This is a genomic window from Paenibacillus sp. LBL, from assembly GCF_029893715.1.
In the GTDB taxonomy this organism is placed as follows: domain Bacteria; phylum Bacillota; class Bacilli; order Paenibacillales; family Paenibacillaceae; genus Paenibacillus_AQ; species Paenibacillus_AQ glucanolyticus.
This window is the reverse complement of the sequence record NZ_JARXYU010000005.1, coordinates 230686-288356: the sequence shown is the minus strand read 5'-3', so window position 1 is coordinate 288356 and position 57671 is coordinate 230686. Positions and strand designations below refer to the sequence as shown.

The following is a 57671-nucleotide window of genomic DNA, read 5'->3' as shown; positions in this document are numbered from 1 at the left end:
GACACCAACAGCATGATGACCTCAGTAGGCGGAGGAGACCGGATGCCGGTGGGCGAAACGATCAAATACGCAACAATTATGGTGGCTACGCTGCCGATTTTGTTCCTGTACCCTTTTTTGCAGAAATATTTCGTGAAGGGCGTTATGATCGGAGCCATCAAAGAATAGGAGGAATGTAAAATCATGTGGGAACAAGCCATTCAGGATGCGATCCAAAAGATCAAGAGCAATATGAGCCGATATCCGAAGAAATTTCCGCATATCACGGCGGAGAAGCGTTACGAGTGGGGAGAGAGCAATGACTGGATCGAGGGGTTCTACACCGGAATGATCTGGCTGAGTTATGAATATACAAAGGAACCGTTGTTTAAGGAGACGGCACTAGCGCACTTGGAGGATTATAAGCTGCGCTTACAGGAGAAGCGGCATCTGGATCATCATGACATCGGGTTCCTCTACCTGCCGTCTGCATTAGCGGCGTGGATCGTGGACGAGCATGAAGAGGGCAAACAGCTCGCTCTGAAAGCTGCCGACCATCTGATGCTGCGCTGGCGGGAGGAAGGACAGTATATTCAGGCATGGGGCCGGAAGGGGGACGAGAAGAACGGAGGACGCATCATCATCGATTGCATGATGAATATTCCGCTGCTGTACTGGGCCTATAACCAAACCGGAGATGAGCGATACCGGATTGTGGCTGTGGCGCATGCGGATAAGAGCCGCAGGTATTTAATGCGAGGGGACGACTCCTCGTATCATACGTTCTACTTCAATCCGTCGGATGGAACTCCCATCGGAGGCGGGACGCATCAGGGGTATCACGACGGCTCCACCTGGACGCGCGGCCAGGCTTGGGCGATCTACGGGTTTGCGCTGTCATACCGTTATACCCGTGATGCGAAGTACTTGGATACGGCTATACGAGCGGCACGCTTTTTTATCAGCCATCTGCCGGAGGATAACGTTGCTTATTGGGATTTCGATGTTCCGGTTGAAGCGGATACACCTCGCGACAGCTCCGCATCTGCGATTGCAGCATGCGGCATGCTGGAAATATTGGAGCATCTGGAGAATGAAGATGGCAATAAAGGGCTATTGACAGATGCGGTCGAACGGTCGATGACCTCCCTGGCAAGCCGATATTCTACTCTTGGAGAGGAAGGGGAAGAAGGCTTGATCAAGCACGGTTCCTATTATGTCAGAGGTGGAATGGGACCGGACGATTATATGATCTGGGGCGACTATTATTATCTTGAAGCACTGCTGCGGCTGACCCAGAGGATACCGGGTTATTGGTATGAGAGAGAATAGGTAGATCAGCTATTTGGAACATTGAGGGGATGTCGCGTCATATGCGGCATGCCCTTTTTGTGTAAAATATTTGAAAATCATTGTTCACAATATACTCATTGGCATTGTCGAAATGACTTTGTTATGATGAGGAAGATTCAAATTTGAGATAATGGTTTGGAGGAGATATACGTGTTGAAACATGTGAAAACTTCAGTTTTGCTGACCTTGGGTCTGCTGCTTGTGCTGGTGTTCCCGACAGCAACATGGGCCCATTCCAAGCTGGAAACCAGTACGCCTGCCGCGGATGCCAAGCTGACGGAAAGCGTCAAGGAAGTCAGTCTAACCTTTAATGAAAATATCGATGAAAACTTGAGTACGGTCAAGATTAAAAATGCGCAAGGCGAGTCGGTAGAAGTGTCGGAGGTAAAAGTAACCCAGAGTACGCTGCTGGGTACGCTGGCAGCACCTCTTCCATCCGGTTCTTACACGGTAGAATGGAAGATTGTTGGCGGTGATGGACATCCTGTTGACGGGACGTATGCCTTCGAGGTAGAAGTGCCGGAAGCGGAGACTGCGCCGGAAACACCGCCTGCCGATACCGAAGACACGCCTGCGGATGCCGGTGATGCGCAGGATGAAGGAACACCTGCTGATGACACGGCAGTTGACAACACCGATCAGACCGCGACTGAGGATCAGCAAGCTGAGAACACTCCGGCTGCCGAATCATCTGAAGGCGGCGGATCTGCTATTTGGATCGCTATTATAGTCATCGTGGCATTTGTCGCAGGATATTTTGGAATTCGAGCATCGCGGAAGAGAAAATAATGTCTTACTACTGGTTAAGTGAACCGTTCTTATATTTAGCTTATGCCGTTCTGGCAGGTATCACGGTGCTGTCCCTGGTGCCAAAAGCATATAAACCTGAAATTTCCTTGCCAGCCTGGCTGGGTCCGGTTTCAGCTGTGGCCATTATGGTGTGCGGCTTCGTCCCTCTGCTGCAGATTATGATGTTCTTCAAGGATGATATTGGGTTCTGGCAGTCCTTTAACAGTATTATGTTCAAGTTCAGTGAAGGCGAACGTTATGCCTGGATCCTGGTCCTCTCGATACTGCTGGCGGTCTTGACCATCATCGTCCGCCGAAATTCAGGCACGGTATTACGCTGGCTTATGCCGGTTGCCTTGCTGGGTATTGCAGCAGCCATGTCCTCGTTTAACCACGCAGCGTCCTTATTCGAAAGCGCAGGGCAGCTTGCATTTTTTGGCCATTTTACAGCGATGGCCATTTGGACGGGAACTTTGCTGATTACAGGGTGGTTCAGTACGGATCCAGAGCGCTGGGGTGCATTTCTGAGATGGTTTCATCCAGCAGCAATCGTCTGCGTTGTCATCGTGATCGGATCAGGTTTGTTCCTGATGACGGCGGTGACGCCGGATCCCGTGAACAGCTGGACGTTATCCTACGGACAGGCCTTGCTTGTCAAGCACATTCTGATCCTGCCGCTGCTGGTCTTCGCCTTTGTTAACGGTCATCTGGTTAAGCGCAAGCTTCGCCATGACGCAAGCTATCAACCGACGGCATGGGCGCGAAGCGAGAGCATTCTCATCTGGTTGATATATATTGCAACGGGGTATATGAACCAGCAGCCGGCCCCGCATGATGTCACAGATACGCTGGCATCCTACGGTCCTGCTTCAACCTTTGTCTGGTTCCATCCCGGGTTTACGATCGGTGAACTGGCATTTACATGGAGCTGGATAGGGATTCTTAGCCTGTGTATCGGGCTTGTCCTCTTGTGGAATGTCGTGAATGTATTTCGCAGGAACCGCGCGGCTGCCGGCGGACTCTTAAGTGGGTTAGGCGCTGTTGTGCTGATATACTGCGGTCTGATGTTCTCGGTTAATGCAGGCTGAACAACCCGAGTGATTTGGAATTGAAAAAGGTTCTTGCTGTGTTTGCAGCAAGGACCCTTTTTTTGATACCCAAAAGTATATAAAAGGCTGGAGAAGGTGGTATACTGGGGGAGCAACATAGCACTTTTTTCCATATTTTAAAAGGATGATAATGGAGGATACATAGAATGGATATTCACAAACAGATTCGCATGGCATCTCATTCCGATGCTTCCGTTCTGGTTCAATTGAATGAGGAATTTAATGAAGCTCTAATGCCGCAGGAGGATGTGGAGCGAAGCTTGAAACAGGCGCACGAGATTGTGGCGATTGCTTATTTGAATGATGTTCCTGTGGGATTTGCCTGTGCGCAGTCCTTTCAGTCCTTCTGTTACCCTGAGCTTATGGGCGAAATTACGGAGATGTATGTTCAGGAGCGGGCGAGAAGACAGGGGCTGGCAGGAATGCTTATCGCATACCTGGAGGAACAGCTGGTTGAGCGTGGAGTGAAGACGGTTAAGGTGCTGACAGGTCACGACAACGATCAGGCGATCGGAGCTTATGCCAAGTCGGGTTATATCCAGGAAGATGAGGTTATGCTCGAGAAACGGCTTTAAAGAATCTAGGGTAATTTCATTTTTAGGAATGGAGTGGAGGTGAGTCTGATACTGTGTGATAAAGATCAGTATGTTGAAGAATTGATGATTCTAAAGACCATTGCAGAAACTCTGAATGAGAGCAACGACATGAAGCAAATGCTTCAGACGACGCTTGAACGGCTGCTGGAGTTAACCCATCTTGAGACAGGCTGGATTTTTCTGGTTGGTGATAAACCGGAGTATGATAAGATGGCGGATTTCAATCTCCCTCCAGCTCTAGCCAGGGAAGATAAAAAACCGATGCGATGCGGGGACTGCTTATGTCTTCGTATGCATTGGGCTGGAAGCTTAAATGAACCTGTTACGATTATTGAATGCGAACGTTTATATAACGCAATTGAACAGAGCTGGGGAGAAACCGGCAATTTGACCCATCATGCTACAATCCCCCTGACCGTTCAAGGAAAACGATTGGGGCTGCTGAATGTAGGCTCACCGGGCAAAGAGCATTTCAGCGCGGGTGAGCTGGCACTTTTACAATCTGTTGCTTATCAGATTGGGACTGCCGTTGAGCGGACGAGGCTCTCCGAGCAGAAGGAGAAGCAAGCAGTGGATAGCATATCTCGTTTTATCGTGGATTATTATGCCAAGGCAAGCAAGGTGACAAGATACCTCTGGAAAATTAATGACATGAACAAAATGTATACGGCCATTGTGGAGCAGCTTGCTCAGTCGTTTGACTGGCCAAGTGTAGCCATGATTACGTCTGACGAAAATGATGACTTGCATCTGCGCACCTTTCGGCAGAATGGCGTGACACACAATCTTAAGGAGCTTGTTCGTAAGGGCTCTAAGAAAACGAGCAAAAAAACAGGAAGCGTACATCGTGCGTATGAGGAACAGAAGGTGGTGGTTCATGAAGGTCCGGTTCGGATACTTCCGGGCGTACAGCCTTATATGTATACCGCAGCGCTGCCCTTAAAGCATCATGAGCGTATTTTTCAAACCTATGAGATGGTGGGCGTACTCTTCATTGGTAGGGAGAACCCGTCCTTTAGTGAATTGGAGATCCAAATACTGGAGGTGCTGGCAGAGCATATCTCACTTGCGATTGAAAAGATTTGTTTATATTATGAATGGCAAGATCTGCTATTGGTCGAAGAACGGAACCGCCTGGCGCGGGATTTGCATGATTCGGTTAATCAAAAGCTATTCTCTCTATCACTGCTTGCACAAGGGGTTCGCGAGCAGACCCTGCATGAGAATTCGGATACGGCAGAAGCCATGAGTGATATTGGACAGTTGGCTCAGGAAACGCTGACCGAAATGCGGACGTTAATCTGGCAGCTGAGGCCTTCCGGGGAAGCGAAAGGGATACTGGGTTCTTTGAGGGATTATGCCGAGAAGCTTGGCATACAGCTCACGTTTCTCATGAAGGAAATTCCGGAGCTTACAAAGCAGGTGGAAGGGACGCTGTATCGAATCGGCCAGGAGGCGTTAAACAATGTCAGCAAACACGCGGGAACGAATCGCGCATGGATCAGAATGGAGAAGGTCGGTCCCCATTTATATATGAAAATTTCGGATCAAGGGCGGGGGTTTACTCCCAGTTCTTCAGAGCAGCATCACCGTTCGCTTGGGCTTACCAGCATGAAGGAGAGGGCAGCCGAGATCCAAGGAACCTTAAGCATTAGCAGTGAAGAAGGTACAGGGACAATGCTGACAGTCATGGTTCCGTTATGGACTGAGAAAGAGGTTATAGATGCATGAAGATTAAAGTTCTCATCGTTGACGATCATCTCGTTGTATTAAGGGGCTTGCGTTATTTCTTGCAGACCCAGCCCATGATTGAAATTGTGGATCAGGCGCTGAATGGGCGCGAAGCTCTGGCTAAGGCAGAAATGCTGCAGCCTGATGTCGTATTGATGGATTTGATGATGCCGGAGATGGATGGAGTTGAAGCCACAAAACGGATCACAAGCGAATTTCCTCATATCAAGGTTATCATACTTACCAGTTTTGCCGACCGTGATTCCGTCCTGCCAGCCATCAAAGCGGGAGCCATTGGATATCAGTTGAAGGATATTGAACCCAAAGTGTTGGTAGAGACCATCGTGGCTGCCGTTAACGGGAATCGAATGCTTCATCCCCAAGTGACAAACCAGTTAATCGCTCATGTAGCAACAGACGGGGAAGCTGCCAAAGGGATTGATATTCTGACCAAGCGTGAACAGCATGTACTCGAACAAATTACAATGGGGCGGAGCAATAAAGAGATTGCGGTGGAGCTGCATATTACCGAGAAAACCGTAAAGACGCATATAACTCATATTTTAGGAAAAATGGAGGTGCAGGATCGAACCCAGGCAGCGCTGTATGCGATCAGGAACCATTGGTACGGCAAGTAAATATCAGACTATGGTCGTAGTGAGAGGTCTTATCTTTGGATAAGGCCTTTTTATAATGCTGGCATAAGACCAGCGCTGGACGTAACCCACTTCGAATTGCGGTTTAATGGAAATACAACAATCACCCATAGGGAGGGAATGAAAATGACGATTTTGGTCACAGGTGCAACCGGAAATGTAGGACGTCATGTGGTGGAAGAATTGCTTAAGGCCGGTCATAAGGTAAGGGCGCTTTGCCGCTATCCGGCTTCAGCTAAATTGCCTGCAGCTGTTGAAGTTGTCGGCGGAGATTTAAGTAATCCTGACACTCTGGTACCCGCATTAGAGGGGGTGAGCGGTCTGCATTTAATTACCACTGGAACAGGCTACGTTCCGCTTACGACAGGGAAAGAGATCATTGCAGCTGCCGAAGCAGCAGGGGTTCAGCGAGTGAGTGTATTATGGGACGGAAAGAAAGGCACGGTAGAGCATGCAGTTGAATCAAGCAATCTGGAATGGACACAGCTGCAGCCGGTTGAATACATGTCCAATGTGCTGAGCTGGAGGGAGTCGATACGAACGGAGGGGGTCGTCCGTGATCTTTATGGAGACTCGATCAGTGCATTGATACATGAAGGAGATATTGGACGGGTAGCTGCCGCAGCCCTGACGGAAGACGGTCATGCCGGTAAAATCTATACCTTAACCGGTCCCGAAGCATTATCCGTTCAAGATAAGGTTCGAATCCTCAGCGATCTTATCGGCAGAGACATTCAATTCATCCGCTTAACAGAGGAGCAGGAGCGTAAACGCATGGCGGAACTTGGAGTAGGGGAGGACATCATGGATTATGTCATCAACTGGCATATGAACCCTCCGGTCGAAGCCTACACCGTCAATCCAACAGTTGAAATCGTAACGGGCCGACCTGCCAGAACCTTTGCCGAGTGGGCGCAAGAGCATGTAAAATTGTTCAAAGTTTGAGGACTCCGTTATTAGGAGTTGGACCTCTGTTCAATCGATCCTGGTTTCACTGCGGTACTGACCCGGTGTGAGTCCGGTATTCCTTTTGAATACCGAGTTAAAGGAGTGAATGTCCTTATAACCTACCTTCTCGGCAATTGCACTGACTTTATCCGGGGTCGTTCGCAGCAACTCCCGGCTCATCCGAACACGTACGGTCTGTAAGTAATGATGCCAGCTTTGAGCGGTATACCGGCGGAACAAGCGCTGCAGATGGCGTTCGCTGAATCCGCTGATATGGGCAAGAACCGTTAGCGAAAGCTCGTGCATGTAATGTCTCTCCACGTATTGAAGAACATCTTGAAATGAATGATGTTGAAGTTCTGAAGGCTTTGTATGCAAATGCTCGATTGCACGGCTGAATTCAATGACCAGCTGTAGAAGCAGAGTGTGCAAATAAACAGCTGACCCACGGATTGGCATGGCATTTTGTTCATAGAGGGAGTCGAACAGCTTCTCGAAACGGTCATGCTGGTCCATAATCGATTTATACCCAAGAGAGCCGTCCTGCATTCGTTGCAGAAAGGATGCTGTATCGGAATCTGAAGCAAAGGCAATCAGCTTGGACAGCAGCTGTACAGAGAATATGCAGTTGTTCACAATGAGCGGCTTCCCGTTTGCAGAAGTAGGCCGGAATACGTGGGACACGCCGAGCGGTATGTAGAAAATATGGCCTTTGCGGACTCGCTGCACCGTGTTCTCCAGATGATGAAAGCCTTCACCTTCCACAATATAAGCGATTTCCAAAAAATCATGGTTATGGTATGAGCCTGAAAAATTCTCCGCATTTCGATTCACGTACATCATGGTGTCATCCCGGAAAAAGTGATCCCCATAGTAGGTTTCCATCGGTCTTTTCATCATATATGCCCCTCCTGGACCATAACGGAAGAAAGTCCGTAATACCGCATGCACTTGTCCGTTATACCCATAATATTGAGATGATGTTCACTTATAATAATAGTTGAAATAGGCACGAATGTGGAATATTACATTCCGGCAGAAGTCCTATAACCAAGGTGTGTGCCATAAATATGAAGTGAACGGAGGCTTGATTATGTTTAAGGTGACGGAATTGCGGTGTGAGTATCAGCATAACCCGATTGGTATTGGAGAGAGATGTCCTCGTATAAGCTGGAGGCTGGATTCGGATGAAAGAGCGGTCAGCCAAACCGCTTATGAGATTGAGGTTTCGAATCTTCCAAATTTCTCTGAGCCTTACTGGACATCGGGAAAAGTGGCTTCATCACAATCGGTTCATGTTGAATTGGAGGAGCTGGATACAAAGTCTTGTAAGCGCTATAACTATCGCGTGCGCCTGTGGAATCAAGACGGGGAATTATCGGAATGGTCAGATATCGCATATTGGGAGACCGGTAAGCTGGAAGGGGAGCAGTGGGCAGGGGAATGGATTTCTGCACCCTTATCGTTGCTGCCCACCGACTCCCCGCATCTGCCGCTCCTCCGCAAAAGCTTCCGGCTGAATTCCTCCGTCAGGCAGGCACGAATATACGCAACGGCATTAGGGCTATATGAGCTGGAGCTTAACGGGCAGCGGGTGGGAGATCGTTATTTCACGCCTGGCTGGACCAGTTATGAGCATACGATTCAGACGCAAACCTATGATGTAACGGACATGTTAAGAACGGAACAGAATGCGATTGGAGCATGGCTCGGAAATGGGTGGTACAAAGGGCAATTGGGCTGGCAGGAGAAGGGTGCCATCTATGGAGATCGACTAGCCTTGCTGTTAGAACTGCATATAACATACACGGATGGGAGCGAGGAGCTGATCACAACAGATTCAAGCTGGCAGTCAGCCAAAGGTCCGATTGTAATGTCAGAGATCTATCACGGCGAAACCTATGACGCCCGCCTGGAATTCGAGGATTTCAACACACCGGATTATATGTCTCGCGATTGGCATGGAGTGGAATCGCTGGAGCATGGTTATGACATGTTGAAGCCTCAGATTAACGAACCTGTAAGAGCAATCCAAACGGTACGGCCAACTGAGTGGCTGGTTACGCCTAAAGGCGAGATGGTCATTGATTTTGGACAAAACCTGGTTGGATGGGTCCGTTTCAGTCTTACGGGGACAGAAGGCGCTGTGGTGACACTGGAACATGCCGAAATATTGGATAGCGAGGGGAATTTCTATACCGAGAATCTCCGAACAGCTAAACAAACCATCGGGTACACATTAAAGGGTGATGGCAAAGAAACCTATGAACCTCATTTTACATTCCAGGGCTTTCGGTATGTTCGATTATCCGGATTCACGGAGGAGCAGTTGGATCATGAAGCTTTTGAAGCCGTTGTGGTTCATTCGGATTTTGAAGAGACGGGGACCTTTGAGTGCTCCGAACCCTTGGTGAATCAATTGCAGAGCAACATCAGATGGGGGCTTAAGGGGAATTTCCTCGATGTACCCACGGATTGTCCGCAGCGTGACGAGCGTTTAGGCTGGACAGGAGATGCGCAGATGTTTATTCAGACAGCATCCTATCTGTCCAATGTGGCCCCGTTTTTTACCAAATGGTTATCCGACTTGGCTGCAGAACAGCGTGACGATGGGGCGGTTCCCTTCGTTGTTCCTCATGTGCTCGGCAAGGAAGACTTCGCTTCGGCCGCTTGGGGGGATGCAGCGGTTATATGTCCCTGGACGATCTATGTGAGTTACGGTGATCAGCGAATATTGGAACGGCAATATAAGAGCATGAAGCGCTGGGTTGCCTACATTCAAGGCCAAGGGGAGAATGAATATCTGTGGAATACCGGCTTCCATTTTGGAGATTGGCTGGGACTGGATGCGAAATCGGGTGACTACGTAGGTGCCACAGAGCGGGATTTGATCGCATCGGCGTTTTATGCCTATTCGGTTGAATTGTTGCGGAGGACCGCAGTAGTATTGGGCCAAAAAGAGGATGCGGCCGTGTATTCCAAACTGAAGGAGCAGGTGTTAGCCGCGTTTCGCAGCGAATTCGTGACCCCATCCGGACGTCTTGCGGCATCGACACAGACCGCGCATGTGCTTGCACTTATGTTCGGATTGCTGGATAAAGCGGCAGAGAAACGGGCAGCAGCCCGTCTATACACTCTGCTGGAAGAGAGCAAGTTTCACTTGACGACAGGGTTTGTGGGCACTCCTTATATTAGTCATGTGTTAAGTCAGCAGGGCATGCATGACGCAGCTTATAAGCTGCTGCTCCAGCAGGACTATCCTTCATGGCTATATCCGGTCACCAAAGGCGCCACAACGATATGGGAGCATTGGGACGGCATTAAGGAAGATGGCAGCTTCTGGAGTCGCGACATGAATTCGTTTAATCATTATGCGTACGGTGCGATCGGCGATTGGCTGTATCGAACGGTTGCCGGAATCCAGACGGTGGAGGAAGCGCCGGGTTATAAACGAATCGTGATTGCTCCCGTGCCTGGCGAGGGATTGACGTGGGCAGCAGGAACGATCGATACGATGTATGGAAGGGTCCGGTCGTATTGGAGATTGGGCAATGCTGGGGACTTCCAGCTGGAGATAACCATTCCGCCCAATACAACAGCGGAAATCCGTCTGCCTGGTATTTTTGACGGAACGAGGGTAACGGAAGGCGATGGGACGCCACTGCTTGAAGCCAATGGCATTCATTCCGCTTGCGATGGCAAAGCCGGCGTTGTGATTCAAGCAGGATCTGGTCATTATCAATTCTGTTATAAATTCACCGGTCATTCCAGTTAGGGATGAATAAAAGTATGAATCTAAAGCTCTGTACCGCGCTGGATTGCGGTACAGAGCTTTTTTCTAGGATAGAGGCAGTTCTCTAACCAATTTCATTTTCTTGTCACGAGGATGTAAGAAGTAGGATGTATGATACCCATAATGATATTAACAAAGGAATGGGATCTGGATAGTGGACTAGCGGTCAAGTTATCGTTGACGGGAAGTCTATCTTCGATATGAAGGACGATGAGCTGACAGTCTTTCGGAGAAGGAAGATCGGGTTTATATTTTCTAGTTTAGTTCCAATCAGCTCACGTTCCAGCATCTCGAGCCTACGAGGCTCTGCTTCATTTTTTTGTTCTTTCAAATACTTCTGATAAATCGCTTCAAAATCGGTCACGGTACTCCTCCTTCGGAAGTAGGGCAAGCTCACAAAAGAACGCCTCGAACAAGCTCCAATAGGCAGCATTCGAGGCGTTCTTCGCATAGAATCGATACGATGATTATAGTATTTAAAAGCATGCAAATAAATTAGGCATAAGCCTATGACAACCTGTTGTTCACCCTCCAATGCACCATCAGAATATTTTTCTGCTGCTACTGTCACATTTATGGGCGAATGCACATACGATACAAAGTGATCTTAAGGAAGCGAGGGGAACTCTGTGGCAGTCATCAAAGCAAATTCGAATGATGTGGATCTTCTGGCAAGATTGCTCCGCGCAGAGGCAGAGGGTGAAGGCGAGCAAGGCATGCTCATGGTTGGGAATGTCGGCGTGAACCGGATACTGTCCAACTGCTTGGACTTTATGAACATCCGCAACATGAATGATATGGTGTTCCAGAACCCGGGAGGGTTTGAAGCAACACAAAAAGGCTATTTTTATCAAAGAGCCAGGGAGGCCGACCGGCGCCTAGCCCAAAGAGTTATCAATGGAGAGCGCACCTGGCCGGCAACCAATGCATTATGGTTTTTCCGTCCGGTAGGGGATTGCCCGCCTACCTGGTACAACCAGCAGAACACAGGCCGCTTTAAAGCACACTGCTTCTTCAGTCCAACATATGGCGATTGCCCGGCAGTTTATTGATCCACGTTGTACATCCGCATATTGCGGAAGATATACATTAAAGGAGGAAATTACTTATGTACTACAATCAAGGTGTGCCACCTGTGAACTTCATGAATGGAGTGCGTTATCCGGGAGTGCCTGGTCGCGGAACAGCAGGTTATACGGCCAACATTCCACCGGAGGTTCCAAGCGGAAGCCCGATCACTCCGGGAGGCACTGTAATGCCGGCCCCTCAATTCGAGCAGTCTTACGTTGAGAATATTCTCCGTTTGAACTTGGGCAAACAGGCTACCTTTTACATGACATATGAAAACAACTCGCAATGGAATGCAAAAGTGTTCACTGGCGTAATCGAAGCTGCTGGACGCGATCATATTGTCATTAGCGAACGTTCGACTGGACGCCGTATCATCCTGCTGATGGTGAACCTGGATTATGTCGTATTTGATGAGCCGCTTCATTACCAATATCCGGGTGTTATAGGCAACCCGCCGCCAACTTCAAGATAAGCCAACGGAAATACGAATAACCCTTGTTTACACCATGTAAACGGGGGTTATTTTATTTGGGCTCACCAGGCTAATATTCAGCGAAATGCGGTTTTTGTCCTAGGGAGATGCGGGGATTCATAGTAATCTTTTAACATTTTGAATGTTTATTCATAGAATATATGAATTCACCGGAAATGAGGGTTAATGGCTGAGAATCAAATTATAGCTTGTAACAACGCTTATTAATGTCATAAGACAACGTTTGACTGTGTATCGTAGTACTATATAATTACTTATATAGCTTGATTACGACGGAATAAGATAAGGAGATGAGACCATTGGGAAGTTGATGCGTTGTCCGAACACGTTGTTATGCTTGATGGCACCACACATTTTTAATAACCGAAGGAGGTGTTCCTATTCGTCATAGCATGCTGTATGGCGGGTAGGAGATCGATTGAGTGACCCCTTACCGAGTTGGATAAGCTTAACCTTGGTATTGTTTCTCGTCCTGTTAAATGGATTCTTTGTATCAGCTGAATTAGCTTTTGTTAAGGTAAAAAGCAGTCGGATTGACGCTTTGGTTGAAGAAGGACATAGACGTGCAAAATTTGCACAGAACATACTGAAGAATCTGGACGGATATATATCCGCTTGCCAGTTTGGTATCACCATCGTGTCCATTGGACTTGGATGGATCGGCGAAAGAACCATATCCGCCATGATCACGCCTTGGTTCAACGGCATAGGATGGAGCAATACGGCTGTTCATACCGTTTCCTTGGTGATTGCATTTATCTTGATTGCACTCATGCACATCGTATTTGGTGCCATGGCACCTAAGACGGTGGCTGTTCGCAAAGCGGAACAAATCACGCTGCTGTCGGCAGGTCCGCTGAGAATATTTTATACCATCATGTTTCCATTTATCTGGTTTGCCAACGGACTTTCTAATAACGTTCTCCGAATATTCCGGATGAAACCTGTGGTGGAGCGCAACGTTCACACCGAGGAGGAGCTTCGGGATATGATGAAAGAGAGCAGTGAGAGTGGGATGATGGATAATACGGACATGGTATTGGTGGACAACGTTTTTGAATTTGCCGATACCACAGCTAGGGAGATCATGATCCCAAGGACAGAGATGATCTGTTTATACAATAATCTTTCATTGGAAGAAAATCTGAAAATTGCAAGCGAGGGGATGCGAACCCGTTATCCGATCTGTGACGAAGACAAGGATCATATCATTGGCTTCATTCACATCAAGGATCTGATGCGCGGTTACGTCCGTGACCAGCTTTCCCTGATTCGCCCGATTATTGCTGTTCCTGAATCCATCAAAATCAGCGAGCTGCTGCGAAGAATGCAGCGGAGCAAGACGCAAATTGCCATTCTGATCGATGAATACGGCGGGACTTCAGGCCTTGTAACGCTGGAGGACATCATGGAAGAAATCGTCGGAGAAATTCAAGATGAGTTTGACGAAGAGCGTCCGGGAATTGAGAAGGTGGGGGAGGATGAATACTCCATTGATGGATTGATGCTGATTGATGAAATTAATGACCAATTTGGTCTGAATGTTGATACAGAAGACTATGATACCATCGGTGGATGGCTGTCCTCACGTCTTGAGGTGCTGCTCCCGCATAAAGGTCAGTCTATCTTGTATGAGGACTATCACTTTGTGATTGAGGAGACCGAGAATAAACGAATCTCGCGCATTCGTCTGATCAGGCAAGAGCAGCAGCTGCTTCAGGAAGAAGCAGGCGCGTGAACTGGATATTAGAAGAAGCAACGACAAAATATGTCGTTGCTTCTTTTTATTTGCAGAAAAGTTTCAAAAATTATATCAAACCGTGAAGAATTAGATACTTTTGTGCTGACATCACGTGTTAAAATATGGATGTTCCTAATAAATAGAAAGAAAGGTGATGTTATGTCAAAAGTACGCAGTTCTAAACGTATGGCTTCAACTCTTGCAGTCAGTGTTCTATTAAGCTTATCTCTGGCGGGAGGGGCTTACGCGGATTCCGCTACTGACATTGCACCAGGTGCCTTAACTACACCGCCACCAGTAGAAATGAATCTGAATTCTTCTTTTAACCTCTTAGCCAACAAGTACCTGATTAACTATTATTCTACAATTAGCAAGGTAAATAGTACCCAGGTAAGCCTTAACGGATTTACAGGAGCAGGACAAGCTGTAGATACAATTGGTATTAATTTTGTCCTACAGAGATGGACCGGGTCGGCTTGGATAGATACTGGAAGTGCTTATGAAAACGGTTCAAACAAAACTTCCCTCAGCGGTATTAAAAACTTCAGTGTTCAGACAGGTTATTATTACCGGGGCAAGACCATTCACTGGATTAATGAGAATGGTACATATGAAGAAGCGACTTATTATACGAATTCTATATTAGCAGAGCAATAATTCCGGTATATAAAACAAAGAAGCGCACTTTTCTGAAGTGCGCTTCTTTAGTTTATCTGTGCATTTTGTTTCAATGTATGCTGTTTGCTATCTTAATTAATTCATCTCTTGAGAATAATCCGCTGATATTTACCAATATCTTGTCATTATCATGCAAAAAACGGAGATTCGTTTCGGTCAGGTAGGCCACAGCTCCTGATTTCAGTGTCAGTGTTTCTGTCACTTTCCCTCCAAGGCCGATGGATCTTTCGGACGACATGTCAATGAGATCAATGTAAAATACCTTTTCATCTGTATTTTTGTAATGAAGATGCAGATCCAAGAGCGGCGCGGTCTCACTTTCCGCGATTCCTGTTGCCTCATAGAACTCAAAGCCTTTCGGGATATACCCAATTTGAGGTATCTTGAATAATACACGCTTTTGTGACTCAATGAGGGATTCATCAGAATCAGCAAATGGAATATCCTCAGTTTCGACCAATTCGGCTGGTGGTACTGGATCAGCGTTATTTGGTATAGGTGTTGCATCCGGTGGCGGGGCAGTAAGAGCTTTGCTTGGATCGACGGGCTCTTTCTTACCGAATATCTGGCCCGTTATGCCGTTGCCCCAATCCACGATTTGTTGGTAAATGGGCGACACGGCTTGTGTAACTGTTGGTTGAGAGAATATTAAAGCTCCAATTAACATGGATGCAGCAACGATACCGGAAAACTGTAATCTGCGTCGTTGTTGTTTTCGTTTGTTTAACTTCTCGACTTGTAATTTGACTTGCTGCCAAGATTGACGTTTCGATTCGTTGTCAGTGGGGAGTGAGGAACATGAAGCTGCACGATCAAAGGCTTCGTCAAAGGCCTCATCAAACCAATCATCGTATTTTTCGTTGCTCATCCAATTCACCCCACTCTCTATACAGCATTTTCTTTACGGACTCTCTCGCTCGGAACAAGCGCTGCTTGACGATCTCTTCGCGTGTATTCAGCAGCTCGGCGATTTCCCTGTACGTCAGACTGTGCTTCCACCGATATTCAATCAATAACCTGTATTCAGGCTTGAGTTTGTCGAGGTACTGCTCAATGGATTCCTCCAGCATATTCGACTCCACCTGGTGTTCAACGTTCGCGGAGGAGACCGCTACGTCCTCTTCATTAATAAAAACACTATCAACATCCACTTGGTTACGGTATTTTTTATTTTTTCTTAAATAATTCATGGTTGAGTTTTTAGCGACGACGCGCAGCCATCCCCGCATCTTGCTTTCCATTTCGAAGTTAGGCTTGCTTGTAATCACTTTTATAAAGGACTCCTGAATGATATCCTCAACAGCAGCATGATCCCGTACGACATACAATATTTGTCCATATACGAGATCATAAAATTCATAGTAAATTTCTTCCTGAATAGGTTCGCTCAAATCAGCGAAATCTGCTGCAAGGAGGAGCTGTAATCGGTTGGACACGCGATATTCCCCTCTCTGGTGTAACCATCCTATTTCTCTCATCATTTTACAACATATCAGATAAAAAAGCCCTACAATTTCAAATAACAGCAGACTCTGGTGATTGATGTTGGTGAAGTATGTAACGACGTATTCCTCAGGAATTGGACTCTTAAACAAATCGTCATTCTCGAGTAGGTTTGGGATATCTCAAGAGTGCGCCCATCTCTTCATGATATGTTCGGTAATCTAAGGATATTAATCGAAATAGGATGCATCATTGCATGGAGGAGAAGCGTGTCGGCAGATAAAAATAACTGGAAAAACAGGACGCCCTCTGCTGGAGGACGTCCTGTAAGATCGAGTGAGGTATTTGAATGATGGCTAGTGCGGCTTACGCCCAGTTGCCATCGATGAATACAGGCTCTTCGTTGCCATCATGCGTGATTCCTGTGATGTTCAGCTCCTTGGAGCCCATCATGAAATCCACATGGGTAATGCTGGTGTTCAGTCCGCTGGCTTGCAGCTGATCAGAGGTCATGGTTTTGCCGCCCTCGAGGTTGAAGGCGTATGCACTGCCGATAGCCAGGTGGCAGGAGGCATTCTCATCAAACAGCGTATTGTAATACAGGATGCCGCTTTCCGAAATCGGGGAACGGTAGGGAACAAGGGCCACTTCGCCAAGATAATGGGAGCCCTCATCCATGGAGACGAGACGCGATAACGTATCTTCACCTTGCTCGGCAGAAAAATCGACAATGCGACCGTCCTCGAACGTAATCGAGAAATTGTCTATAATATTTCCTCCATAACTCAAAGGCTTTGTGCTGCGAACCGTGCCATTCACGCCGGTTTTAAGAGGAGCCGTGAACACTTCCTCCGTTGGAATGTTGGCAACGAAGCGTTCGCCTTGCTCATTATGGCTGCCCGCTTGGGTCCAAATATGGCCTTCTGGCAGTTCAATCGTGAGGTCCGTTCCAGGTGAGGTAAAGCGAAGCTTATGATATTTCTTGGCATTAAGCTCGTCGGATTTCTGCTGGAGCGTATCAATATGCGCCTCCCACGCGCTGATGGGGTCATCCAGATCTGCGCGTACCGCATGAAAGATCGCATCCCACATTTTGTCCACCTGCAGCTCCTTCGGAACATCAGGGAACACCTTGGCCGCCCAATCCGGAGAAGCAAAGGCAACGCCTGTCCAGCTCATTTTATCGGCTTGCTGATATTGACGGTACTTCGACATCGCAGCGCCATATGTACGTTGATGGTTGGAGATACGCTCAGGATCAATTCCGCTGAGCAGATCAGGGTTCGAGGAGAGGACCGTCAAGAATGCGGCTCCTTGCTCAGCGAGCTCCGTTACTTCCTCCGCGTAGTATTTCGGCGGTTCCAGAAATGCTTCATCCGGAGCCAACTCGTAACGTATTCGGCTGACGATCTCATCGCTATAGTTGACTTTCACTTGTTTGGCACCGATTTCATAGGCCTTCTTCACGATGAGGCGCACAAGCGGCGCAGCATCGATCATGGCGTTAACGACAAGAGTTTGCCCCGGCTGCACATTGGCACCGACTTTGACAGCGAGCTCGGCGTAACGCTCCAATTTTTGCTCAAAGCTTGACATACAAGGACCTCCATTCCTTTTATACTATCTTTAAGTAGCTTCATGCGCTTTCTTGATTATCGCACAATTTTTCCGTTTGTAAATCAACCTCAGGTCAATTAAAGGCAGGAAAAGTTTAAGAAAAGCAGCTACTTCGCATGAAATAGCTGCTTTGATCACGATATTCTTAAAATGCCCAGTTTCCTTTAAGGAATACCGGTTCTTCCTTACCCTCTGCCGTAACTCCGTAAATATCCATTTCGCCGGAGCCGATCATGAAGTCCACATGCGTCACGCTGGTATTGAGACCGCTTTGAATCAATTGCTCCTGATTCATCTCTTTACCTCCCTCTATGCAGAAGGCATAGGCACTGCCAAGCGCAAGGTGGTTGGAAGCATTCTCGTCAAACAACGTATTGTAATACAGAATGTTGGATTCGGAGATCGGAGATTGATGCGGCACAAGCGCCACCTCACCAAGATAGCGGGCACTATCATCCATGTTCAGGAGACGCTCAAGGGTCTCGTACCCTTGCTCTGCTGTGAAGCTGACTACTTTACCGGCTTCAAACGTAAGAGAGAAGTTGTCCACGATATTGCCAGCGTAACTCAAAGGCTTCGTGCTGTGGACGGTACCGTTAACCCCCGTTTTGAGCGGTGCAGTAAATACTTCTTCTGTTGGCATATTAGCCACAAACGAATGGCCGCGTTCGTTGATGCTGTCACCCTGCGCCCAGATATGGCCTTCAGGCAGTTCAATGGTAAGGTCCGTTCCTGGCGCAATGTAGTGGAGCTTCTTGTATTTCTTGGCGTTCAGCACGGAAGATTTCGCTTCAAGCACCTCAAGATGCTGGTTCCAAGCCTCAACCGGATTATCCTGATCCACGCGCACCGTGTGGAAAATCGCATCCCACAGCTTGCTGACCTGCTCCGATTCCGGTGCATCCGGAAATACCTTGGCAGCCCATGGCGCTGAAGGTACTGCAATCAGGCACCAGCTGAACTTGTCAGACTGCTGATAGGCGCGATATTGCTTCAGCGCTTCTCCGCGGGCCTTGTAGAAGTTTCCGATGCGTTCGGAATCAATGCCGCTGAGCAGATCCGGATTCTCCGCAAGGACGTGGAGGATAGCTGCACCGTTCTCCACCAATTCAGTCATTTCCCCGGCATACCACTTTGGTGCTTCCGTAAACACATCATCCGCTGCTTTTTCGAATTGAAGTCTGGTGACAGTTTCATCAGTCCATAGAATTTTCACCAGGCGGGCACCTGCTTCATAGGCCTTCTTGGCGATCAAGCGAGTGAACTCGGCAGTGTCAACAGGGGCATGAACCACCAAGGTTTGTCCTTCCTGTATGTTAACTCCAACCTTTACAGCCAACTCGGCATATTTGTCCAAGGATGTATTGAAATCGGACATTTGGAACCCTCCAATGAAATTTATTCTTTTCCACCATATTATACTAGATCAAGTTGCATAAGAAAAACAATAATCAGCGGCAATTAAAAGTGATATACTGAGTGTTGTGAGTTGTTCACAACGAAACGAAGGAGAGTAGAAACGTGTCACAAGTCCGAATCGAGCGTGCGGATATGAAACGGGATGAGAGCAATCAATTCGTGGGGTATACCGTATTTTCTATAGATGGACATGCAGCATCGTACGAGATCACATTCCTGAGCAAGAACGGCCGGGACTGGGATTACAGCCTGAATTTCGCAGGCGAGCCGGGAATCGAGGAGCAGTTTATGCAGCTTGATGAGCGGATCGAAACCGATGACGAGTTGTTTGATGATTTGCTGGATGCTGCGATTGATGCCAGCGAGTTCGGAGAATAAGAGCCGATTCAATCGGATACTACTCAACATGAGATGAAAATGAAACAAACCGTGCACTCCCGGCAGATGAGGGAGCGTACGGTTTGTTTATATGTGCCGGCAATAAGAGGGAATGCACACGGTTTAGCCGATCGTAATCCGTCCCTCCGGGTGACGGTACAGTTCTTTGTTGCTTTTGCGGCTAAGCGCGTAAGCCAGCGTAAGCGGACCGAGACGGCCCAGGAACATCAGCAAGGCGATAGTGATCTTGCCAATCGGCGACAATTCGGTTGTGAGACCCATGGATAAGCCGGCTGTTCCGAAGGCGGAGACGGCTTCGAACAGAATTCTTAAGAATTCACCCGATTCCGTCACGGACAGGAACATGGAAGCCCCCACCAACAGCAGCAGTGACAGTATCGTCAGCGTAATGGAGCGGTAGACCAGGGATTGCGAGATTCTGTTGCGGTAGAGAACAACATCGCGTTTTCCCTGGATCATGGTAACCACTGCACCAATCAGGACCGCGAAGGTCGTCACCTTGATCCCGCCTCCTGTGGATCCAGGCGCAGCCCCGATAAACATCAGGAGGATCATAAAGAACTGTGACGACTGCTCCAGACTCGCGATGTCCAGGGTGCTGACGCCGCCGGAACGTGGGGTAATCGATTGGAAGATGGAGGCCATAATCTTGACCGGGTACGAGAGCGGGCCTAATGTCTTGGGATTGCTGTGCTCCAATAGAAAGATCATGACAGCACCAATGACGATCAGCAGAGAGGTCACCGTCAGAACAACCTTGGAGTGAAGCGATATTTTTTTGGTTTTCGGGTACTCGATAAGATCAAAGATAACAATGAAGCCGATTCCCCCAAGGAAAATCAAGACAGCAATGATAATATTGACATAAGGATCCTCTACATAAGTGGCAAACCCGGAGAATGGCCCATGGATTTGGCCAAACAGATCAAAGCCAGCATTGTTGAATATGGATATGCTTTGGAATGTGCCAAAGTAAGCTGCATCCGAGAGCGGCATGATGGCAGAGAACCTGAATGTCAGCAGCAGAGCGCCTATGCCCTCTATAATCAGCGTATATACGAGGACTCTTCGAATGAGGTCCACAATGCCTTGAATTTGGTATTGTCCCATCGCTTCCTGAAGAATGATGCGTTCCCGCAGCGAGATTCTGCGATTGAACATCAATGCAATCCAGGTGGCAGAGGTCATAAAGCCTAATCCGCCCAGCTGAACCAGCATGAGCATGACAATTTGTCCAAAAACGGACCAATGGGTTCCCGTATCCACAACGGTTAATCCGGTCACGCTGATGGCGGAAACCGCTGTGAAGAGCGCATCAATCAGTGGTGTGGAGGTCCCGTCAGCTGTGGCGATGGGAAGCTTTAGCAGGATCGTTCCCACCAGCGTGATCGATGCAAAGCCGATCGCCAGAAACTTGGGCGGGGTCATTTGATTGCGCAGGTCTTTCTTTTTCATGCTAATTTTCCTTTTCCGAAAGTTTTAATTTTAAAATCATTTCTCTAATATAACACGAAAGGTGAATCATTTAACCATCATGAATTCAGAGAAACCGCCTATTCCCGTATTTATTCCTTTATTTATCGGCATTATCGCGATATCTTTCTCATCCATTTTTGTGAAATGGTCCAGCAGTCCGGTCTCTGTTCAAGCCATGTACAGACTCGTTATTACCGTTCTGATCATGCTGCCGTTTGCGGGAAAATATCTGCCCGCTGCCAAGTCATTGAAGCGCTCTGAAGTGCTGCTGCTGATCCTGTCAGGAGCCATGCTGGCATTGCACTTTTGGTTATGGATGGGCTCTTTAACATGGACAAGCGTTGCAAGCTCTACCATCATCCTGGCTCTGCAGCCCGTATTCGTGATGATTGGTGCCTACTTCTGGTTTAAGGAAAAAACATCACTCGCCGCAATCGGCGGCATGGCAATCGCGTTCCTTGGGGTGTTCCTGCTCATTGGCAGCAGCGGACTCAGCGGGAGTGCGGGGCATTTGACCGGTGATGTGATGTCTTTGCTGGGAACGGCAGCTGTTGCTGCACATATGCTGCTTGGGCAATTACTGCTCAGACGGCTTCCGTCCTTTCTGTACAGCTGGCTTGTTTTTGTGGTAGCTGCTGTAATTCTGGCTGTCTATAACGTGGGCATGCATATTCCGCTGGCAGGGTATTCGGCGCGTGAGTGGGGAATATTTGCTCTATTGGCAGTCGTGCCGACCGTATTCGGTCATCTGTTGTTTAATTGGCTTATGAAATATGCCTCGGCCTCAACCGTATCGATGAGCGTTCTGGGTGAGCCTGTGGGGGCGAGTTTGCTCGCTTTCCTTCTGTTGAATGAATCGATGAGCACCCTGCAGGCAGGAGGGGGTGCCCTTGTACTGTTAGGGCTGGTGTTGTTCCTGAAGGTCGGAAAACCGAAAAAGGGGGCTGTGGAGGTACAACCCGAAGGGCTCGGATAGAGCTAGATTAATTTTTTCTATGGCCGAGTAGTTAGCCCGCAATTAGCGCACACTGAAGGTATCAACCACCCCAAATCCTGTAAGAAATGGATTTTGGATTTGTAAAGGAGCATATGTGCGTGAAAGCAGTCACCTATCAAGGCAGACATCGTATCAAAGTGAAAGAGATGAAGGATCCGGCCCTGCACCGCAGCGACGATATACTGATCCGAGTCACAACGACATCTATCTGCGGTTCTGATCTGCATTTATATAACGGTGAGATGAAGCAGCTTCATGATGATTACATTATCGGCCATGAGCCCATGGGAGTTGTGGTGGAAGCTGGCCCTGAGGTAAACAGAGTCAAGGTTGGGGACCGTGTCATTATTCCCTTTATCATCTCTTGCGGCAAATGCTTGTTCTGCCAGAATCAGATGGAGAGCCAGTGCGACTATGCTAATGATGCCAAGGATACCGGAGGTTTTTTTGGATATAGTGATGCATACGGCGGTTTCCAGGGAGCCCAGGCGGAGCTGATGCGTGTTCCATACGGAAATTTTATGCCTTTTATTATTCCGGAGGATGCCGATATGGAGGATGAAAAATTGCTCATGCTCTCCGATGCGCTGCCAACAGCCATCTGGAGTGTAGAGAACGGGGGAGTCAAGCCTGGCGACACGGTGGTTGTTCTAGGCTGCGGTCCGATCGGGCTGTTAACGCAGAAGTTTGCCTGGTTAAAGGGAGCGAAACGGGTCATTGCAATTGATCATGTAGATTACAGGCTGGCGCATGCAAAACGAACTAACCAGGTGGAAACCTATAATTTCGAAAAAATACCCGAAATTGAAGAATATATTAGAGAAATCACACATGGTGGAGCCGATGTTGTCATTGATTGTGTGGGGCTGGATGCCAAAAGAACCCCTATCGAAATGCTGGGCAGCATGCTCAGGCTGCAGGGCGGCTCTCTGGGAGCTTTCAACATGGCCGTCAGGATGGTTCGCAAGTTCGGGACGATCCAGCTGACCGGCGTATATGGGCTTGTCTATAATGCATTTCCGCTCGGCGAGCTGTTCGAAAGGAATATTACGTTAAAAATGGGACTGGCGCCCGTCATTCATTATATGCCCAAGCTGTATCAAATGCTGAAGGAGGGGACGGTCGATCCTTCGGATATCATCACGCACCGGTTTCCGATGGAGAAGGCTGCCCATGGCTATGACATCTTCAATGAGCGGAAGGATGGCTGTATTAAAATCATTTTGAAGCCCTGACCGCTTGAAAATTCAATCATCACATTGTGCGTTCCGGAAGATTTGTTGCACTTCCGGGGCGCTTTTTTTATGGATAAATGGCATATTTGGCGTTGACAAGGAAGGAGGATGTATTCATAGTAATTAAAAGTAGAATCGGAGAGTAAGAGAGGAATCGGACCAAGATGGACACCAAGTCAGAACAGCTTCCTTCGCATATGGAGGGAAATTCGTATCTTCAAGGCTTTAAGGATTGTATCCCTACCCTGCTAGGCTATTTGAGCATAGGCTTTGCTGCAGGTGTAGTTGAGCGGACTGCAGGCTTCAGCCTGCTCGAAATCGCGTTAATCTCGCTCCTGCTCTATGCCGGCTCCGGTCAATTTATCGCGGCAGGAATGCTAGCGGCAGCAAGCCCGGTGATCTCGATCATCATCACGATTTTCTTCGTGAATGCCAGGCATCTGCTGTTAAGCGCAGCGATCGCCCCGTACTTTAAAGGTCTCTCCACCGGAAAGAGTTTCTTTATCGGCTCCCTGCTGACTGACGAGACATTCGGTGTTGCTGCCGCCAAGGCGACCGAGCAGAAAAGACTGGGTTATCAATGGATGGTGGGCTTAAATATTACAGCCTATCTGTTCTGGTGTGCGGCTAACGTTGCAGGGGGGCTCGTCGGCGAGTGGATACCGGACCCGGAGCAGTTTGGTCTGGATTTTGCTTTGCCGGGTATGTTTATCGGGCTGCTGGCACTGCAATGGCTCAGCCGCAAAAAATATAAATTGGACTTCATGGTCGTTATCATTGCGGTCATTGCAGTAGTGGCCTTCAGCACGATGATGCCGGGAAGCGCAGCAGTCATTGCCGCTATCCTGGTTGCGGCTACAGCGGGGATGGTGATGGAACGATGGAAATAAGATGGCATATTGCAGCTCTGATTATTGGCTGTGCGGTGGTTACCCTTATTCCAAGAGTTCTGCCGCTTATGATTCTCAGCAAGCTGCGGATTCCGGATATGATGATAAGATGGCTGGATCATGTGCCAATCGCAGTCATGGGCGCCCTGTTGGCCCAGGAACTGCTCGTATCGGACGGGCGTGTCGACCCTGCCGGTCACTTGCTTGAGCTGATTGCGGCTGTTCCCGCCTTCCTTACAGCTTTTCTAACGAAAAGTCTGTTTGCTACGGTCATTGTGGGTATTCTGACTTTGATTGGGCTGCGCATATTGATTTGAATTAAGTGAAGCATGGTTTATAAGCTGCTCTCTAGCCAACCGGCGGGGGACAGCTTATTTTGGTTGTCAAATTTCCCTGCTTCATGTGCCGTCTGCCTGTTATTTGGTCAAATGTCAGGGGACAGGGGTCCGTGCGGAATGCGTAAACAATGCATATGGTGTACTAACCCATGATGTGTATTGAGATCACATATCAAGATAGGCAGAAGGAGGAGACAGGGGATGATGCCGACGGTTACGATAGTCATACCTTTCTATAACTGCCAGTATATACAGCAAGCTTTGGAAAGTGCGGTACAACAAACGTACCCTGCTGTGGAAATCATTGTGGTGGATGATGGGTCAACGCAATATTCCAATCTGATCGCACCCTATAAGAACAGAATCTACTATATGGGCAAGAGTAATGGCGGTACAGCCAGCGCATTGAATCATGCCATTTTGCATGCTTCGGGCCAATATATCGCCTGGCTCAGTTCAGACGATCGTTTTGTTCCTCAGAAGATTGAAAGACAGATGGCGTTTATGCTGAGCAGGGGTCTCGACATCAGTTTCACTGGTTTCTCAGTCATTAATGAGCACAATCGAGTGACAAGACCGTACGAAGGGATTCCAATGGCGAACAATGCGGATTTGGCCCGTCAACTGGTCTATTCCAATCCGATTAATGGATGCACTGTCATTATGAAGAAAGACTGGCTTCACAGGGTAGGGCTGTTCAATGCGCAGCTTCCCTACACACATGATTACGATCTCTGGATTCGGCTGTTGATGAACGGGGCTTCGTTCGGATTTCTGCCAGATATGCTTACGATGTACCGTGTGCATTCCCAGATGGGCACCATTCGGCATAAAGCAACGATTGCCCGGGAATATGAGATGGTAAAAAATAATTATCGTCACGTACTTGAGCACTTGGCTCAGCATGGCGGTTAATGGGGGATACCATGAAAATACTGCTAGCAACTCACTGGTTAATCCCTCATGTCGGCGGAGTATGGAACTTCATGGAGCAGCTCAAGAACCGTTTGGAACAATTAGGTCATGAAGTGGATCTGCTCGGTAACAGTCCGGATTACAAAAAAATCCATATTGTCAATCGGGGGAAGGAACTGGCCAAGGAAGCATTGCTTCCTATGCTGGAGTCAAAGCTTAACTCGCAAACGGCTCCGGGATTGAATCAGCATTATGCAATCCGCCATTACGAGCTTGAGCGTTATTGCATGGAGCTGGCTGCTGCTTATTTCGGGCTGCAGCAGTACGATATTATCCATACGCAGGATAGCTTCTCGACACGTTCCTTGGGCCGGGTGAAACCGGGGCGGACACCGCTCGTATCCCACGTACATGGCTCTGTGGCGCGAGAAATGATGGATCACTTCCGCAACAACCCCTCGAAAGGTGTCGATGAAAGAAGCCCGGCGTGGCGCTATTTTCCTGCGCTTGAATATCATGCTGCCATGTCTTCGGATCTGACCATTGCAGCCAACCATTGGTCCAAAAATATTCTCATGACCGATTGCGGTGTACCTGACCATCGAATTACGGTGTTTCAGTATGGGCTCGATGCTGCGGCCTTTCAAGCAAAATATAATGCCGGAACACCACTCCGGCGGCCGCCGGGCAAGAAGGTGATTATCTGTCCTGCCCGATTGGTATACGTGAAGGGGGTCCATGTCCTGCTCGATTCCCTGGCCGTTCTGAAGCAGATGCGAAGCGATTGGGTTTGCTGGATCGTCGGGGATGGCGGTATGCGGGGGCAACTGGAGGAGCAGACGGTAAGAGCCTCACTTCAGCATGACGTGTTTTTTCTTGGCGAGCACAACAATGTCCCCGGCTTACTGGCGCAAGCGGATATTTTTGCACACACTTGCATTCAGGATAACCAGCCCTTCTCGGTCATGGAAGCACAAATGGCAGGTCTGCCAAGCGTTGTATCCACGGCCGGAGGGTTGCCGGAAATGGTGACTCACGGTTACACAGGTTTGATCGCACCGGTTGGGGATGCGGTAAGTACGGCAAAACAGCTGAGTCTGCTGTTGGAGCGGGAGGATTACCGAAAATTTCTTGGTCAGAATGCGAAGGCATTCGCTCAAGATCATTGGTCCATGGATCTGATGGTCCAAAGGACGCTGAACGTATATCACGGTGCTATAGCTCAGAAATCATCTGTATGAAAAAGGGGGGGAGCCCATGAATCAGCAAGCATTTTCCGTGATGAGCGATTTGTACAACCGAATTTTTGTCAACCAGATCTCAAATCCGGAGATTCTGGTCGACTATGTGGTATGGAATCGGATTCTTCAATCGCTGCCGAAAGATTACAAGCTGCCCGATGAGCCCGTAACGTACATTTAAATCCTGATGTAAAATGGCAGGCCAAGGGATTATCTTGGCCTGCCATTTCGCTGTACTTGAGCTGGCTCGACATCCATATCGAAGTTTCGTTCATTTAGGTCAAATACATGCCTTGGAACAAATAGGTCCAGCGATAACGGTTGCTGATCCAGATATCAATGTCCGGCATTTTCACAGCACACACATGCTCTATGTTCCAGTCCGCCATTTCGATCTCTTTCACGGGCTCATGATTGACAGCAAGCACATGAAAAGGCCCGACACAGATCTGCTGCAGGGAATCTACCAGCTCCTTGATATCTTCATAGCTGGAATCGGTCCGAATAAAGAGGATTCGACCTCCGCTTTCCAGTGTCTGCAGAAATCTGGCGATCCTCCGATCATATTTTACCTTGATCTCAGGATAAGCTGCCAGATGGGGAGGGAAGTTGTTAACCACGTAAAAATCATGATTCAGATATAGATCGTACTCTCGATCCCATACATTGTACAGCTCATCATTGGCCTGGCTAACCGTGTGGAGGTTCGGATAAACCAGCATGCCTTGAAACCGGTTGCGAAGCATCCTTGAAATTTGGGGCAGCACCGGAGTGCCCATCCAATCGATTGGCCCGGCAAATTTGCGCAGCCCGTGTTCTCTTAGCTCAATGCCCGGCAAACAATTATTTCCCAGACTGAATATGGCATGATAGGGTCCTTTGATATCCTGCAGGCTCAACATCTATTGTCACCGTCCCTTTCTTTCGGATCACTTCCACATCCTATTAAATGCGAATCCGTAAGAAGCGGCTTGGACCGTGGGGTCAAGAAATACACAATTGGATGATCGTCACTATGGATATGCCCTTACCTGATCAGAAGTAGTTACATAACCTGATATTAATGATGCTGCAATTGCCTGGGAGGGAATGAAATGTCCATCTATCGTTTAGATGCAGTGGAGTACGGCCATATTGATGCACGATATATACAGTCCGTGGATCTCACGGTAACCAATGCAGGGGCAGAAGAATTTGATGTCCTTATTCACGGATATCACCTGTACGGGGTTTATTATGTTGGCCTCGTTCATGTCGGGGCAGGTTCGACGGTCTATGTGCCCAATATCACGAACCATAATACCGCATTCAGCCTGCTGCTCGTGACCAACATTAACTACACTCACTCCACGCTGATTACCGTCCATGCCAAGAACCAGGGACAGCTTGTAGCCGTCTACTCAAATTCTGATTTTCAAGCCATCGAATAATGGGGAGGGGTACGACATGAAGGTGCTGTTCGTCTACTACGTGCCAAGCGGGGGCGTTGAAACATTAAACAGACAGCGATGCCGTGCACTTCGACTTGCCGGGATCGAGGCGCATTGTCTGTATTATGCCTGGGGATCCGGCATGCAGAATGCCGCTGATTTCCCGATCTATGTAACCCGCAATGATATTGAAATCAAGCATATTCTGGATTCCAACGCCTTTGACGTCATTGTCGTGACAACAGATCATGCGAGCTTCCCGCGGCTTCGAATGCTGGGCTTCAAAGGGAAATTCGTGCTGGAAATCCAGGGTTATGGACCTAAGAGTGTTGCGCATGCGCAGCTTACACAGGCAGCGCCGTACGTCAACGAGCATGCCGCTGCGCTGCTGAATCCCAACACCCCTCATATTGCTGCGTTATTCCAGGAGCTGTATCCGCATAAGCCGCAGTTTAATTTCAACAATTGCTTTGACAGCCAGGAGTTCACGTACAGACCCTATCCAAGGTCTGCAAGCCCAATTATGGCATGGCTAGGGCGGATTGAGGATAACAAGAACTGGCGCGAATTTCTTCATATCGGTCATCAGCTTAAACAGCATGTACCGGATCTGCAAATGTGGATGTTCGAGGATATTCAACTCAGTCAGCCGCTAGAGCGTGAACAGTTTCTTGCACTCATCGAAGAGCTGGATCTGTCGGAGCGGTTAACTCTTCGATCCAACGTACCGCATGCCGAGATGCCCTACTATTATTCCGTCATTGGCGATTCCGGCGGATTTCTATGCTGCACCTCGAAGGTGGAAGGCGCGCCGTATTCGGTTCTTGAAGCGATGAGCTGCCGCTGTCCCGTGCTGACAACCGATTCGGATGGGGTATCGACATCGGTGTATCACAATTCGACAGGCAAGTTCTATGTGCTGGGAGATATTCAGCATGCTGTTGCCGAAGCGCTGGTGCTAATGAATGATCGTTCCCTGCGCGAACAGATTCGAAGTCATGCCAAGGGACACGTCGAACAGAATTTCAACCCGCATAGCTATGCGATCCATTTTGCGGGTCTGCTTCAATCGATTGGCATGTGATCCTTCAAGCCGCATGCGCCAAAAATGCACGAAAAACAGCCTAATTGCCCCTGCTTGCAAGGGAATTAGGCTGTTTTTCGTATGAATGCAAAAGTCGCTTGCTGCCCTAGGATGTACGCAGCCAGTGACGGTAGGTTTCTGCAATCCCTTGTTCCAGACTATATAACGGATTCCACGCCAAGAGCTCCCGGGTCCTGTCGTTGTTCAGGCAGCTGTGCAGAATGTCCCCGTTCTTTGCAGGCATATAATTTACATCGATAGGATCAGGATGCAGCCTGCCGATGACATCGACAAGCGTGTTGATGGTACGGCCGCTGCCAGTGCTTACATGGAGCACATGCTGATCGCCTTGATGGATGGAAGCGAGATTGGCTTCCACGACATCTTTTACATAAATGAAATCCCGGGTTTGCTCACCGTCGCCATAGATATGAAGGGGAATGCCTTGGCGAAGACGATTTCCAAATACCGCCACTACGCCGCCTTCACCCTTAGCGGTCTGGCCTGGACCGTAGACATTCCCAAACCGAAGGATGGTGTACTTCAGTCCGAAGAATTGGTGATAGAGACGAATATACTGTTCGCCTGTAATCTTCGATTGTGCGTAGAACGAGATGGGCGAGACCGGATCATCCTCTGTCAGTTGAGGTTTCTCCAAATCCCCGTATACGCCTGAAGTTGAAGCAAATACAATTTTACGTACGCCTGCCTTACGGCAAGCTTCAAGTATGTTTATGGTGCCCATGATATTGGCATCCGCATCCAGCGGAGGCTCTTTGATCGATCGCTGCACATCGGCCTGGGCCGCCAGATGAAATACGACGTCCGGTTTAAGCACGGAGATATACGCTGTTGTCTGCTGACTGTTCACGTCGGCCACATGCAAAATTGCCTCGCTATGAAGGCGACCTGGGTCTCCGGTTGTTAGATTATCAATAACATGGACCTCATAGCCTTGGTTCACGAGTCCATTCACCAGATGAGAGCCGATAAAGCCCGCTCCGCCGGTCACAACCATCTTCATGGATTATACCCTCCAGCCTTTTGATTGGGATGCTTTATCCTACGTGACACTGGGGGTTCATGCATTGGACAATTGACGGGGGTAGCCGAGGAATGGGCGGATTAGATTGGCGTTTACATTCCTGTTATAATGAAAGCTGTCAATTAACACTACATTTACAAAAAGAGGGAATGCAGCATGGAACGTAGCCTTGAGCGAAGGTTGAAGTTAAGTACACTCGTGTTTATAACGCTCTTATTGAAGCTGATCCTGCTAAGGGTATTTCTATTTAACGGGGTTGCCTGGGGGAAGGTGCTTACCGATGCGCTGTCAGTGCTGGCACTGATCAGCTTAGTGGAGCTGATTCTGCCGCTAAGAGGCAAGAAAACGGTATATATCGTCCTGAATGTGGTCCTGTCTTTCATGATGTTTGCTTCCGCTGTTTACAACGTTCACTTCGGTTCCATACCAACGTATACCGCGCTCGCGGGCATTGGTCAGGTGAACCAGGTAAGAGCCAGCATAACAGCGCTGCTTGAGCCGGAGCACTTTCTGTTCTTTCTGGATTTGGTCGTGCTCTTGATCATATGGGCGGTCAAAAAAGTCCGTTCACGTGCAAGAAGAGGACTTCATTTCGGTGGAGAACGTTCTTACTCGGCATTTTATGCTTCGCGGGGACTAGGTATGAAATGGCGACTTTCAATGGTCGCTGTCCTTATCATAGCGGTCGTGTTGTCCGGATTCATCATTCGAAAGGAATGGGGAATCGAGAATGAAATCGTTCGAGCAGAGCAAATGGGATTCATGAATTACCAGGTGTCCGCTGTTGTGCGGAACTCACAGGAGAATCGCGCGCTGGCGGAAGGGAACTTGCAGGATACTATACTGAGAGCCCAGCAGCTGCAAGCGACCTATCCATACGTTAAGCAGGTGAAGGACAAGCCGGATTATTTCGGTGCGGCCAAGGGTAAAAATCTGATCATCGTTCAGATGGAGTCTCTTCAGAACTTCCCGATTGGTCAATCTCTGAACGGGCAAGAGCTGACGCCGGTAATGAATCAGCTTGCCGATAGCGGCTTTTATTTCCCGCATGTCTTTCAGCAGATTGGACAAGGCAATACATCAGACGCCGAATTTGCAGTGAATACTTCGATTTATCCGACGGGTACGACGGCGATGTCTACCGGGTTCGGGAACAAGGAGCTGCCGGGACTGCCAAGGACCCTGAACGAGCATGGGTATGATACCGGCACTTTTCATGTGAATGACGTGAAGTTCTGGGATCGAAGCAAAATGTATCCGGCACTTGATTTTCAGCATTACTATGACAAGCCCTATTTCACGAATGATTATTATAATGAATTCGGGCCTTCGGATGAAGAGTTGTTCCGCGTAGGGGTCGAGAAGCTGCTGGAGAATGAGCAGCAGAACAAGCCGACCTATGCCCACTACATTACGGTGTCGAATCATTCTCCATACAACGTCAAGGATGAATTCGCGAAGATGACGCTGCCTGCAGAGCTGGAAGGAACTCATCTTGGCAATTACCTGAAGTCGGTGAACTACTCCGATTATGCGCTGGGAACGCTGGTTGACCGTCTGCAGCAAAATGGAGTGTGGGATGACACCGTGCTGGTTGTGTATGGGGATCACTTCGGTATCAATCCGGCTGAAGCGGATGCCAATCTCATTTCTTCAACGCTGGGTATTCCTTACCATGAGCGGGTCAGCCGGTTTAACATCCCGCTTATCATGCATGTTCCCGGCATGGATGAAGGTCAGGTCATAGATCAGGTAGGCGGACAAGTCGATATTCTGCCAACCGTGGCGAACCTGCTGGGCATATCGCTTGATCAAGAGGGCTTTACAGCCTTCGGGCAGGACTTGCTGAATGTAGATCGCAACGTGATTGGCATGCGTTACTATTTGCCAACGGGATCTTTCTTCAACAATGAGATCCTGTTTGTACCCGGGGATGGATTTGAGGATGGAACGGCGGTTTCTTTGAAAACGCTGGAGCCGGTTGCGGATATTACGCCTTACCGCAGCGATTATGATTATATTCTCCAATTAATGAAGCTGTCTGATGAGTATGTGAAGATGCTGCCTAAGCGGGCACCCTGATACGAATCAGAATGGATAACGAGGTAGAGGATTGTTTCATCAGCCCTGTGACGGGGCTGGCGAAGCAGTCCTTTTTTTACATGAGGAGAGGCTTCCATCTTGATTGTTGTGTTCCGGGATCTGTGATATTATTACTCATATTGTTAACCTATAATTAATAATTTTTGGTTGACAATGAAAACGGAGAGGGGACCTAATCATATGATTACTCAAATTCATCGTGATTGGCTGAAATTATCAGATCAAGTTATACAAGGGTACGAAGTAACTCCGGAGGAAGCACGGGCTATTCTGCAGAGCGAGGATCAGGAACTGTTGTCTGTTATGCAGGCTGCGTATCGCATCCGGCGGGAGTATTATGGCAATAAGGTTAAGCTGAATATGATTGTGAATGCCAAATCCGGTCTGTGCCCTGAAGATTGCGGGTACTGCTCCCAGTCCATCGTATCAGAAGCACCGATTGAAAAGTACGCATGGCTTACCAAAGAAAAGATTCTTGAAGGTGCCCGTGAATCGATTCGCCGAAAGGCCGGAACCTATTGCATCGTTGCTTCTGGGCGCCGCCCTTCCAACCGGGAGATTGAGCATGTCATTGAAGCGGTGAAGGAGATTACGCAGACGACCAGTCTGAAGGTCTGCTGCTGCCTGGGCTTTTTGAATGAGGTGCATGCTCAGAAGCTTGCGGATGCCGGGGTGCATCGATATAACCATAATCTGAATACTTCTAAAGATAACTATGAACATATTACAACCACGCATACATATGATGATCGACTGGACACGGTGAGGCAGGCAAGCACTTCCGGCATGTCCCCATGCTCCGGAGCCATTTTTGGAATGGGAGAGAGCCTGGAAGAACGGGTGGAAATTGCGTTTGCTCTAAAATCGGTCGGGGCGGATTCCATTCCGTGCAATTTTCTGAACGCAATCGACGGAACTCCCCTTGAAGGACGCAAGGAACTGACACCCATGATGTGTTTGAAGATTCTGGCTATGATGAGATTTGTTAATCCGACGAAGGAGATCCGGATCGCGGGCGGGCGCGAGGTCAATCTGCGCTCCTTGCAGCCGCTCGGTCTTTATGCAGCGAATTCCATATTCATTGGTGATTATTTGACGACAGAAGGGCAGGCTCATACGGCAGACTGGGGATTGATTGAAGACTTGGGTTTTGAAATAGAAGAGTGTGCATTGTAATCATGTATTGACTTTTATTCAGACAGCACATACTATATACCCGTGGGGGTAAGATTTTGTTTGGTTCACCCACCATGCATCAAGATGATGCACATGACTTTGATGGGGGAATGCTACGTGCTGATCGCATTAGCCGTCTTTATGGTTTTCCTATTCGTTCTATACTACCGGAGGTATGTACCTATAACAGGCTTGCGGTTCATGAAGTGCAGCGATCTTCGTCTTGCACAAAAGGAATGCCCTGAACTCAAATTGCTCGATGTTCGCGATGTGTCCGAGTTTATGGCAAATCCGTGGAAAGAGACCATTAACATCTCCCTTGGAAGACTGTCTTATGTTTGGGATCAGGAACTTAAACCAGATGATTCCGTAGTCATCGTAACACCGAAGCGCTCAGCTGGCTTTCTGGCGGCGCGCAAGCTCAAGAAGGCGGGTTTCACTTCAATATTCTATTTGCAGGAGGATTGCACGGCTTGCAATTCCCTGCAACGCGCCTCCATGAACTGAAAAAAATCCGATCGGCAGACCTCTTGCTGATCGGATTTTTTGTTATGCTGCGTAAGGAAAAGAGCATGAGGTTATGGCATCCAAAGGACCAAGACCTGTTCAACAGGCATAATCTCTTCTATATTCAAGAAGAAGTGGTGCTCTGTCCACTTCTTCTTTTTTTGTCCAATTCTGATGGTTCAGAACAGCAGCAGGGGGATAAAACGGAAGATTTTAGGGAATCGTAGGGGTGAAAAGGTATGTACCGCTTGTCCATTCCACCTTCTAGGGAGGAAATCACCTATGTATCATCTGTACAGCCATAATGATCTGGATGGCATCGGCTGCGGCATCATAGCCAAATGCGCCTTCGGCGAAGGAATTGATGTCCGATATAACACCATTCACGGATTGAATCAGCAAGTCGCAAGGTATTTAAACCGGACCTCCGTTCAGGAGCATCCGTACGACGTGCTGTTTATTACGGATTTATCGGTTGCTCCCGACATCGAGAAGGAATTAAACGTGTTTGTGGAAGAAGGAGGACAGGTTCAGCTTATCGATCACCATAAAACTGCCCTTCATTTGAATGATTACATATGGGGACAGGTGGTTGTGACGCATCGAGACGGCAGAGCGGCCTCGGCAACCTCATTATTTTATGAATATTTGATTGAGCATGGACATCTGAGCAGGAGCGAAGGGATGGATCAATTCGTGGAGCTTGTCCGGCTCTATGATACATGGGAATGGGAAGAACATCAGAAGATTCAGGCGAAACGGTTGAATGATCTGTTCTATATGCTGGCCGTTGATGAGTTTGAGAGCAAGATGATCCAGCGTCTTCGTGAATCGGAGGGCTTTTTCTTCGATGAATTTGAAGAGAAAATTCTGGACATGGAAGAGGATAAAATCGAGCGTTATATCCGCCGCAAGCAGCGTGAAATTATTCAAACCTTCGTTGATGAATACTGCGTAGGTATCGTATACGCCGAGTCCTATCATTCTGAGCTTGCCAGTGAGCTGGGATCCGTCTATCCTCATCTTGATTATATCGCCATATTGAATATGGGCGGGAGGAAAATGAGCCTGCGGACGATTCATGATCATGTGGATGTATCCGAAATTGCAATTCGGTACGGCGGCGGAGGTCATGCTAAAGCATCGGGATGCACAATAACGGAGGAAGTATATCAGCTGTTTGCGGCCGATCCGTTTGAACTTGAACCGATCCGTTTAGATGCCTCACGGAATCAGTTCAACATTAAAGGTACCGAGTCCGGTGTTCTGTACGAAAGCTGGGGCGAGGATATGCTGTTTGTATATGCCCGCGCAGGAGAATGGGTGGTGGAGTGGAACGGCGATCCGCTGCCGTTTACATTCCGTTCGTTTGACGAGGCAGAGCGGCACATGAAGCGCCAGTATGGTGTCTGGCTATCCCGGGACGATGTGTTTGTGAAGATGCTGAAAGAACAATGGATGCGGAACCGTTCCCATGAACGTCCTGGTTTGCCGCCGGATTTGGATGAAGAGAAGTTAATGGAAGATATGTGACCCCTAAATCCGCATGAAGGATAGCAGAGATGCATGCGTGTTACGTTGTGTGCAGACAGGAGGAATGTACGGTGAAGAAAATGATCGCCGGCTGGGCCCTTGCCCTTCTTACGGCAGGCATTCTCGCTTGGAGTCAGACTGTGAATCATTCGGAGCCCTCGATTCCATCCGCTGTTCACAGCAAAGAGCTGCTGAAGGATACCCCTGTGCCATGGTCAGCTACCAAGAATACCATCCGATTGAATACGTCGGATCCAGTAAGTGCGGCGGTACTGACCTCCAAAACGCTGTGGCTGTCCACGAATGAGCACAGTCGCCCGCAGAGCGTTATTCTGGTGGATTCGGCCCAGTGGCCCATAGCCGCTGTCAGTGCCGATCTGACTCAGTTGAGCCAGGGGCCGCTGTTGTTTGTGGAAGAGGAGGGGATTCCCAAGGAAACGCTGGAGGAGCTGCGCCGCTTGAAGCCAAGGGGAGCGGAGAATAACAAAGGGATTGACATTATCACGGTCGGCCCGATATCGGAAAAGGTTATGAAGGATCTGAACGGACTCGACTATAAGGTCGACCACATAGATGCAACGGAGCCGGCAGAAGCAGCAGCTGCGATTGACGAATACGCAGCAAAGGTAACGGGATCCGTTCCAACCTCCGTCATCATTGGATCGATGGAGCGCCCGAATTATACGCTGCCTGCGGTAAGCTGGATTGCGCATATGCCGGAGACACTACTGTTTGTCAGTGAGAAGGACGTGCCTGAAGATACGGTGAAGGCGCTTCAGAAGCGAAATGGGCAGGCACATATCTATATCATCGGCCCGGAGAAGGTGGTATCCCACAGCGTGGAGGGAAATCTCCGGCAATATGGCAACGTGATTCGAATCGCCGGGGATGATCCATACGAGAATGCCATTCACTTCGCACAGTACCATGATCCCGGAACGGGGTTCGGATGGGGGATACGCTCACCGGGCTACAGCCTCTCCTTCTCCATCCCGGATTCTCCTATCTTGTCCATTGCGGCTGCGCCATTGTCCCATATGGGTAAACATGCACCGCTGTTATATACGGAGCGTGACGGGGTTCCCCGTTCCATCGTGAAGTACGTAGAGTCAATACAGCAAGCGTATGACAATTCGCCAATGGAAGCACCCTATAATCATGCCTGGATTATTGGAGATGAGAAGACCCTGACGACCAAACTTCAGAGCGAGATCGATGAAATTCTGGAGAACGCTGCCCCATAGCGATTCCTTCCTTAAAGATGAATTCAGGGTATTCGGGGGCAACCGCGTTTGAAGGAATGCTTCATTCCGCAGCGTCCTTATAACACACAAAGGGGCCTCCCAGAGTCAAGTGACTTTTGGGACGGCCCCTTCTATGTGGATGAAGCGTTCGCGCAATGCGATACGTTCATCGGTTAATCTGTAGCTCGGCTATTGCCGGTTGTTATGCATACCATCCCCATACGAAGATGAAGAGCGTTCCGAAGATCGTGACAAGTCCAACAAACAGAGCGAACGCAATGTTGATATAAACGGATTTCTTGTCATCACTTTCGCCAACGTGCATGAACAGCATGAGCTGAACGGCAGCCTGCAGTATCGCGGTGACCAGCAGGATGGCAAATTTCGAAGCTGTCGGCATATCCAACAGAACCACGAGTGCAACAGCTGAAAGGACGAGAGACGATATATAACCCGCTACATGCTTAATAGGAAACAGCTGCTTAATCATGTCACATCAGTCCTTTCAGGTATACAAAGCTGAATATGAAGATCCACACAACGTCCAGGAAGTGCCAGTAGAGCGAGAAGATAAAGGACTTGTTGGCTGTGGAATGATCCAATCCATGCTTTTTAAGTTGAATCAGAATGGCAGTTCCCCACAGGAGACCAAAGGTAACGTGAGCTCCGTGAGTCCCAAGCAGTGTAAACAGGCTGGACGCAAATGCGCTGGTAGAGAGTGTAACTCCTTCATGCACATAAGTGAAGAATTCAAAGATCTCGATACCAAGGAATCCTGCACCCAGCAGCAGGGTGATGACCATAAAGATCATCATCTGCTTTTTCAGACCCAGACGCATCGCATGAACAGCCAATCCGATGGTGAAGCTGCTCGTTAAGAGCAGGAAGGTCTCAAGTAGAACCGGTGTTATTTCAAAGATTTCCGCTCCGCTCGGACCGCTGGCGAAGCGGTTAACGAGAACGAAGTAGACGGTAAACAAGGTAGCAAAGAGCGCAATTTCAGCTCCGAGGAACAGCCAGAATCCGAAGATACGATTGCGGTTTTCCTCTGTTCCATATTCCAGCGGCTGAGTGGCATCTATTTTCATACCGTATCACCCCGCAGTTTCTGTTCGGTTTGAACAATCTCTTCAACCGGAATGTAATATCCGTGATCACGGTCAAAGGACATGGTAGCCATTATAATCAGCACCGCGACACCAGCCACGATGGATGGAATCCACCAGCTGAATACCAGGAAGAAGCCGAGGAAGAAGAAGGCAATACCCAGTATAAATGGTTTTCCGGTGTTGCTAGGCATGTGAATCTTCGTGATTTTCTCATCTGAGAGCGGTTCGTTGTTTTTCTTCGAGAACCAGTAGGCATCACGGCCTTTTACTTGTGGTGTGACAGCAAAGTTATATACAGGAACCGGGCTTGGCGTTGACCATTCCAGAGCGCGTGCATCCCATGGATCGCCTGTTTTGTCGCGCGGCTCGTAACGTGTACTCCAGTAGATGTTATATACGAGAATAACAAATCCGATTGCCAGACCGACCGCACCTACCATCGACAGCATATTCAGCGGGCCAAAGCCGGTTTCAGCTGAGTACGTGTACGTCCGGCGAGTCATACCCATCAGTCCCAGGAAGAACATCGGGAAGAAGGTAACGTTAAACGAAATGGCAATGAACCAGAAGGCAATTTTGCCAAGTTTCTCATTCAGACGGAAGCCGAACACTTTAGGGAACCAGTAATGGAAACCGGCAATGACGGCAAATACGGCACCTGGAATGAGCACATAGTGGAAGTGGGCAACCAGGAACATCGTATTATGATACTGATAGTCGGCACTGGCCATCGCCAGCATAACGCCGGTAACACCGCCGATCGTAAAGATCGGAATAAATGCCAGTGAATAGAGCATCGGTGTCGTAAAGCTTATTCGGCCTTTCCTCAGCGTAAAGAGCCAGTTGAATATTTTGACCCCGGTCGGCACGGCAATCGCCATCGTTGTGATCGAGAAGAAGCCGTTGACCATAGCGCCTTGACCCATCGTATAGAAATGGTGGGCCCAGACCAGGAAGGACAGAGCTGAGATGATAACCATACTGAAGACCATGGAACCGTAACCATACAGGTTCTTCTTGGAGAAGGTCGATATAATCTCACTGAATATCCCGAATGCAGGTAGAATAACGATATATACCTCAGGGTGACCCCATACCCAGAACAGGTTGGCCCAGAGCATATCCATACCGCCGTTGGACATCGTGAAGAATTGTGAACCAAACACGCGGTCGAACATCATAAGCAATAGCGCAATCGTAAGTACCGGGAAAGCAAAGATAATGATGACACAAGTGATCAGCACGGACCATGTGAACATTGGCATGCGCATGAGTGTCATACCTGGTGCACGCATCTTCAGGATCGTTACGATAAAGTTAACGCCTGTAAGGAGCGTACCAATCCCTGATATCTGCAGCGCCAGAGAGTAATAATTGTTGCCAACCGTCGGACTGAACTCGATACTGGCCAGCGGGAAATAGGCGGACCAGCCGGCATCCGGCGAGCCTCCAATGACAAAGGAGATGTTGAACAGCATCGCACCGGCGAAGAATAGCCAGAAGCTGATTGCGTTCAGTTTAGGGAATGCTACGTCACGGGCACCGATCTGGAGCGGAATGATAACATTCATCAGACCGAAGATAAACGGCATGGCCATAAAGAGAATCATAATGACTCCGTGAGTTGTAAATACTTCATTATAGTGCTGACCCGTCAGAAATTTCATTTCCGGTGCAGCGGTCTGCGCACGCATCATCAAGGCGTCAACGCCGCCGCGGAACAGCATGATCAAGGCACAGATGATATACATAACGCCAATTTTTTTGTGATCCACGGTGGTCAGCCATTCCCGCCACATATATCCCCACTTCTTGTAATAGGTCAAGCCGAAGAGGATTGCAAGCGAGACGAGAACAATACTCACCATGGCGCCGTAAATTAACGGATCACCGGTAACGAAAAATTCGTCCCATTTCATAAGAGCCTAGCTCCTTTCTGGATGTATGAAGTAGATCGGGTGAACAACGTTTCACTCACCGATTTAATGTCCATCATGTTGATGATTTGGGCTTTCTTCAGCCGGGAAGTTCGGCAGCGGCTCGTTCGGATCCACGTTCGTTTCGCTGTCAAATTCCGTTTCTTCCGTTGTAGCAGGATCCGGGTGGACGTCTTTATGGTCCTGATGCTCCTCATTGCCATTGACATCACCGCCATGGTGATGATCTTCGGAAGGCGGCGGGCTGAATTCAAGGTGCGTGTTGGAGAAGCTCATTCGACCGACATGCGCGGTTTCCAGCAGCTTCTTAAACTCATCTTCCTTCAGCTCAGGAGCAGTTTCCTTGACATCTTGAACCCACTTGTCATACTCGGTCGAAGACATTGCAAGCGCCTCGAACTCCATGTGTGCGAAGCCTTCGCCGTTGAAGTTCGCGTTACGGCCCATCATGGAGCCCGGTTCGTCGGCAACCATGTTAAGCTTCGTAATCATGTCGCTCATCGCATATTTCTGGCCATGAAGCTGAGGGATCCAGAAGCTTGAGATTGTACCGAATGAGTACAGACGGAATTCAATCGGGCGATGTGTTGGAATGTTAACGTAATTCACCGTTTCGATTCCTTCTTCCGGATAGCTGAAGTGCCATTTCCAGTTCGAAGAGGAAGCGTAGATGACTAGCGGCTCTTGGTTTTCATAGCCTTCCGGCACATTCTCCACGGCCACCGTCGTTTTGACGGTCACAACCGAGAGGACGGCAACAATCAGGATCGGAATGGCGGTCCATAATATTTCCAGCCATTTATTGCCCTCTTCATGTGGCGGTTCGTAACCTTCGTTGGATTTCTTCGCTCGATATTTGGTGAGCATGAAGATATAAAGCGCATAAACTACGGCCAATATTCCGACCATCATGAGAATGGAGAATATGATTGTATCGGATAGGGTTCTGGCAGCCGGTCCTTTCGGATCCAATACCGTGAGTGAGCTGCATCCCGATAAGAGCAAGGTGAAGCTTAATAACAATGCAAATAACGGCCCTCTTTTGTTCATGATGTACCCCTTTCCTTGAAACGGCTTCGTTCAAATGTTTCTAACACATCTATAGTAGAAAGTTCTGATTGGCTTTGCAAAACACATAAAATTGTATAATTTACATATAAATCCACATTCGTGTCAATGTGTGTAATTTTATGTGTTCAATTTGTTACAAAAGGATTGGTGTGTGAGGCAAATCATTGTAGTGGTGCGGTTTAAGCGCAGTTCATACTTTGTTCAAATATTCACGAGTGTTACCAGTTTCGTCACAATTCCGGGCTGGTTTTTGCCTTTAATAGCCAATCTGGAGACAGCATAAATCCTAGTATTTATAAGGGTTTAGAGGTGTATGTATGTTTTTTCACAATGATAAACGTCAGGCACAATCACGAATCCGTTTAGGTGAATACAGGGCCTTCTCCCATGGTTGATGACCATGGAAGGGGGCCTTTTCTTATGGTTATGTATGGAGACGGATAAGCTCGGCCAGCTTGATGAGTCCGCTCTCCAGTTGATTGCAGGAGGCATAGGCATAGGAAAGACGAAGATGCTGCTGGTCGCTGCGGTCATAGATATTACCGGGGTTCAACAGGATGCCCTCCTTCAGGGCTTGTTCAAATAAAGGACGTATGGAGATAGGTTTGGTGACGTGAAGCCAGATGTAGAACCCGCCTTGCGGTATGTTCCACTGGGCAATATCGTGGAAATATTGCTTGAGAATATCGAGCGTAAAATCTCTGCGACTCCTGAGCTCCGCTCGGATCTGCATGAGATGCAACTCATACATCCCGCTCGACAACCACTCGGCGACTGCGTGCTGGGAAAGTGCGCTGGATCCGTAGTCGGTTTGCATTTTGATATCGGACAGCCGGTCGATTACCGGCTCGGGACCCACAATCCAGCCGATGCGAAGGCCGGGGCCAAGCGTCTTGGACATACTTCCCATGTAGAGCACAAGCCCTTGCTGGTCCAGCGCTTTCAGAGACGGCGGAGAGGGGGCATCAAACCACAAATCCCCGTACACATCATCCTCTATGATGGGCAGCCTTTCCCTTGCACATATTTGAAGCAGCTCCGTTCGCCGCCTGGAAGACATCAGCGTTCCGGTCGGATTATGAAAGGTAGGAATCGTGTAGAGCAGGGCAGCATTGTGTTGGCGCTTAAGTCTCCCGATCGATTCCGTTCTAATGCCGTGCTGATCCATAGGAATCCCATGCAGAAACATGCCTGCAGACTGAAACACATGAATCGAGTTCAGATAAGAGGGGTTCTCTACAAAGATGGCGGACCCCTGGTGCAGCAAGCCTAATGAGATGAGCTGCAATCCCTGCAGTCCACCGGAGATGATCAGAATGGATGACGGGGTGGCATGAATTCCTTTCTTTTTCAGATAGTCACTAATGATTTCTCTTAAGTAGAGGCTCCCCTTCGGCTCGGAATATCCCAAAGAGAGTTTGCTGGCCATGCTGCCGCTGAAGATCTCCCGCATCTGGCCAGTGGGAAGCAGCTCCGGCGAGAGCTCTCCTGTACCGAGCCGGATTATATCCGGATCGGTTTCCGAACGGTTGATCTGCTGGATCATATGGATGTTTGGCTGGTAGGAGCCGGATTTCACATACTGATTCCAATCTGGCGGAGGCGTGGCGGCTAATAAACTCCAGGTATTGTTGGCGATGACCGTCCCTTGTCCAACCTTGGATTGAATCAAGCCGTCCGCGGCAAGCTCGCCCAATGCATAAACGATGGTGCTTCGGTTTACCCCAAATTTGGCAGCAAGGTCTCTCTGCGTCGGAATCCGGGTCCCGACAGGCCATTCCCCGTTCATAATTCTGTTCTTCATGTAATTGTAGATCTGCTGATGCAGCGGTATGTCGGAGGACTTGTTTAATTTCCATTCTTCTGTCATAGGAAACTCGCTTTCGCCACGTATTTTGTTCATTATAATTCATTGGTTGGGTTTCGTGCCAACCAATTGGTTGGAGACGTTGCTGGGATCGACCCTTACAATGGTGAAAATATCCGCAGGAGGTTAGGTTTCATATGATAGGCGTTATCCTTCATGGGTTCATCCTGGCACTAGGTCTTATTCTTCCATTAGGTGTGCAAAATGTGTTCGTATTTAATCAGGGAGCGGTTCAGCCTCGCTTCGCTAAGGCGCTGCCCGTTATCATCACGGCGGCTCTGTGCGACACGCTGCTTATATCCTTAGCCATTTTGGGCGTATCCGTGATCGTTCTGGAATATGACTGGATCCGAATGGTGTTGTTTACCTTCGGGATCGGATTCCTGGTTTACATGGGATTCGTAACATGGAAGGCAAAACCTTCGGAGCAGCAACAGGAAGCTGCTCGTTCGTTTACGACGAAAAAGCAAATTGTTTTTGCCATATCCGTATCACTGCTGAATCCGCATGCCGTGCTGGACACGATGGGGATTATAGGCACAAGCTCGCTGCAATATTCAGGTACGGACAAGGCCATATTTGCCATTGCATGCATTGTTGTATCCTGGCTGTGGTTCCTGGGCCTTGGTATTGCTGGCAGGTCGGCGGGGAGACTGGATTCGTCGGGTAAGCTGTTACCCGTGATGAACAAGATTTCGGCATTGATTATGTGGGGAACAGCGGTTTATCTGGGGGTTGGTTTGATGGGCGTGCTGTGATTTTTTCTCTAAAGACGTTTATTCCTTTGTCCTTGGCATCTCGTAACCTTTATAATGAGCCTAATTCTAGTCATGATCTATCAAAAAAAGGAATAAGGACGGTGGGTTATGGAATACAGGTTGGTAAAGGCTGACCCTAAGGCGTTCTCGAAATATTTTGCTACCTATTACAAAAATATCTGGTTTAGACCGAGCTGGGCGGAGTTTGCCAAGATTCTATCGGATTCGGACGATGGCTACTAGGTACTTTCAGGCGATGACAAAGCCGCGGGAGTTTATTTGAACGACGAATCTATCGGACTAGTATTCGGAATACCGCCATATTCCATTACCTCTGAACTGATCAGAGAGGTCAAGAACCATGCCCTTCAATCTTGGAGTTTGGAGGAGCATGATCTTCATGCATACAATGTCCTTGATGAACAGGAGTTTGCTTTTCGGGAAGCGGATTTTGTACAGGTTGAATCCAGGCAGTGCATGATCCGGCCGACCGAACAGCTTGAAGCATCCTTCGATGTTAACTATATTGCGAGAGTACCTGCAAGAAAAGATATCTCTGAACTGGTTGAAGTGTTTAGGAAAGCTTATGCCAATGGTCCGGACGAACGGGAAGTCGGAGTCTATATGAATGATACAGTCCATTATTTTGATCAAATAGATCCCAAGCTGCTGCAGGCATCCTCTCTAATATATGATCGAGCATCTGAAGAAATGGCAGGTGTATGTTTGATTTCCTTATGGGAAGGGTTGCCCCTTGTCTACAGCATTGCAGTAACAGCTGAGCATCGAGGCAAAGGTTTGGCAGGCGCGATGCTGGAGAGGGCATTAACCGTTCTGGAGCCGCAGCACCCCCTGCTGCGCCTCTTTGTCACTTCGGGAAATCGAGCTGAGCAATTGTATAAGAATAAAGGCTTCCTCTCGGGAGGGAAATATCACCATTTGAAATACACCCTCAAGTAAGAATTCATATATGGTAATGGTTTGGAAGTACGGTAAACTAGGGGTAGCTTGAGTCCAACTTTGATGAAGGAGGTATGGCGATGAAGATTTCGATTGGCGGTTATTCTTTTTTCAATACGTTCCTAGAGGGAAAGATGGATGTGTTCGGTTATCTGGAGACGGTGAAGTACCGGTATCGTATGGATGCGGTTGATCTGTGGAATGGTTTTTTTATCGATCGGAGCGACCCCGTATACAAGCTTGCTGATGAGAGCTACATTCGTAAAATTAGAGAAGCGCTCGATGAGAAAGAGATGAGGGTGGTTAACTTTGCTGTAGATGGAGCACATCTATGGGATCCTGACCCGGACATCCGTCAGAAACTGTATGAAAATGCGCTTGTTCATCTGGATGCAGCTGAAATCTTAGGGGCTGAAACGGTGCGGATCGACACAGGCGGCAGTTATCAGGAATCGGAACCGATGTCGGACGAACAATTCGAATATACCGTCAAGCGCTATCAAGAATATGCGGATCGTGCTGCGGAACGGGGGTATCTCATCGGTCCTGAAAATCATATGGGCGCGTCCCTCTTGCCGCGAGAAATGAAACGGATTGCGGAAGAGGTCGATCATCCGGCATTCGGCTTTTTGCTTCATCTTGGCAGATGGAAAGCAGATGAGACTGCGGGGGATGAGATGGTTGCGCCATGGGCAGTACATACTCATTTTGATGCGAGGACGGTGCTCCTTCCTGATGCGGAGGACAAGGTACGGAGTTTGCTTGCAGGTGGATACCGTGGTTACTGGGGTGTGGAATACAATGCGCCGGGAAACCAGTATGTGGAGATGGAATGGATGATTGGTGCCGTTAAACGAATCGTGAGTCTTGCCAGCAGGGTGGATGAGGTATGATGCAAACCTTGAAAGGCTTGATTGCTGGCGGACCGAGGGGGCGTTATATGGCAGGAAAAAATGGAGTTGAAACACGCAGCGGACATGAGGGGCGTTATTTATTGGAATAGTGGGAGATATCGCGTTTATAACGCCGTATAACGTTATGGGTGTCCGTAAGATTGTAAAAGGTGCTCTTTTGGCCTCTATAGCAGCGGTCTGGTCCGTTAGATTCAGCGGAAGGTCGAACGAGAACATAAGTCATAATCTACCTGCCTAGTGCATCACCAAAAGCCGATTCCATTTAGAATCGGCTTTGCTGTGTTCACGGCTCCCGGCAGCATGAGGATACTCTGAAGCCGACTTACTTGCTCCGTTTAAACGGGTTGTTGTACAGTTTATGCCGCATTTCCATGCCATCCATCGTGACAAGGCCCGAATCAATCTCATAGAAGCGAGTGAGGAGGTTGATAATGGTTGTTTTCCCGAAATAGTTACCTAGTTAAACCATCCGCTTCAGCCTTGTCAAAGGAAAAGAGGCTTGTGAAGCTCACATTACTTAAGAAAAACTTTAACTTTTCTCTACTTTTCCTTAAACTATATTTTTTAAGCTGGATAGACAAAGTTAGAGGGAGATGTTGAAGTTGAAGAAGGGTTTGATATTGCTTGTTATATTCCTGCTGGTCGGGTGTGAGTCCATTCTAACGGACGCCCCTAATGCGAATGAAGCGAAGAACAAAGATGGGCAAGAAGCGAATGCCGATTCCGCCACTCGAAGTGACAACCACTCCGACGAGAACGATTCCAATATAGAGACTCAAACAATCCATGTGACAGCTGAGCAGGTGACCCGGGGAAATCTGGTCTTGGTTAACAAGGAACATCCGCTTGATGAGGGAGCGGTTCCAACGGATATCGTGAAGTTGTTTCAGGAACAAGATTTGATGAATGGTTATGTGCTTCTGGACAACACGATCCGGTTATCGCGCAGCGTTGCGCTGCAGTTCCGTGAGATGGTTGATGCGGCCGGTGAAGACGGAGTCCATCATTTCATGATCAGCAGCGGGTACCGGGACACCGAAGAGCAGGAGGTGCTTTACCGTGAAAAGGGTTCGGATTATGCCTTGCCTCCCGGCTACAGCGAACATAACCTTGGTTTATCCATGGATATCGGATCGACGCAGATGTCGATCGATCAGGCGCCCGAAGGAAAATGGCTGCAGAAGCATGCGTGGGAGTTTGGGTTTATTTTGAGATATCCCCCGGATAAGACCGAGATTACAGGCATCCAGTACGAACCATGGCATTTTCGTTATGTAGGACTGCCGCACAGCATGATCATGAACGATCTGGGTTTGACATTGGAGGAATATCTCGATTATCTGAAGAATTCATCCAGCTACAAAACAACCGTTGAAGGGAAAAAGTACGAAATAACGTATGTGCCCGTCACAACGAAAGACATTGCGCTTGAGATTCCGGTAGGAAGCGAGTATGAGGTATCTGGAAACAATATCGATGGAGTCATTGTAACGGTGAACCTCAGTCAGGATGATGGGGAATGAAGCAACCGCATAAATGGATCATTCTAGGGCTGTATGTCGTATATTTATACGTGCTGGTCAAGGTGATCTTGTTCAAATTCGGTTCCGTGGATATCTCATTTCTGTGGCAGCAGCTGCAACGGACGATGGATAATCCCGAATATATGCAGGCGCGATTGCAGTTTGCCAACTTTACGCCTTTTGAATCAATTAATCAAAATATGAAGCGGCTGCCGAGCCCGCACGATGTCATGAACCTCTTTGGTAATATCGCTATATTTATGCCGAATGGCATATGGATTGGTTTAATGATCAGAAGCAAATTCCTCGGGTTCTTCGGTTCGTTCCTGATTTCCCTGGGGTTAAGCCTGGGACTGGAATGCTCGCAAATTGTGTTTTCCATGGGAAGTTTCGACGTAGACGATTTAATTCTCAATACGGCCGGCGGTGTGCTTGGATACGGACTGTATGTGATCTTCCGGTCGATCTATGCAGGTCTGTCGGTATTCTCTGCTGGAACGCCGGGCGATCTCCATACGGTGAACAAGTCCAAACCATAAATTAGACGTAATCCATGAGTGACTTGGATTTATATTGGAAACTATAACGCGAGCAATTTTAATGATAGTAAACATGTTGATTGGGAGTCGCAGGGAACAGTTATGGTTCAGAGAGCTGTTGCGGTGGTGCATGAAGATCGAGTGTCACAAGTTGTACCAATTATCAAAAAAGAGCAGCCGCGTGTATGACGTGACTGCTCTTTTTATGCTATTTTAGTTGATTGTACAGGGCTTCCGCCCATTGGGTATGGAGCCTATGCTCGGGTCCAGGATTCAAGGGCGAGACGATTTTTAACGTATTGTTATCAAACGTGCCCATAAACCAATCAGGTGCATCCGTTTCGCCTACAGCCTGAGTGCCGCGCCAATATCGATTCGAATATCAACATATCTGGTAAAAATCAAGGGAGATGGATTGGCGAATCCGCTGGCGGTACTCATCATACGTATCCTCAAATGTGCGCTTGGTTCCCTGATCATCCGGATAAATAGGGAGTTTGTCATGAGCTCTAGACATGGGTAAGAACCTCCTCTTGACCTTACAGTAAATTAGACACCGGAGGGAGGCAAAAAGCCACAGTGACAAAATATTTTCAGAGGCGAAATATGAATCGTTTATATAGGAAAGCTTCGATATGAGGGGAACTCAGAGTGATTCAGCTTGGTAAAACTAGGTTTTTGATCTATTTATATATCTATCCTATAAAGGCACAAGAAAAAAAGGCAAATTTGCATATGATGTCATAATCATGAGAATGGAAAGCGAGGTGATTATCGTATGTCTTCAAAACGCGTAAGGAAATCCAGGACTGTCCCCAAATCTGTACCTGCGTCACAGCATTGGGTAGGTCAACCGGTTGTGGTCGTTCTCAAAGACGGCAGTTATTATATTGGTGAACTGAGTCAGATCGAAGGTCAGGCAGTAACTCTATCAGGGCTCCGCGCCAACAACAAGATGCCGGCTTCGATTGCCCGCAGCGGGGATAAAGCGCAAATTTCCGGCTTTTTGAGTGCCTTGTTCGGAGGTCCGCCAAGCGGACCGGCAGCTGAAGGAGCAGTGGAAGGAGAGGCTGTTGCAGCCGGAGGCGGTGGTGGAGGTTTTGGATTTTTGGGACAGATCGTGCCTCACATTAAATTGGGAATGAATGTCATTAAAACCATTATGCCATTAATGGGGATGTTAAAAATATAATAACGGCGATTCGTAGATCCGTGATCAAGAAGCTTGAAGGGGTTCAAGCTTCTTTCTTATGCGACGTGTTTTTGCGAATTAAGCATCGGACCGAATGCCGTTCCGGCTAACTATCGATCAATCGGCCAGAGCACGTTGAATAATCGATTTGGCCTCCTCTGCAATGGCTTCATCCTTATCGTCCACAGCCTGCATAAATAGTAGCATAGGTATGTATACCGCAATCATTCGTGCGAGAATCTTCGTTTCATCGTCCACTTCACCATAGATTTCATAAAAAGCCTGTCTTGAGGCTGGAGGCAAGTAACTGTACGCGATGCTGAGGTCACAGGCCGGATGTCCGATGTTCACGTCGCCCCAATCGATAATGCCCGCAAGTATGCCCGAATCGTCCACTAACATGTTCTTAAAATGCAGATCGCCATGGAGGAGAACCTGTCGGTGTTCCACTCGTTCCAGGGTGATCCCTTGCAAATAGTTTGCGATTTCGTCTAGTTCCTCTTGCGTGATATAAAGGTTAAACCGGGATAGAAAATCCAGCATTCTCTCTTTGCGTCCAGCCAGGTCCGTCAGATTTCGCTGGTCAAACAATATTCCTTCTTGCTGTGCGACTTCCACAGGGAAAACGTGCAGGTTCTTCAGGAACTTGGCCAGAGCAGCTGCAGACTGCGCGCGTGCATTGTCCGATATTCCAATCGGAAATTTACCCGGTATATAGGAGTAACCGAGAAAGGGAGCTGGATAGTGGGTGCTCTCTTTCCCGAAGAAGAGGGGCTTGGCATAAGGCACTGTAATATAGCCTGCCAGCTTAGGTAGAATTCTTGCTTCGGTTCTCAATAAATCAACGGCTACCTGTCGTCTGGGAAAGCGAAATACATACTCATCGCCTACACGATATACGGTGTTATCCCATCCGTTCCCGATTTCCCGGATCGGCAGAGAGGCTAGGCGGGGAAATTGGAGGTTTAACAGCTGCTGCACTAACGGTTCTGTAACTTCCCATTCTGCATCCCATAGATTACGACCCATGCTCAACTTCAACTCCTTATTTAGTAGATTGAACGCTTACACTCATCCAGTCTATAGGTTCGATCTTTACATGGCAACTTATATGATAGCTATAGCTGAACTTTACCAGGCGATGAGTGGATCTGAATCATAGTGATTCCTTTCACAATAACAATATTGTATAGTAGGGATAGAGACAAAAGTCACTCAGAAGACATCTATAAGACAATAAATTGACGAAATGAAGGGATTAGAGTGCCATATTTACGCTTTAAAGGTTTTCCAGATGTATTTCTTGAAGAAATAACACCTAAGGTTGTTGACGAATTCGCGGGTATTGTTCAAATTCCGCAAGAGATTGTGAAGATCGAGCTTCTTCCTTATCAGATCATTACGAATACGCCATTATCCGTGGAAATTCTGATGTTCCAGAGAGCGCAGGAGGTTCACGATGCGGTGGCAGCCAGCATTCATGGCATACTGTCGGAGCACGGGTACCGAAACGTACATATTTTCTTTGTGATTCTAAATCGGAATCTTTATTATAAAGAAGGAAGGCCATTAGAATAAAAAGAATAACAATAGAAAATGAGTACACCCCAAACAAGGAGACTGCTGCAGTTTCCTTGTTTTTTTGATGCAAGTTGCGAGGTTAAGCCATCGAAAAAAATATATATTTATGGATAAAATCCCCTTACAATTAGGTATATAGTGACAATTATCACCATTCCGAAGTTTATCTTGTGGAATTTATGGACCTAAAGAAGGGGGATTGTCACACAATTTATGAGACTTAGGGAGGAGACCCACCACAGATGGAAGTTATGGAAAGAACAAGCCAGTCGTTATATTCCGGTGTCCAGCGAGGCAAAAAAGAGGGGGACATCTATCTAACGGCTACCGATTTAAATCTAACGCAGGATTATTTATCCGATTCATCGGCTCACTATTGGATTCAGGCCGATACTATTCATCTTGTCGGATCGTTAAGCTTGCCCGGGCGTAATCTGACGCTGAATGCAAGAATCATTTCTTCTGATGGGAATGTGTCGATTAGTACGTCAGGAGCCCCTGTCCCTTCGGATCAGGACTTTGTACAGGAACCCAAGGCTGATCCGGGAATGAAGGCGATCAAGAATGGGGATCGTGGTGGAGATGGTATGGATGGCCTCGATGGAGGAGCAGGGATGTCCGGCGGACATATGGTGCTGGCTGCGGAACGTTTTGATCTAAAAGGGGAATTAAGGCTCGTGGCTAATGGCAGCAACGGAGGTCGTGGCCAAGACGGAGGAGACGGCATGGATGGCCGGCGGGGTGAGGATGGAAGAGACGCCGAGAAGCACTGGTTTTACGCGAATGATTATTCGACACCGGGTGGTAACGGTGGCGATGGAGGTAACGGCGGTCATGCCGGTCATTCAGGGAATGGAGGAGATGCCGGATGTATTTTTGTTGGATACGTGGTTTCCAGCGGAGAACACAGGATTACGATGGAAAATGAAGTCGGGATCGCCGGGGCACCTACCTTACCGGGAAAAGCGGGAGCGGGAGCTCCGGGTGGGATAGGCGGGTATAAGCTAGAGACTGTTACCGTTGGGAGAACCTCTTCCGTCACCCGGGTAAGCAATAAGAGGGATGCTGGCGGGAAGGACGGCATGGACGGCAAATCTGGGCTTATCGCAACTAATGCGGCTAATGGCGAACCCGCCAAATCCACCGTGGTGCAGATACAATATGATCAATTTTATGGATCGAAGCTAAGTAAAACAGAATTGTACAAAGAATTCTCTCCGATTGATTTGGAAACGGCCTTAGGTGCTTCACTTGAACGCCAAATGCTGACTTTGCATAAGGCTGGATTGGCCTATTTGACGGGGAGTGAGGAGAAGCTCGAAGAATCCGCGAGTCTGCTGGATTGGCTGCAGCGTACAACTCCGGATGAGGCCTGGTTTGACGTGGTTCGAGCTTTGAGCGATTATTCGGCTTTTCAAGGCAGCATGCTGGATGCGTCCATTCAATGGCTGGCACTACGCAACAAGTCCATTATTCTCCTTTCACAGTTGGGACAGGGACTTGATTATTTCAGCCATCCCTGGAACTGGACGCCGTTAATGCCTTTAGATAAGTACCAAGATCTTGGTGGCAATCTAATTACGGCTGCTCAACAAGCTGAAACCTTATATCATGAATATGTAAAGGCTGAAAACGATCAAAGGGGCCGCGTGAAAATATTAAAGGACACCATATCCATTGCAGTAAACCGGATCAACGATTTGGATGATCAAAGGCAAAAATCGATCATCGAACGGGAGCGCTTGGAATCGGAAGCAGACAAGCTGTATGAAAGCATATTGTCTAATGAGAAGCATCTCCAGAAAGTAGCGGAAGAATTTGTACAAGCGCTCAGGAAGAAGCTCGCCCTGGATTCCTTGAAAGCTACATTTGATCTGGTGGTTAACGGTGTGGCACTGGTCACTAACGTAACTCCTGCCATAACGGCGCTCAAAACAGGGGGAGCTATCGCTTCGGCGGTCAGTAATTATTGGAATACAGGCAAATCCATTGTCATTGATGATCCATTCAAAAACACAAAAACGGTGGAAAAAGAAAAGAAGAAGAAGGAAGCGGAGCTTTCCAAATCCATCAAAAATGTGACCACGGTCGTTTCTTCCGGTTTAGCGGTATTAAAGGATGGAGCAGAGCTATATGATTTGATCGGTCAGATGAATGCGGCGCGTGATTCCTTTGGCTATCGTTCATCCATGCTTACGATGTCGCGCGAAAAGTTCGAAAACATGCTGAAGCCGATCTATAAGCAGATGCCGGAGGAGAAGGTCGAGGGATATCGCAAAGCCTTCAATCAATATCTAAACGTTGTCGAAGAATATCAAGGCAAAATACAATCGGTGAAAGCAAAACATCTTGAAGAGGCAAAATGGTTTGCCGAAATGGAACAGCGCCGTGCAGATCAAGAACGGATCCGGCAGGCGATGGGTGATGAGGTGGATGCTGGCCTGCCGCTGTTCCATACGTATATTCTCGATCTCTACAACGGTTTGAAATTGGCATTGACCGATTTTCTGTATCAGGAATACCAAGCGTACCGCTATATGGTGCTTAGTAAGGACTTTTTCCCGTTTATCCGGGATAGTCATGTGGCAGAGCTCGCCCGTATCCATGCTGATATGACCATTAAACTGAAAAATGCGCTGAACGCATCGGAGAATCCGGTGCAGCCGTTTAAAAACGTAACTTTCATTTTGAATGAAGCATCCTTTCCAGAGCAATTCGAAGCACTCAGAGACCATCGAACAGCCTTTTTCCCTTTGTCACTGGAGAACAAACTCATCAGGGAGAAGATTGCAGGCAAAGCTCATATGATGGTCAGTGACTGTCATATTCAGTTGCCGGGTGCCCGGCATTCGGCGGGCAGCATTCACATTGAGTATACACACTCCGGTCACTCCACGTTCCTGGATTCGTATGGCGAGCGTTTTGACTTTGTCCATAACAAAAGCCACGGTTTCTTTGAATATGAAGTGACACCAAGTGAAGATGCGGGCGATGCTGGAGAACCTAAAGAGTACATTGGCAATTTGTCCGGCGGAGCAGTGGGTGATGGGAATAGCCGAATTATGCCAGGCTTATTGTCGATTTGGTCAATTGAGGTCCCACTTGAGGATCGACGAGGTTTTACGCTTAACGAAGGCGTAGATCTCAGTCAGGTGACAAAGATCGTAATGACTTTGGCAGGAAAGGCGGAGGCGTATACCACTCCAAAGGCCCCCACCGGAAAATTGAGCGCCTTTGCAGCGAAGAAACCGATTTCCGAGGCGTTTGCGGATCATGAAATGTTTGGCCTTCCGGGTAATGGAACTGAAGTTGTGCAAGCAGATTCGGTTGTTATAGAACTGTAGAGTTTGCAACCGTCTGTTCAATTGAATCCCTACTGACGGATCTGTAATGTAAGAGGCGCCCATAATGGACGCCTCTTTTTTGAATCTATTGAATGCTTTAAAGCTTAGCCACGAGAAGGAAATTCGCCTTGCAAACAAATGATAAAATTTTGGGCGATAAAAGGCTGCATATTATTATGAGGTAAGGAAGAACCAGCTACCCCCACAGCCAAAGGTGCCATCTGTGTGTCAGCAGTGTTGTTATACAACGGAGGTTGCGGTGCAGTCGGTATAGGTTTGGGAGCTTGGGCCCAGTAAGCATCTTTAGGTGAATTCTGATTCCCGGTTGCAACAATGCCTTGAGGCGTGTGCGTATGAGCGGGAATCTCCGTTTGTGTTAATGTCACCGTCGGCTCACCAAGTTTCTCCCCAACATGCCGCGGCGACAAACCCGTTCCCGTCCCTTGATGTATTACAGCTGAACCCATTAAATTTGGCAATGCAAAGGTGCTCCTCCCATCACCTCCATACTGGATGCCCAGCACAGAGAATAGCGCTGTGTTTTGGGCTATTGACAATAACTGCCCATTACATAAAGCCCAGCCTTTCGGCGCGAAATTGCCTGCAAAAATTCGGATCTCTCCGATATATGCCTCAGCCATAGTATTGTCCTCCTTATTAGTTGCGAGAAGGAAAAATTCCCTCAATCGCAATAGCGTAATTCAAAACCGTGTAAGGCTGCATATTGTTATGGGCTTGTGAGCCACCCGCTGTGGAGAGACTTCCTGAATTCATTGGATTTTGCCCTACTGACGATCCAAATGAGTTTGGAACAGCGGCCCATACATTGTTCAGAGGAGATGCCATCGTCGGATTGGTTTGAGAAGCAACGGCTTGGTGAGTATGTATTGGCATCTCATTAGATGTTAGCGTATGTGAAGCTTCACCTTGGGCAGAGCCCAGCGGGATGGTTTGGGAAACATGAATGGGGACTCGGCCACGGTAATCAGGAAGTGCAAAAGTAGAAACTCCATTTCCCCCGTAGACGGTGCCGAGCAAAGAGAAAAGGGCCGGATTGCTGTTAATCGACAGTATTTGTCCTTCACAAAAAGCCCAGTTTCTGGGGGCGTAGTTATTGGCGAACAATCGAATCTCGCCCAAAAAAGGTTCTGACATGCGCTTACCTCCTGAATTTGTATTTTGTTTTAAGGTCGAGGCGGGAAAGTGCCTTCTAGAGAGATAATGAACGAGATGACAGTCGAAGGCATCATGTTGTTATGAGGCTGATTTCCACCAGTTGAATATACGGCGGTGTTATTCATATTCACTGTGCTGACTCCGGTTGCAGTGGAATATATTTTGCGTGGTGAATCAGCCCATGTTGCATTCGTTGGAGTCGAGGAGATCGTGGAGGAGTCCGAGGCTGTGTATACCTGATGCGTATGTGCCGGAAGTTGATTTGAATTTAGTGTAACCTCCTGAGCCCCTGCTTTTTGTCCCCTTGCATACGCAGTACTTGGATGAACGGCAACTCTGCCCTGTAAGTCGGGCAAGGCAAAGGTGTTCTGGCCATCTCCGCCATAAAGCGTACCGAGTAGGGTGTATAGAGCTTCATTTCCAGCAATAGATAGTATTTGTCCATTACACAATGCCCACCCTTGAGGGGCAAAATTTCCCGCAAACATACGAATTTCACCTAAAAAAGCTTCACTCATTTGTTCTCACCTCGCCAAATTATGATTCAGACCTACTTTGTTTTTGAAGCACGCCATTCCATTACCTGATGAATACCCTCGCTGTGTACAGGAACAAACTCAAGCTTCTGGTACAAACTCAATGCCCTGTTCATAGGAAGTACGCTTAAACGAACAGCTGCATTGGCATGAGTTGCCCGATGTTGTAAATCCATGATCAAACGAGTCCCTATGCCTTGATTGCGGTACTCCGGAAGAAGAGAAATATCAATTAGCACCCATCTTGCTCCCTGATCAAGCACATATATTTGACCGACAGGCGCACCATTGTAACGGACGATCATACGAATGGCATCTGGGTAAGAAGAAGCATAAGACATGGTTTGAGCTCTCCATTGCATACGCAAAAACTGCTCCTGCTCTTCTACTCCCCAGCCCCAATTTTGTAATTCGTCTGCTCGAGTCAATGAATACAATTGAAACAAAAAGATCTCATCTTCAGGTCTTGCTGCAACTGTATCAATCAATGTTTATTTTCTCCCTTATTTAAGAGTAGGGGCTGCAACATCGTTGTCATAATTTGTTTATAACAGATGGGAAAGGGGCTGTCATTAAAATTTTGTGATTTTATATCGAATAATGGCGAATTATGTTTCTGAGATTATGGAATTAGAATATGAAAGGTAGATTGAAGTGGGCTAAAAGTCTTTACATTGTGAGAAAAGTCCCTAATTTTATATTTACCTTAATGAGAGTCTCGTTTATGATGAAAGTAATTTCCATTTCCTTCATTCACAAAGCCATCATCGGGAAATGAATAAGGCAATGAGTGAACTATGCCAAATACACTTAAATATGGGGGGCGGGTATGTTTTCAAGAAAAAGAGGGTTGAATCGTTTCATTCAGAGTTCGTTGGCAGGCATGTTGCTTTTTAGTTCTATTAGCGGTGGGATTTTCTCTTCCAAAGTTAACGCTGCTAATTGGAGTAATGTGCATCACGTACCGGGTAGTCTGCAGACATTTGTGGAGTACGGCAATGGTAAATGGATGTCGCTGGGTTATTATCTAGACTATCATGTGTCTACTGATGCTGTGACATGGGATAATCGTAATCTTGGGATGACATTAGAACCTTCTAATGTCAAATTTCTGAATTCAACTTGGTATCTTACTGGATCCGATGGAGTTTATAAAACCAATGATCCCGTAACGGCCTGGACATCTTTGGATTCAACGTTAAAAAACACACATATCAATGATATTGCTTACAGTGCGGACACCAATCGTTATGTATTAGCGGGACAAGACAAATTGTATTCATTCATAGGAAATAGCAAACCGGAAGTGGTGTATACCGACAATTCAGTCCCTAATTTCTACAGAGTAACGTACGGTGATGGGGTGTATATTGCCACAACCTATATGGATGGAGAAGCCACCAAAATTTATCGATCGACTGATGGATTAAGTTGGGCGCAAGTCTACACAACAAATCGAGGCCAAGCGATTTTTGATATTGCGTACGGAAATCATGTGTTTGTAGCGGTAGGAGAAGCCGGTCAGGCCTACGTGTCTAATGATGGCATATCCTGGACGAAGGCAACGGTTCTGAATTACAACGGAATGGGCCTAGCCTCAGTGACCTATGCCGCAGGTAAATTTTATACAGTCAGCACAAATGAAAGAGTAGCAAGCTCACGAAATGGAGTTGATTGGCTTGAGGAATGGAGTCAAGTTTCCTCGTCCATTGATTTTGCTGACATTGGTATAGGTGGAGGACGAGCAGTCGCCGTAGGCTATGACAATCTAACTTATGACGGTCATATTAAATCAGCTCCTGTCCCAGTGGTAAACAGCGTGACGGTCAGCCCGGCCAATGCAACCGTCGTGCAGGGAGGAACGGAACAGCTGACTGCAACAGTGAATGTCAGCGGCGGTGCGGCGCAAACGGTAACGTGGAGCAGCAGTGACTCGAGCGGCAATGTGACCGTGGATGGGAACGGAAAGGTGAGTGTGGCTTCTAACACAACTCCGGGCCAGTACACGGTTACGGCAACTTCGACCGTGGACAGCACGAAGTCCGGCAGCGCCACGATTACAGTCACCGCGGCGGCAGTGGTAAACAGCGTGACGGTCAGCCCGGCCAATGCAACCGTCGTGCAGGGAGGAACGG

57 protein-coding genes and 1 pseudogene (2 of these 58 only partly in view) are annotated in these 57671 nt (G+C 48.0%); 39 read left to right on the top strand and 19 right to left on the bottom strand.

What is annotated here, in order from left to right:
- The 8 genes from M2277_RS14655 to M2277_RS14620 all read left to right on the top strand — a co-directional run.
- Positions 1-168: the 3' end of a carbohydrate ABC transporter permease gene (locus tag M2277_RS14655; protein WP_280755045.1), read on the top strand. It extends 714 nt beyond the left edge of the window; the window shows 168 of its 882 coding nt (coding positions 715-882); its start codon lies beyond the left edge, outside the window; its stop codon occupies positions 166-168.
- Between the two features lie 15 nt (positions 169-183).
- A complete protein-coding gene (locus tag M2277_RS14650; RefSeq protein ID WP_063479282.1) occupies positions 184-1311 on the top strand; it encodes a glycoside hydrolase family 88 protein in 1128 nt (375 codons plus the stop codon).
- 171 nt (positions 1312-1482) lie between these two features.
- On the top strand, positions 1483-2121 hold the full coding sequence (locus M2277_RS14645; protein ID WP_280755044.1) for a copper resistance CopC family protein: 639 nt from the start codon (positions 1483-1485) through the stop codon (positions 2119-2121).
- A complete protein-coding gene (locus M2277_RS14640) occupies positions 2121-3209 on the top strand; it encodes a copper resistance D family protein (RefSeq protein ID WP_063479284.1) in 1089 nt (362 codons plus the stop codon). Before M2277_RS14645 ends, M2277_RS14640 begins: the two co-directional genes overlap by 1 nt.
- A 167-nt stretch (positions 3210-3376) precedes the next feature.
- Positions 3377-3805: a GNAT family N-acetyltransferase gene (locus M2277_RS14635; RefSeq protein ID WP_036638126.1), complete on the top strand. Its 429-nt coding sequence runs from the start codon at positions 3377-3379 to the stop codon at positions 3803-3805.
- Positions 3806-3844: 39 nt separating this feature from the next.
- Positions 3845-5557: a GAF domain-containing sensor histidine kinase gene (locus M2277_RS14630; RefSeq protein ID WP_280755043.1), complete on the top strand. Its 1713-nt coding sequence runs from the start codon at positions 3845-3847 to the stop codon at positions 5555-5557.
- A complete protein-coding gene (locus M2277_RS14625; RefSeq protein WP_006209768.1) occupies positions 5554-6195 on the top strand; it encodes a response regulator in 642 nt (213 codons plus the stop codon). Before M2277_RS14630 ends, M2277_RS14625 begins: the two co-directional genes overlap by 4 nt.
- Positions 6196-6339: 144 nt before the next feature.
- Positions 6340-7158, top strand: coding sequence for an NmrA family NAD(P)-binding protein (locus M2277_RS14620; RefSeq protein ID WP_280755042.1), 819 nt, complete (start codon positions 6340-6342; stop codon positions 7156-7158).
- A gap of 30 nt (positions 7159-7188) precedes the next feature.
- Here the strand turns inward: M2277_RS14620 and M2277_RS14615 are convergent, their stop codons facing one another.
- A complete protein-coding gene (locus tag M2277_RS14615; RefSeq protein ID WP_231888050.1) occupies positions 7189-8061 on the bottom strand; it encodes an AraC family transcriptional regulator in 873 nt (290 codons plus the stop codon).
- Between the two features lie 193 nt (positions 8062-8254).
- On the opposite strand from M2277_RS14615, the gene M2277_RS14610 reads away from it, so the two are divergent.
- The 6 genes and pseudogenes from M2277_RS14610 to M2277_RS14585 all read left to right on the top strand — a co-directional run bounded on the left by M2277_RS14610 (position 8255) and on the right by M2277_RS14585 (position 14916).
- Complete coding sequence (locus tag M2277_RS14610; protein WP_280755041.1) at positions 8255-10936, top strand: alpha-L-rhamnosidase; 2682 nt, start codon at positions 8255-8257, stop codon at positions 10934-10936.
- A gap of 176 nt (positions 10937-11112) precedes the next feature.
- Positions 11113-11226, top strand: a pseudogene (locus tag M2277_RS14605) (ABC transporter ATP-binding protein); the annotation flags it as partial.
- A gap of 357 nt (positions 11227-11583) precedes the next feature.
- A complete protein-coding gene (locus M2277_RS14600; RefSeq protein ID WP_006209773.1) occupies positions 11584-12006 on the top strand; it encodes a cell wall hydrolase in 423 nt (140 codons plus the stop codon).
- A gap of 56 nt (positions 12007-12062) precedes the next feature.
- Positions 12063-12497 carry a spore coat protein GerQ gene (gene gerQ / locus M2277_RS14595; protein WP_006209774.1) on the top strand — a complete coding sequence of 145 codons (435 nt, stop codon included), beginning with the start codon at positions 12063-12065 and terminating at the stop codon, positions 12495-12497.
- Between the two features lie 439 nt (positions 12498-12936).
- Complete coding sequence (locus tag M2277_RS14590; protein WP_063479288.1) at positions 12937-14256, top strand: hemolysin family protein; 1320 nt, start codon at positions 12937-12939, stop codon at positions 14254-14256.
- 30 nt (positions 14257-14286) lie between these two features.
- Complete coding sequence (locus tag M2277_RS14585; RefSeq protein ID WP_280755040.1) at positions 14287-14916, top strand: hypothetical protein; 630 nt, start codon at positions 14287-14289, stop codon at positions 14914-14916.
- Positions 14917-14986: 70 nt separating this feature from the next.
- Here the strand turns inward: M2277_RS14585 and M2277_RS14580 are convergent, their stop codons facing one another.
- The 4 genes from M2277_RS14580 to M2277_RS14565 all read right to left on the bottom strand — a co-directional run bounded on the left by M2277_RS14580 (position 14987) and on the right by M2277_RS14565 (position 19375).
- A complete protein-coding gene (locus tag M2277_RS14580) occupies positions 14987-15805 on the bottom strand; it encodes a DUF4367 domain-containing protein (protein ID WP_006209776.1) in 819 nt (272 codons plus the stop codon).
- The gene (locus tag M2277_RS14575) at positions 15783-16373 is read right to left on the bottom strand and encodes an RNA polymerase sigma factor (RefSeq protein ID WP_006209779.1); all 591 of its coding nucleotides are present in this window, start codon (positions 16371-16373) and stop codon (positions 15783-15785) included. The genes M2277_RS14580 and M2277_RS14575 overlap by 23 nt, the downstream gene beginning before the upstream one ends.
- Positions 16374-16746: 373 nt before the next feature.
- Positions 16747-17976: an aminopeptidase gene (locus tag M2277_RS14570; protein ID WP_280755039.1), complete on the bottom strand. Its 1230-nt coding sequence runs from the start codon at positions 17974-17976 to the stop codon at positions 16747-16749.
- Positions 17977-18142: 166 nt separating this feature from the next.
- The gene (locus M2277_RS14565; protein ID WP_280755038.1) at positions 18143-19375 is read right to left on the bottom strand and encodes an aminopeptidase; all 1233 of its coding nucleotides are present in this window, start codon (positions 19373-19375) and stop codon (positions 18143-18145) included.
- Positions 19376-19518: 143 nt separating this feature from the next.
- On the opposite strand from M2277_RS14565, the gene M2277_RS14560 reads away from it, so the two are divergent.
- Complete coding sequence (locus tag M2277_RS14560; protein WP_006209782.1) at positions 19519-19794, top strand: hypothetical protein; 276 nt, start codon at positions 19519-19521, stop codon at positions 19792-19794.
- A 123-nt stretch (positions 19795-19917) separates the two neighbouring features.
- Here the strand turns inward: M2277_RS14560 and M2277_RS14555 are convergent, their stop codons facing one another.
- Positions 19918-21270: a TrkH family potassium uptake protein gene (locus tag M2277_RS14555; protein WP_036638141.1), complete on the bottom strand. Its 1353-nt coding sequence runs from the start codon at positions 21268-21270 to the stop codon at positions 19918-19920.
- Positions 21271-21349: 79 nt separating this feature from the next.
- Between M2277_RS14555 and M2277_RS14550 the strand changes: the two genes are divergently transcribed.
- The 7 genes from M2277_RS14550 to M2277_RS14520 all read left to right on the top strand — a co-directional run bounded on the left by M2277_RS14550 (position 21350) and on the right by M2277_RS14520 (position 27088).
- Complete coding sequence (locus M2277_RS14550; protein WP_280755037.1) at positions 21350-22267, top strand: DMT family transporter; 918 nt, start codon at positions 21350-21352, stop codon at positions 22265-22267.
- Positions 22268-22386: 119 nt separating this feature from the next.
- Complete coding sequence (locus M2277_RS14545) at positions 22387-23523, top strand: zinc-dependent alcohol dehydrogenase (protein WP_280755036.1); 1137 nt, start codon at positions 22387-22389, stop codon at positions 23521-23523.
- A 164-nt stretch (positions 23524-23687) separates the two neighbouring features.
- The gene (locus M2277_RS14540) at positions 23688-24413 is read left to right on the top strand and encodes an AzlC family ABC transporter permease (protein WP_006209785.1); all 726 of its coding nucleotides are present in this window, start codon (positions 23688-23690) and stop codon (positions 24411-24413) included.
- Complete coding sequence (locus M2277_RS14535) at positions 24404-24730, top strand: AzlD domain-containing protein (RefSeq protein WP_006209786.1); 327 nt, start codon at positions 24404-24406, stop codon at positions 24728-24730. Before M2277_RS14540 ends, M2277_RS14535 begins: the two co-directional genes overlap by 10 nt.
- Before the next feature lie 222 nt (positions 24731-24952).
- Positions 24953-25666, top strand: coding sequence for a glycosyltransferase family 2 protein (locus M2277_RS14530; protein ID WP_006209787.1), 714 nt, complete (start codon positions 24953-24955; stop codon positions 25664-25666).
- Positions 25667-25677: 11 nt separating this feature from the next.
- Positions 25678-26907 (top strand): glycosyltransferase family 4 protein, encoded by a 1230-nt coding sequence (locus M2277_RS14525; protein ID WP_280755035.1) that lies wholly within the window; start codon positions 25678-25680, stop codon positions 26905-26907.
- Between the two features lie 16 nt (positions 26908-26923).
- Positions 26924-27088, top strand: a complete 165-nt coding sequence (locus M2277_RS14520; RefSeq protein WP_160163988.1) for a hypothetical protein — start codon at positions 26924-26926, stop codon at positions 27086-27088.
- A 94-nt stretch (positions 27089-27182) separates the two neighbouring features.
- Here the strand turns inward: M2277_RS14520 and M2277_RS14515 are convergent, their stop codons facing one another.
- Positions 27183-27809: a DUF1796 family putative cysteine peptidase gene (locus M2277_RS14515; RefSeq protein ID WP_006209789.1), complete on the bottom strand. Its 627-nt coding sequence runs from the start codon at positions 27807-27809 to the stop codon at positions 27183-27185.
- Positions 27810-28001: 192 nt separating this feature from the next.
- On the opposite strand from M2277_RS14515, the gene M2277_RS14510 reads away from it, so the two are divergent.
- Positions 28002-28337, top strand: coding sequence for a hypothetical protein (locus M2277_RS14510; RefSeq protein WP_280755034.1), 336 nt, complete (start codon positions 28002-28004; stop codon positions 28335-28337).
- A 16-nt stretch (positions 28338-28353) separates the two neighbouring features.
- Entirely contained in the window at positions 28354-29421 is a 1068-nt protein-coding gene (locus M2277_RS14505; protein WP_280755033.1) for a glycosyltransferase family 4 protein, read from the top strand.
- Between the two features lie 106 nt (positions 29422-29527).
- Here the strand turns inward: M2277_RS14505 and M2277_RS14500 are convergent, their stop codons facing one another.
- Positions 29528-30445, bottom strand: a complete 918-nt coding sequence (locus M2277_RS14500; protein WP_280755032.1) for an NAD-dependent epimerase/dehydratase family protein — start codon at positions 30443-30445, stop codon at positions 29528-29530.
- A 177-nt stretch (positions 30446-30622) separates the two neighbouring features.
- Here M2277_RS14500 and M2277_RS14495 point away from each other — a divergent pair, with 177 nt between their 5' ends.
- The 5 genes from M2277_RS14495 to M2277_RS14475 all read left to right on the top strand — a co-directional run bounded on the left by M2277_RS14495 (position 30623) and on the right by M2277_RS14475 (position 37029).
- On the top strand, positions 30623-32548 hold the full coding sequence (locus M2277_RS14495; protein ID WP_148247535.1) for an LTA synthase family protein: 1926 nt from the start codon (positions 30623-30625) through the stop codon (positions 32546-32548).
- A gap of 201 nt (positions 32549-32749) precedes the next feature.
- Positions 32750-33745 (top strand): biotin synthase BioB, encoded by a 996-nt coding sequence (gene bioB, locus M2277_RS14490; protein WP_063479300.1) that lies wholly within the window; start codon positions 32750-32752, stop codon positions 33743-33745.
- Between the two features lie 117 nt (positions 33746-33862).
- The gene (locus M2277_RS14485) at positions 33863-34252 is read left to right on the top strand and encodes a rhodanese-like domain-containing protein (protein WP_036638162.1); all 390 of its coding nucleotides are present in this window, start codon (positions 33863-33865) and stop codon (positions 34250-34252) included.
- A gap of 282 nt (positions 34253-34534) precedes the next feature.
- Positions 34535-35785 (top strand): DHH family phosphoesterase, encoded by a 1251-nt coding sequence (locus tag M2277_RS14480; RefSeq protein ID WP_036638163.1) that lies wholly within the window; start codon positions 34535-34537, stop codon positions 35783-35785.
- An 80-nt stretch (positions 35786-35865) separates the two neighbouring features.
- Positions 35866-37029, top strand: a complete 1164-nt coding sequence (locus M2277_RS14475; protein ID WP_280755062.1) for a cell wall-binding repeat-containing protein — start codon at positions 35866-35868, stop codon at positions 37027-37029.
- 202 nt (positions 37030-37231) lie between these two features.
- On the opposite strand, the gene qoxD is transcribed toward M2277_RS14475, so the two are convergent.
- From qoxD to pdxR, 5 genes are all read right to left on the bottom strand, one after another.
- The gene (gene qoxD, locus M2277_RS14470; protein ID WP_006209801.1) at positions 37232-37519 is read right to left on the bottom strand and encodes a cytochrome aa3 quinol oxidase subunit IV; all 288 of its coding nucleotides are present in this window, start codon (positions 37517-37519) and stop codon (positions 37232-37234) included.
- 1 nt (position 37520) lies between these two features.
- Positions 37521-38117, bottom strand: coding sequence for a cytochrome aa3 quinol oxidase subunit III (gene qoxC, locus M2277_RS14465; protein ID WP_006209802.1), 597 nt, complete (start codon positions 38115-38117; stop codon positions 37521-37523).
- Positions 38114-40057, bottom strand: coding sequence for a cytochrome aa3 quinol oxidase subunit I (gene qoxB, locus M2277_RS14460; RefSeq protein ID WP_006209803.1), 1944 nt, complete (start codon positions 40055-40057; stop codon positions 38114-38116). The genes qoxC and qoxB overlap by 4 nt, the downstream gene beginning before the upstream one ends.
- 63 nt (positions 40058-40120) lie before the next feature.
- Positions 40121-41125, bottom strand: coding sequence for a cytochrome aa3 quinol oxidase subunit II (qoxA, locus tag M2277_RS14455; protein ID WP_006209805.1), 1005 nt, complete (start codon positions 41123-41125; stop codon positions 40121-40123).
- Positions 41126-41570: 445 nt separating this feature from the next.
- On the bottom strand, positions 41571-43016 hold the full coding sequence (pdxR, locus tag M2277_RS14450; RefSeq protein ID WP_280755031.1) for a MocR-like pyridoxine biosynthesis transcription factor PdxR: 1446 nt from the start codon (positions 43014-43016) through the stop codon (positions 41571-41573).
- Positions 43017-43150: 134 nt separating this feature from the next.
- On the opposite strand from pdxR, the gene M2277_RS14445 reads away from it, so the two are divergent.
- The 6 genes from M2277_RS14445 to M2277_RS14420 all read left to right on the top strand — a co-directional run bounded on the left by M2277_RS14445 (position 43151) and on the right by M2277_RS14420 (position 47707).
- On the top strand, positions 43151-43771 hold the full coding sequence (locus M2277_RS14445; protein ID WP_280755030.1) for a LysE/ArgO family amino acid transporter: 621 nt from the start codon (positions 43151-43153) through the stop codon (positions 43769-43771).
- Between the two features lie 108 nt (positions 43772-43879).
- Positions 43880-44014, top strand: coding sequence for a hypothetical protein (locus tag M2277_RS14440; RefSeq protein ID WP_280755029.1), 135 nt, complete (start codon positions 43880-43882; stop codon positions 44012-44014).
- A gap of 36 nt (positions 44015-44050) precedes the next feature.
- The gene (locus M2277_RS14435; protein WP_280755028.1) at positions 44051-44731 is read left to right on the top strand and encodes a GNAT family N-acetyltransferase; all 681 of its coding nucleotides are present in this window, start codon (positions 44051-44053) and stop codon (positions 44729-44731) included.
- An 80-nt stretch (positions 44732-44811) separates the two neighbouring features.
- The gene (locus M2277_RS14430; protein WP_280755027.1) at positions 44812-45624 is read left to right on the top strand and encodes a sugar phosphate isomerase/epimerase family protein; all 813 of its coding nucleotides are present in this window, start codon (positions 44812-44814) and stop codon (positions 45622-45624) included.
- Positions 45625-46247: 623 nt separating this feature from the next.
- A complete protein-coding gene (locus M2277_RS14425; RefSeq protein WP_036638185.1) occupies positions 46248-47168 on the top strand; it encodes a D-Ala-D-Ala carboxypeptidase VanY in 921 nt (306 codons plus the stop codon).
- Entirely contained in the window at positions 47165-47707 is a 543-nt protein-coding gene (locus tag M2277_RS14420) for a VanZ family protein (RefSeq protein ID WP_280755026.1), read from the top strand. Before M2277_RS14425 ends, M2277_RS14420 begins: the two co-directional genes overlap by 4 nt.
- 382 nt (positions 47708-48089) lie before the next feature.
- Here M2277_RS14420 and M2277_RS14415 read toward each other — a convergent pair whose 3' ends face one another.
- Positions 48090-48224 carry a hypothetical protein gene (locus M2277_RS14415; RefSeq protein ID WP_255308657.1) on the bottom strand — a complete coding sequence of 45 codons (135 nt, stop codon included), beginning with the start codon at positions 48222-48224 and terminating at the stop codon, positions 48090-48092.
- 261 nt (positions 48225-48485) lie between these two features.
- Between M2277_RS14415 and M2277_RS14410 the strand changes: the two genes are divergently transcribed.
- Positions 48486-48899, top strand: coding sequence for a hypothetical protein (locus M2277_RS14410; protein WP_006209819.1), 414 nt, complete (start codon positions 48486-48488; stop codon positions 48897-48899).
- A gap of 117 nt (positions 48900-49016) precedes the next feature.
- Here the strand turns inward: M2277_RS14410 and M2277_RS14405 are convergent, their stop codons facing one another.
- The gene (locus M2277_RS14405; RefSeq protein WP_280755025.1) at positions 49017-49928 is read right to left on the bottom strand and encodes a phosphotransferase; all 912 of its coding nucleotides are present in this window, start codon (positions 49926-49928) and stop codon (positions 49017-49019) included.
- A gap of 234 nt (positions 49929-50162) precedes the next feature.
- Between M2277_RS14405 and M2277_RS14400 the strand changes: the two genes are divergently transcribed.
- Together M2277_RS14400 and M2277_RS14395 are read left to right on the top strand one after the other, a co-directional pair.
- The gene (locus tag M2277_RS14400) at positions 50163-50477 is read left to right on the top strand and encodes a DUF1904 family protein (RefSeq protein ID WP_006209822.1); all 315 of its coding nucleotides are present in this window, start codon (positions 50163-50165) and stop codon (positions 50475-50477) included.
- Between the two features lie 245 nt (positions 50478-50722).
- Positions 50723-53824 carry a hypothetical protein gene (locus M2277_RS14395; protein ID WP_280755024.1) on the top strand — a complete coding sequence of 1034 codons (3102 nt, stop codon included), beginning with the start codon at positions 50723-50725 and terminating at the stop codon, positions 53822-53824.
- A gap of 104 nt (positions 53825-53928) precedes the next feature.
- Here the strand turns inward: M2277_RS14395 and M2277_RS14390 are convergent, their stop codons facing one another.
- Genes M2277_RS14390 through M2277_RS14375 form a run of 4 tightly spaced genes read right to left on the bottom strand, consistent with a single transcriptional unit; the run spans position 53929 to position 56024 of the window.
- Positions 53929-54465 (bottom strand): phage tail protein, encoded by a 537-nt coding sequence (locus M2277_RS14390; protein ID WP_006209825.1) that lies wholly within the window; start codon positions 54463-54465, stop codon positions 53929-53931.
- Positions 54466-54481: 16 nt separating this feature from the next.
- Positions 54482-54979 (bottom strand): phage tail protein, encoded by a 498-nt coding sequence (locus M2277_RS14385; RefSeq protein WP_006209826.1) that lies wholly within the window; start codon positions 54977-54979, stop codon positions 54482-54484.
- A 29-nt stretch (positions 54980-55008) separates the two neighbouring features.
- Complete coding sequence (locus tag M2277_RS14380; RefSeq protein ID WP_148247523.1) at positions 55009-55518, bottom strand: phage tail protein; 510 nt, start codon at positions 55516-55518, stop codon at positions 55009-55011.
- Between the two features lie 32 nt (positions 55519-55550).
- A complete protein-coding gene (locus M2277_RS14375; RefSeq protein WP_051449125.1) occupies positions 55551-56024 on the bottom strand; it encodes a GNAT family N-acetyltransferase in 474 nt (157 codons plus the stop codon).
- A 341-nt stretch (positions 56025-56365) separates the two neighbouring features.
- Here M2277_RS14375 and M2277_RS14370 point away from each other — a divergent pair, with 341 nt between their 5' ends.
- A protein-coding gene (locus M2277_RS14370) for an Ig-like domain-containing protein (protein WP_280755023.1) crosses the window boundary here: on the top strand, positions 56366-57671 show its start. The gene runs 2939 nt beyond the window's last position; 1306 of the gene's 4245 nt are visible here — the first part of the coding sequence; it begins with the start codon at positions 56366-56368; its stop codon lies beyond the right edge, outside the window.

What these genes read in the sequence shown, in the direction of transcription:
- M2277_RS14410 (WP_006209819.1), top strand. Translation starts at nt 48,486, where the DNA reads ATGTCTTCAAAACGCGTAAGGAAATCCAGGACTGTCCCCAAATCTGTA.
- qoxA (WP_006209805.1), bottom strand. Translation starts at nt 41,125, where the DNA reads ATGAACAAAAGAGGGCCGTTATTTGCATTGTTATTAAGCTTCACCTTG.
- M2277_RS14395 (WP_280755024.1), top strand. Translation starts at nt 50,723, where the DNA reads ATGGAAGTTATGGAAAGAACAAGCCAGTCGTTATATTCCGGTGTCCAG.
- M2277_RS14555 (WP_036638141.1), bottom strand. Translation starts at nt 21,270, where the DNA reads ATGAAAAAGAAAGACCTGCGCAATCAAATGACCCCGCCCAAGTTTCTG.
- M2277_RS14625 (WP_006209768.1), top strand. Translation starts at nt 5,554, where the DNA reads ATGAAGATTAAAGTTCTCATCGTTGACGATCATCTCGTTGTATTAAGG.
- M2277_RS14505 (WP_280755033.1), top strand. Translation starts at nt 28,354, where the DNA reads ATGAAGGTGCTGTTCGTCTACTACGTGCCAAGCGGGGGCGTTGAAACA.
- M2277_RS14385 (WP_006209826.1), bottom strand. Translation starts at nt 54,979, where the DNA reads ATGTCAGAACCTTTTTTGGGCGAGATTCGATTGTTCGCCAATAACTAC.
- M2277_RS14565 (WP_280755038.1), bottom strand. Translation starts at nt 19,375, where the DNA reads ATGTCCGATTTCAATACATCCTTGGACAAATATGCCGAGTTGGCTGTA.
- M2277_RS14540 (WP_006209785.1), top strand. Translation starts at nt 23,688, where the DNA reads ATGGACACCAAGTCAGAACAGCTTCCTTCGCATATGGAGGGAAATTCG.
- M2277_RS14610 (WP_280755041.1), top strand. Translation starts at nt 8,255, where the DNA reads ATGTTTAAGGTGACGGAATTGCGGTGTGAGTATCAGCATAACCCGATT.
- M2277_RS14535 (WP_006209786.1), top strand. Translation starts at nt 24,404, where the DNA reads ATGGAAATAAGATGGCATATTGCAGCTCTGATTATTGGCTGTGCGGTG.
- M2277_RS14635 (WP_036638126.1), top strand. Translation starts at nt 3,377, where the DNA reads ATGGATATTCACAAACAGATTCGCATGGCATCTCATTCCGATGCTTCC.
- pdxR (WP_280755031.1), bottom strand. Translation starts at nt 43,016, where the DNA reads ATGACAGAAGAATGGAAATTAAACAAGTCCTCCGACATACCGCTGCAT.
- gerQ (WP_006209774.1), top strand. Translation starts at nt 12,063, where the DNA reads ATGTACTACAATCAAGGTGTGCCACCTGTGAACTTCATGAATGGAGTG.
- bioB (WP_063479300.1), top strand. Translation starts at nt 32,750, where the DNA reads ATGATTACTCAAATTCATCGTGATTGGCTGAAATTATCAGATCAAGTT.
- M2277_RS14495 (WP_148247535.1), top strand. Translation starts at nt 30,623, where the DNA reads ATGGAACGTAGCCTTGAGCGAAGGTTGAAGTTAAGTACACTCGTGTTT.
- M2277_RS14390 (WP_006209825.1), bottom strand. Translation starts at nt 54,465, where the DNA reads ATGGCTGAGGCATATATCGGAGAGATCCGAATTTTTGCAGGCAATTTC.
- qoxB (WP_006209803.1), bottom strand. Translation starts at nt 40,057, where the DNA reads ATGAAATGGGACGAATTTTTCGTTACCGGTGATCCGTTAATTTACGGC.
- M2277_RS14420 (WP_280755026.1), top strand. Translation starts at nt 47,165, where the DNA reads ATGAAGCAACCGCATAAATGGATCATTCTAGGGCTGTATGTCGTATAT.
- M2277_RS14480 (WP_036638163.1), top strand. Translation starts at nt 34,535, where the DNA reads ATGTATCATCTGTACAGCCATAATGATCTGGATGGCATCGGCTGCGGC.
- qoxD (WP_006209801.1), bottom strand. Translation starts at nt 37,519, where the DNA reads ATGATTAAGCAGCTGTTTCCTATTAAGCATGTAGCGGGTTATATATCG.
- M2277_RS14440 (WP_280755029.1), top strand. Translation starts at nt 43,880, where the DNA reads ATGGAATACAGGTTGGTAAAGGCTGACCCTAAGGCGTTCTCGAAATAT.
- M2277_RS14475 (WP_280755062.1), top strand. Translation starts at nt 35,866, where the DNA reads ATGATCGCCGGCTGGGCCCTTGCCCTTCTTACGGCAGGCATTCTCGCT.
- M2277_RS14445 (WP_280755030.1), top strand. Translation starts at nt 43,151, where the DNA reads ATGATAGGCGTTATCCTTCATGGGTTCATCCTGGCACTAGGTCTTATT.
- M2277_RS14620 (WP_280755042.1), top strand. Translation starts at nt 6,340, where the DNA reads ATGACGATTTTGGTCACAGGTGCAACCGGAAATGTAGGACGTCATGTG.
- M2277_RS14640 (WP_063479284.1), top strand. Translation starts at nt 2,121, where the DNA reads ATGTCTTACTACTGGTTAAGTGAACCGTTCTTATATTTAGCTTATGCC.
- M2277_RS14570 (WP_280755039.1), bottom strand. Translation starts at nt 17,976, where the DNA reads ATGTCAAGCTTTGAGCAAAAATTGGAGCGTTACGCCGAGCTCGCTGTC.
- M2277_RS14520 (WP_160163988.1), top strand. Translation starts at nt 26,924, where the DNA reads ATGAATCAGCAAGCATTTTCCGTGATGAGCGATTTGTACAACCGAATT.
- M2277_RS14510 (WP_280755034.1), top strand. Translation starts at nt 28,002, where the DNA reads ATGTCCATCTATCGTTTAGATGCAGTGGAGTACGGCCATATTGATGCA.
- M2277_RS14405 (WP_280755025.1), bottom strand. Translation starts at nt 49,928, where the DNA reads ATGGGTCGTAATCTATGGGATGCAGAATGGGAAGTTACAGAACCGTTA.
- M2277_RS14585 (WP_280755040.1), top strand. Translation starts at nt 14,287, where the DNA reads ATGTCGTTGCTTCTTTTTATTTGCAGAAAAGTTTCAAAAATTATATCA.
- M2277_RS14530 (WP_006209787.1), top strand. Translation starts at nt 24,953, where the DNA reads ATGATGCCGACGGTTACGATAGTCATACCTTTCTATAACTGCCAGTAT.
- M2277_RS14430 (WP_280755027.1), top strand. Translation starts at nt 44,812, where the DNA reads ATGAAGATTTCGATTGGCGGTTATTCTTTTTTCAATACGTTCCTAGAG.
- M2277_RS14415 (WP_255308657.1), bottom strand. Translation starts at nt 48,224, where the DNA reads ATGTCTAGAGCTCATGACAAACTCCCTATTTATCCGGATGATCAGGGA.
- M2277_RS14615 (WP_231888050.1), bottom strand. Translation starts at nt 8,061, where the DNA reads ATGATGAAAAGACCGATGGAAACCTACTATGGGGATCACTTTTTCCGG.
- M2277_RS14380 (WP_148247523.1), bottom strand. Translation starts at nt 55,518, where the DNA reads ATGAGTGAAGCTTTTTTAGGTGAAATTCGTATGTTTGCGGGAAATTTT.
- M2277_RS14525 (WP_280755035.1), top strand. Translation starts at nt 25,678, where the DNA reads ATGAAAATACTGCTAGCAACTCACTGGTTAATCCCTCATGTCGGCGGA.
- M2277_RS14515 (WP_006209789.1), bottom strand. Translation starts at nt 27,809, where the DNA reads ATGTTGAGCCTGCAGGATATCAAAGGACCCTATCATGCCATATTCAGT.
- M2277_RS14650 (WP_063479282.1), top strand. Translation starts at nt 184, where the DNA reads ATGTGGGAACAAGCCATTCAGGATGCGATCCAAAAGATCAAGAGCAAT.
- M2277_RS14580 (WP_006209776.1), bottom strand. Translation starts at nt 15,805, where the DNA reads ATGAGCAACGAAAAATACGATGATTGGTTTGATGAGGCCTTTGACGAA.
- M2277_RS14550 (WP_280755037.1), top strand. Translation starts at nt 21,350, where the DNA reads ATGAATTCAGAGAAACCGCCTATTCCCGTATTTATTCCTTTATTTATC.
- M2277_RS14500 (WP_280755032.1), bottom strand. Translation starts at nt 30,445, where the DNA reads ATGAAGATGGTTGTGACCGGCGGAGCGGGCTTTATCGGCTCTCATCTG.
- qoxC (WP_006209802.1), bottom strand. Translation starts at nt 38,117, where the DNA reads ATGAAAATAGATGCCACTCAGCCGCTGGAATATGGAACAGAGGAAAAC.